This is a genomic window from Scandinavium sp., assembly GCF_036271055.1.
Taxonomy (GTDB): Bacteria; Pseudomonadota; Gammaproteobacteria; order Enterobacterales; family Enterobacteriaceae; genus Scandinavium.
Genome location: NZ_DATBBJ010000087.1, coordinates 115,344 through 170,749 on the forward strand (window position 1 = coordinate 115,344; position 55,406 = coordinate 170,749).

Consider the following 55,406-nt stretch of genomic DNA (forward strand, 5'->3'; position numbering starts at 1 on the left):
TTCACCTCGTGCTCGGCATGACGCTGTTCCTGCTGTTCCCGTTCTCGCGCCTGGTCCACATCTGGAGCGTGCCGGTGGAATACCTGACACGTAAATACCAGATTGTTCGCGCGCGTCGCTAACGCTCGCCCATTCTGACCAAGGCCCTGCTGATGCGGGGCTTTTTTTTGTATTTGGCATTGAGGATCGCCCGGTGGCGGCTGCGCCTGACTGAGCCTACGCAGGCGTATTTGTGAGTTGCTGTTGTAGCCTCGGTAAGCGAAGCGCCAGCGGGGAAGCAATCGCTCGAGACGCAGCTTGGTCGACGCTTCTCATCCTTCCCGTTACGGAGGATTAAGTGACTCTGAAGGTCGATTTGGCTTAGATGCGTTATAGAATGATGGTGGCGGGGGAAGGATTACTCGGCGCAAGCGCCTCGCCCTTCGGGTCGTTGCCTGCGGCAACGCTTTCTCGCTGCGCTCGAATCGAACCTTAATCGAAGCTTCTCATCCTTCCCTGTGCGGAATGATAAGTGACGGCAGTGCTGAATTTTTTTGGTGCTTCATAAGAGATGGTGGCGGGGGAAGGATTCGAACCTTCGAAGTCGATGACGGCAGATTTACAGTCTGCTCCCTTTGGCCGCTCGGGAACCCCGCCAGGGGTAGGTACTGATTGAGCGTGGTATTGCTAATGTGTTGCTTAATGGTGGCGGGGGAAGGATTATTCGTCGCTTCACTCCTCACCCTTCGGGCCGTTGCCTTTGGCAACGTTCTCTCGCTTACGCTCGAGTCGAACCTTGTCGAAGGTTCTCACCCTTCCCGATAAACGCACACATCAACGTGTTCATCGTATTTGCCACTTAGCAGTGGTGAAGAGTGGTGGCGGGGGAAGGATTCGAACCTTCGAAGTCGATGACGACAGATTTACAGTCTGCTCCCTTTGGCCGCTCGGGAACCCCGCCAGGGGTAATACATAACGCTATGGTTTTTCATTAGCAGGAAGGATTATTCGGAACTTACGTTCCTCACCCTTCGGGCCGTTACCTGCGGTAACGTTCTCTCGCTAAAGCTCGAGTCGAACCTTAAAGTCGATGACGGCAGATTTGCAGTCAGCTCCCTTATGATCGCTCGGGAACCCCGCCAGGGGTAATGCTTTTACTAGCCTGCTCCCTTTTGGGAAGCGGGGCGCATCATATCAAATGACGCGCCCCTGTAAAGACTTCCTTTCAGGAAAATGAACCGTTTGCGTACTTTTTACCCGTAACGTTTAAAAGGGCTGCAATGGTTATTCACCTTACAGAATAATTGTCCGATTACCGTATACAAACACGCGCTGCGCGAGCACCTGGTACAGTGCGCGGCTGAGAACATTTTTCTCAACGTCACGACCGGCACGCATCATGTCTTCTGCTGTGTAGGTGTGATCGACATGAATAACGTCCTGCATGATGATTGGGCCTTCATCCAGATTGTCATTCACATAGTGCGCGGTTGCGCCGATGATTTTGACACCACGATCATATGCCTGCTGATACGGACGTGCGCCGATGAACGCTGGCAGGAACGAGTGGTGAATATTGATGATTTTGTTCGGGAAGCGGGATACAAACTCAGGGGTAAGCACGCGCATGTATTTTGCCAGCACCACGTAATCCGGCTGGTATGCGTCGATCGCGTCAGCCATCAGCGCATCATGCTCTTCGCGGGTATGACCTTCGTGACTGACCAGTTCAAACGGTACGTCAAATTTCTCAACCAGTGAGCGTAGCGTGTCGTGATTACCGATAACGGCGGCGATTTCAATATCTAGGCCACCGTAATTGGCTTTCATTAACAGGTCACCTAAACAGTGCGCTTCTTTGGTGACCAGAATCACCACGCGGCGACGGCCAGCAGGCGTCAGCTCGCGTATGGAGCCTTCAGGCAATGCGCCATCAAGATCGGCCAACAGCGTCGAATCATTGAAAATACCCTCAAGCTCGGTACGCATGAAAAAACGGCCGGTACGATGATCAACAAACTCGTTGTTCTGCACGATATTCAGTTCGTGCTTGTAGCAAATATTGGTAATACGTGCGATCAACCCTTTTTGATCCGGGCAGATGGTACGCAACACTTTACGTTGTAATGAGTGCATTGCGGGGGAAATCCTGTTGAGGTGTTTGCTGTTTCTGTGTGGCGGCGTGACTAACCGCAGCACTTTTTAAATTTTTTACCTGAGCCGCAAGGGCAGGGGTCGTTACGGCCAATTAATGGACGTGTACCATCAATATAATACCATTGTCCATTTTCTTTTAAGAATCTTGAACGCTCAATCAGGGCGCTACTCTTGTTATGTTCACAAAAGCGAGCCACAAAACTGACGAAGCCTTCATCCGGGCTCTTGCCATCATCGGCAGCGAAAATTGTCAGGCCGAGCCATTCGGTTGTGGCAAAACTTTTTTCCAAATCTGAGCGAAACGTCTGAGGTTGGCAGGACGGATGCCAGGTTTTGATCAGATAATCTGTGTCCTTCATCACAAAGGCGCAATAGCGCGAACGCATGAGCTGTGATGGCGTTGGCGCAAGCTCGGAACCAGACAGATAACGCTGGCAACATAGGCTATACTCCTGAGCGCTGCCGCAGGGGCAAAGTGAATGCATAAATGCCTCCCCGAAGGTCTTTAAAGAAGGGCGCAACTGCGCCGGCCGCGATTATGTTAACTGAGCAGTGGCAATGTTGCTACGTTGGGAATGGAGTTCAGTACCACCCGCAATGAGAAAGCTTAAAATTGGTTTAGCCCTGGGGTCAGGCGCGGCGCGAGGATGGTCACACATCGGCGTCATTAAAGCGCTACAGAAGATGGGCATTGAGATTGATATCGTGGCAGGGTGTTCCATTGGTTCGCTGGTGGGCGCAGCATATGCGTGTGACCGATTACCCGTTCTGGAAAAATGGGTCTGCTCATTCAATTCGTGGGACGTTTTACGTCTGATGGATCTCTCCTGGCGACGCGGCGGATTGCTGCGCGGGGAGCGCGTATTCAACCATTTCCGCCATCTCATTCCTGTTGAAAACATCGAGTCCTGCGAGCGACGCTTTGCGACGGTCGCCACTAATCTCAGTACTGGCCGCGAGTTATGGTTCACGGAAGGTGATCTCCATCAAGCCGTGCGCGCATCCTGTAGTATTCCCGGTTTAATGTCGCCCGTCATGCACAATGGCTATTGGCTTGTGGATGGCGCCGTCGTGAACCCGGTACCGGTTTCGCTCACACGTGCGCTCGGCGCAGATATTGTGATTGCAGTTGATTTACAGCATGACGCGCATTTAATGCAGCAAGACTTAATGTCCGTGAACCTTCGGTCCGATCCGCAGTCTTTAGAAAATGATGAGCCGCTTAGCTGGCACGATCGTTTTCGTGCAAGGCTTGGACGTATGACATCGCGCCGGACGGCTATTACCCCCACGGCGATGGAGATCATGACGACCTCTATTCAGGTACTGGAAAACCGATTGAAGCGCAACCGGATGGCAGGCGATCCGCCCGATATTCTGTTGCAACCTTTTTGCCCACAGATCTCTACGCTCGATTTCCACCGTGCGTCAGCGGCTATCGCCGCAGGACAGTTATCGGTTGAGAAAAAAATGGACGAACTTTTACCGTTAGTCCGCAGCCAGGGTTAGGGCATTTTTCGATTACTTCAGCAAAATCTGACAGGCGATAGCACGAATAGCGTGCCACTATGTACTTATCGTTTGCCAGGGGAGATATCATGACGCAGCCATTGGCGGGAAAAAAGATTCTCATCGTCGAGGACGAACCCGTTTTCCGCTCACTGTTAGATTCGTGGTTTTCATCGCTTGGTGCACAAACGGTCCTGGCTGATGATGGCGTGGATGCCCTGGAAAAAATGGCAGCATTCGCACCTGATCTTATGATTTGTGATATCGCCATGCCGCGCATGAATGGCCTTAAGTTGGTTGAGTCTCTGCGCAACAGTGGAAATCAGATGCCCATTCTGGTTATCTCAGCAACCGAAAATATGGCAGATATTGCTAAAGCGCTCCGATTGGGGGTACAGGATGTCCTGCTTAAACCGGTCAAAGATCTCAATCGCCTGCGTGAAACCGTTTTTGCCTGCCTCTATCCCAATATGTTCAACTCTCGCGTTGAAGAAGAAGAGCGCTTATTTGAAGACTGGGATGCGCTGGTCAGTAATCCTCCTGCTGCGGCCAAATTATTACAAGAGCTTCAACCTCCGGTACAACAAGTTATTTCTCATTGTCGGATCCATTATCGTCAACTGGTATCGGCAGACAATCCCGGGCTAGTGCTCGATATAGCACCACTTTCAGACAAAGATTTGGCCTTTTATTGTTTAGATGTGACGCGAGCGGGCGATAATGGGGTTTTAGCCGCACTTTTATTGCGTGCTTTATTTAACAGTTTGTTGCAAGAACAACTCGCGCATGAAGGTCAGCGTCTTCCTGAATTAGGCAGTTTGCTAAAACAGGTCAATCAATTGTTACGCCAGGCCAATTTGCCCGGACAGTTTCCGCTGCTGGTAGGGTATTACCATAGCGGAATTAAAAACCTTATCCTCGTGTCTGCCGGACTTAACGGAACGCTTAACACCGGGGAGCATCAAATACAAATCAGTAATGGTGTCCCATTAGGGACCCTGGGTAATGCCTATTTAAATCAAATCAGCCAACGTTGCGAATCCTGGCAGTGTCAAATTTGGGGCACGGGTGGACGCTTACGCTTAATGTTGTCTGCAGAATGAACAATTGGTCTTAATGATGGGATATTGCTTTCCCGGCTTTCAGACTGTGGTGGTACTATCGGCAGGATTTTTACGTAAAATCCTAATTCAAGGTTAACGTGTCCTTTTCAGACCAGGTTGAGCAAGCGGTGCTGATATACTCAACACGTTATTAATTAACGAGCACGTTCAAAAGTTGAACAGTTCAGGAGATTTCAATGGCTGCATTAAATTCGAAAGTCACTAAGGCCGTAATCCCGGTAGCGGGATTGGGTACCAGGATGTTGCCCGCCACTAAAGCGATTCCTAAGGAAATGCTGCCGCTGGTCGACAAGCCATTAATTCAGTATGTTGTGAATGAATGTATTGCTGCAGGCATTACTGAAATTGTATTGGTGACCCATTCATCAAAAAACTCCATCGAAAACCACTTCGATACCAGTTTTGAGCTTGAAGCGATGCTGGAAAAACGCGTTAAGCGCCAGCTTCTGGAAGAAGTTCAGTCTATTTGCCCACCGCACGTGACGATTATGCAAGTCCGTCAGGGTCTGGCAAAAGGTCTTGGTCATGCAGTATTGTGCGCACACCCGGTTGTTGGTGATGAGCCGGTAGCCGTTATTCTGCCTGACGTGATCCTGGACGAATATGAATCCGATTTGTCGTGTGAAAACCTGGCAGAAATGATTAAGCGTTTTGATGAAACAGGTGCCAGCCAGATCATGGTTGAACCGGTTGAAGACGTAACCGCATATGGCGTGGTTGACTGCAAAGGTGAAACCCTGAATGCAGGTGACAGCGTGCCAATGGTTGGTGTGGTTGAGAAACCTAAGGCGAATGCCGCACCGTCTAACCTGGCTGTTGTGGGCCGCTATGTGCTGAGCGCTGAAATCTGGCCACTGCTGGCTAAGACGCCTCCGGGTGCCGGAGATGAGATCCAGCTGACTGACGCAATCGACATGCTGATCGAAAAAGAAACAGTTGAAGCTTACCATATGACCGGTAAGAGCCACGATTGTGGTAATAAACTGGGTTATATGCGTGCGTTTGTTGAATATGGCATCCGTCATAATTCCCTGGGTGCTGATTTTAAAGCCTGGCTGGAAGAAACAGTAGGCGTGAACAAGTAATTCGTTTACCTGCTGCGTAACTAACCGGGGCTCTGTACTGACCCCGGTTTTTTATTGCCTGCGGTAGGGGAGGTATTAAATCCGGCAGCCGCTGAAATTGGAGCTCGATTTCAGGATAAAAAAAATCCCGCGAGGCGGGATTTTTCAAATGTATAACCGATCAAGAAAGATTAGAGCAAGAAATCGTCCAGTGATTTGCCTTGTTCGTCCATTGCTTTTTTGATGATTGCTGGAGTACGGCCTTGGCCAGTCCAGGTTTTAGTTTCGCCGTTTTCATCGACATAGCTATATTTAGCCGGGCGAGCTGCACGCTTAGCTTTAGCACCTGATTTGCTTGCAGCAGCAATGCTGTTCAGCAGTTCATTTGGGTCAATGCCATCAGCGATCAGCATTTCACGATACTGTTGCAGTTTACGAGTGCGTTCTTCAACTTCAGCCGCTGCCGCATTTTCTTCTTCGCGACGTTCGTTAACAACAACTTCTAATTTTTCCAGCATTTCTTCGAGCGTTTCCAGAGTGCATTCTCTTGCCTGCGCACGAAGAGTACGGATGTTGTTCAAAATTTTAAGTGCTTCGCTCATTGTCGTATTCTCAAACTTATATTGTGGGGTGGTTTGTTGAGCTAATAATAGAGCCTTAATTTCAGATGTGCAATAGGGTGGATTGTAAGGAAGTCAAAATATCGCGTTAATTACCGATAATAATAAATGGGTAAAGTTAAATTTTACGCGTTAGTTCACATCCTGTGTGCTTATTGTTGTGCCACGACCGTAAGAACACCCTTACAAAGTATGCCCTTTTTGATGCATATCCATGGGTATATATCTGAGTAAACCAAATATCAGACATTCGTATTAGTGTGACAGAAGGGTAAAAAACTCTCTCTGTTCATTAGAATTTGAATCATCACAGCACTAAACGCTTATGCAGCCTGAGGCGCATTTTAAGGTTGAAAGCTCAGGTTAGTCTTAGGAAAAGGGCGAGGGTATAAACGTATCCGTTTGTAATTATAGATAAGTAGAACTTAATATTTCATCAAGGAGAGAAAGGCGCAATGCCTTTCCTGGGGGCTGAAATTGGCAGAGGGTATGGTACAATTCGTGTCGTTAAATCACGATGACCAGGGTGATGCTGCGAATGGCACAACTTTATTTTTACTACTCTGCAATGAATGCAGGGAAGTCGACGGCTTTGTTACAGTCTTCCTACAATTATCAAGAACGTGGGATGCGAGCGGTAGTTTATACCGCAGAAATTGATGACAGATTTGGTGCAGGAAAAGTGAGTTCACGCATCGGCTTATCATCACCTGCCAAACTGTTTAATCAGCAGACCTCTCTGTTTGACGATATTGCCGCTGAGAACGCACGAGAGCCTGTTCACTGCGTTTTGGTTGATGAAAGCCAGTTCCTGACCCGCGACCAGGTTTACGCGCTGTCAGAGGTTGTGGACGAACTGGATATTCCGGTGTTGTGCTATGGCCTGCGCACTGATTTTCGCGGTGAGCTCTTTATCGGCAGCCAATATCTGCTGTCATGGTCCGATAAATTGGTTGAATTAAAAACGATCTGCTTCTGTGGGCGTAAGGCCAGCATGGTTCTTCGACTCGATCAGGAAGGCCGTCCGTATAATGAAGGTGAGCAGGTGGTTATCGGTGGTAATGAGCGATATGTTTCTGTCTGCCGTAAACATTATAAAGAAGCGCTGCAAATTGGCTCTTTGAGTGCTATCCAGCAACGCGTCAGAGGCAAGGTAGAAGAGTAACCTGTTGGTTTTGCTTCTTACAGATATAAAAAAACCCGCCAAATGTGGCGGGTTTTTTATTAGCTTCTCAAATTAAGCGGTTTTCTTCGCTTTTTTGTCAGCTTTCACAGGTGCAGCGGCTTTCTTCTCCGCAACATCACCTTCGCTGAACTCACGACCATAGTAAGTATCCAGCAGAATTTGTTTCAGTTCTGCGATCAGCGGATAGCGTGGGTTAGCACCGGTACACTGGTCATCAAACGCATCTTCAGACAGTTTGTCAACGTGTGCCAGGAAGTCAGCTTCCTGAACGCCTGCTTCACGGATAGATTTAGGAATACCCAGTTCAGCTTTGATGCTGTCCAGCCATGCCAACAGTTTTTCGATTTTCGCAGCAGTACGGTCGCTGGAAGAGGTCAGACCCAGATGGTCAGCAATCTCTGCGTAACGACGACGTGCTTGCGGACGATCGTACTGGCTGAATGCTGTCTGCTTAGTTGGGTTGTCGTTCGCGTTATAGCGAATAACGTTGCTGATCAGCAGGGCGTTAGCCAGACCGTGTGGAATGTGGAACTGTGAGCCCAGTTTATGTGCCATTGAGTGACATACACCGAGGAAGGCGTTCGCAAACGCGATACCAGCGATGGTGGCAGCACTGTGAACGCGTTCACGAGCAACCGGGTTTTTAGAACCTTCGTGGTAAGACGCTGGCAGGTTTTCTTTCAGCAGTTTCAGCGCTTGCAGAGCCTGACCGTCAGAGAACTCAGATGCCAGTACTGACACGTAAGCTTCCAGTGCGTGCGTTACCGCATCCAGACCACCGAATGCACACAGTGATTTCGGCATATCCATCACGAGGTTAGCATCGACAATCGCCATGTCCGGAGTCAGCGCATAGTCAGCCAAAGGATATTTCTGACCTGTTGCATCGTCGGTTACAACCGCGAAAGGCGTTACTTCTGAACCCGTACCGGAAGTGGTGGTGACGGCAATCATTTTTGCTTTCACGCCCATTTTCGGGAACTTGTAGATACGTTTACGGATATCCATAAAGCGCAGCGCCAGTTCTTCGAAGTGGGTTTCCGGATGCTCGTACATGACCCACATGATTTTCGCAGCATCCATTGGGGAGCCGCCGCCCAGCGCGATGATGACGTCTGGTTTGAAGGAATTCGCCAGCTCTGCACCTTTACGCACAACGGTCAGAGTAGGGTCCGCTTCAACTTCAAAGAACACTTCAGTTTCAACGCCTGCCGCTTTCAGCACAGAAGTGATCTGGTCTGCGTAGCCATTGTTGAACAGGAAACGGTCAGTCACGATCATCGCACGTTTGTGACCATCGGTAATCACTTCATCCAGCGCGATTGGCAGTGAGCCACGACGGAAGTAGATAGATTTCGGAAGTTTATGCCACAACATGTTTTCAGCTCGCTTAGCAACGGTTTTCTTGTTGATCAGATGTTTTGGACCAACGTTTTCAGAGATGGAGTTACCACCCCATGAACCACAACCCAGAGTCAGGGAAGGTGCGAGTTTGAAGTTGTAGAGGTCACCGATACCACCCTGAGAAGCTGGGGTGTTAATCAGAATACGCGCGGTCTTCATTTTGTCGCCGAAGAATTTAACGCGTTCTGGCTGGTTGTCCTGGTCGGTGTACAGGCATGAGGTATGACCGATCCCGCCCATCTCAACCAGTTTCTCTGCTTTCACGACAGCGTCTTCGAAATCTTTTGCGCGATACATCGCCAGAGTCGGGGACAATTTTTCGTGAGCAAATGGCTCGGACTCGTCAACAACGGTCACTTCGCCAATCAGGATTTTAGTGTCTGCCGGTACGGTGAAGCCTGCCAGTTCAGCAATTTTAGTCGCTGGCTGACCAACGATAGCGGCGTTCAAACCGCCATTTTTCAGGATGATGTCCTGAACAGCTTTCAGCTCTTTACCCTGCAGCATGTAGCCGCCATGGGAAGCGAAACGCTCACGCACTGCTGCATATGCAGAATCCACCACGATGACGGACTGCTCAGAAGCACAGATTACGCCGTTATCGAAGGTTTTAGACATCAGGATAGAAGCAACAACACGTTTTACATCAGCCGTTTCATCAACAACAACAGGGGTGTTACCTGCACCCACGCCGATTGCTGGTTTACCGGAGCTGTACGCGGCTTTAACCATGCCCGGACCGCCAGTGGCGAGGATCATGTTGATGTCTGGGTGATGCATCAGCGCGTTGGACAGTTCTACAGATGGCTGGTCAATCCAACCAATCAGGTCTTTCGGCGCACCCGCAGCGATAGCAGCTTGCAGAACGATGTCAGCGGCTTTGTTAGTCGCATCTTTCGCACGTGGGTGTGGAGAGAAGATGATGGCGTTGCGAGTCTTCAGGCTGATCAGCGATTTGAAGATAGCAGTAGAAGTTGGGTTAGTGGTTGGTACGATACCGCAAATGATGCCGATTGGCTCAGCGATGGTGATAGTCCCGAAAGTGTCGTCTTCAGACAGCACACCACAGGTTTTTTCATCTTTATAGGCGTTGTAGATATACTCAGAAGCAAAGTGGTTTTTGATCACTTTATCTTCAATGATACCCATGCCAGATTCGGCAACGGCCAGTTTCGCGAGGGGGATTCGAGCATCTGCAGCAGCCAGAGCGGCGGCGCGGAAGATTTTATCAACCTGTTCTTGGGTGAAGTTGGCATATTCACGCTGGGCTTTTTTTACGCGCTCGACGAGTGCGTTGAGTTCAGCGACGTTAGTAACAGCCATAATGCTCTCCTGGATAATGTTAAACTTTTTTAGTAAATCAGCTGCGCGATACGTCAGTATAGACAGACCGCCAGCAGCTTGCGTAAGAGCCATAAAACCAACAGGTTACTTACGACCATCAATCCACTGATTTACTAAAAGAGCCTTCCATTCAGCCCGATGGTGGTATCGGACTACTCCCTGGTGCGATATCAAGATTACTCACTTCTGAGTATAAATTGCGTGATCTAAATCAAGATTACACCAAGCTGACTCCTTTCAGCAGGCCGTTTTTAGCGGTTTGTATCAAGTGTTAAGAGATCGTACCTTAGGACCGAAATAACATTAGCATAATTTAAACAGATACATAACAACGTGTATTGGTAGCGTTCAGGAGCAGATTTGTGGTGAAGAATGCGGCCAAACAGCGTATCTTCAGCGCGTTTTTCCTTATTACTGAACGTCAACTACCACAATTGATGAGGGCGCGGGGTTACCGTGATTCAATCGCTGTTCGATTTTCCAACTTATATTAAGTTTTTCATCGGCTTGTTTGCGCTGGTCAACCCGGTAGGGATTATCCCGGTGTTCATCAGCATGACCAGCTATCAGACGGCGCCTGCGCGCAATAAAACCAACCTGACGGCGAACTTGTCGGTTGCCATCATTTTGTGGACGTCGTTGTTTCTCGGCGATGGCATTCTGCAGTTGTTTGGCATCTCAATTGATTCTTTCCGCATCGCGGGCGGTATTCTGGTGGTCACCATCGCAATGTCGATGATCAGCGGGAAACTCGGCGAAGATAAGCAGAACAAGCAGGAAAAATCGGAAACATCGGTACGTGAAAGTGTGGGCGTTGTACCCCTGGCGTTGCCTTTGATGGCTGGGCCTGGCGCAATCAGTTCCACTATCGTTTGGGGAACTCGCTACCACAACATTGCGCATCTGATTGGCTTCTCAGTGGCTATCGCACTTTTCGCTGGTTGCTGTTGGGGATTGTTCCGTATTGCGCCCTGGCTGGTTCGCCTATTGGGGCAGACAGGCATCAACGTTATCACCCGTATCATGGGTCTGTTGCTGATGGCGCTCGGTATCGAATTTATCGTGGCAGGCATCAAATCGATCTTCCCGGGTCTGCTCGGCTAACGACTTTTCAGGGACGGGGCCTTCGGCCTCGTTCTTTTTCATCTATTAGCAAAACATATCAGTAAATGTGAAATACCCCACCTTAATAGCCTTTTGCTATTGCAAGCTAACCAGCTGTTTATTCAAGAATTAACCTAAAAAAATCTCAGTAGTACCTCATGCAATAATGTTATTTTATTAACATGATACTCTTACGCTTGCGGTGGGATAATTGAAATGTTATTAGTAATTTCAGCGTTCACGCAGAGTAATGTGCTAAATAGTAATCAATTGTTAAATTTTTGTGCAAAAAGACGTCATTGATGTTGCTGGCGCAGGTCATTACATGGTTTTTTGATTAACCTAATGATATTCAAGTATTAATTGCCGATGCTCCTCCTCTGAGAGAGCCAGTTTCATTCGAAGCAGACTCAACAAAAGAGAATTGGTTAACAAATTTGCAAATTGTATTGGCGGGAGGGAAATGCATTTGATACTTTCCGCTCAGACATTTTTCGACACAAAACGCGGAGATGAGAATAATTTTCAAATAAATCTCCTGACGTGAAAAGAACATCCGGTTATCCCGACAGGGGGGATGACCTTAAGAATCGACGTAAGGTTGCCAAATAAAGAGTGACCGTAATAAAAAAGTCGGTGATAGCACGCAGTAACCACCTGACAGACGCTTTCACTCCTGCGCTGTACAGGGAACCCTTCGGGGATTAAACAGGCTGGCCACCAGCCAGTAATTATAATGAGCGGAGTATCAACACAATGACCATCATCACAAAAAAAAGCCTCATTGCAGCAGGCGTTTTAGCTGCACTTATCGCAGGAAGTGCAATGGCTGCAGACGTTCCTGCAGGCGTTAAATTGGCAGATAAGCAGACTATGATCCGCAACAACGGCGCAGAACCGCAGTCGTTGGATCCCAATAAAATTGAAGGTGTACCAGAAGCCAACGTCAGCCGTGACCTCTTTGAAGGCCTGCTGATCACCTCAACCAAAGACGGCCACCCGATCGCGGGCGTGGCAGAAAGCTGGGATAACAAAGATTTCAAAGTGTGGACCTTCCATCTGCGTAAAGACGCAAAATGGTCCAACGGTGACCCGGTCACGGCACAAGATTTCGTTTATAGCTGGCAGCGTCTGGTGGACCCGAAAACCGCGTCCCCGTATGCGAGCTATCCGCAGTATGGCCATATCCTGAACGTTGATGAAATCATCGACGGCAAAAAACCGACTTCCGATCTCGGCGTGAAAGCCATCGATGATCACACTCTGGAAGTGACGCTGAGCGAGCCGGTTCCTTACTTCTACAAACTGTTAGTGAACCCGGCGATGTCTCCGGTGAATAAAGGCGCCATCGAAAAATTCGGTGAGAAGTGGACACAGCCCGCCAACATCGTGACCAACGGTGCTTACAAACTGAAAGACTGGGTGGTCAACGAGCGCATCGTGATGGAGCGCAACACAAATTACTGGGATAACAAAGATACCGTTATCGACCAGATCACCTATCTGCCAATCTCTTCGGAAGTGACTGACGTAAACCGCTATCGCAGCGGTGAAATCGACATGACCTATAACAACTTACCCATCGAGTTGTTCCAGAAACTGAAGAAAGAGATCCCGACCGAAGTTCACGTTGATCCGTACCTGTGTACTTACTACTACGAAATCAACAACCAGAAAGCGCCATTCACCGACGCGCGTGTTCGTACCGCGCTGAAACTGGGCCTGGATCGCGACATCATCACCAATAAAGTGAAAGCGCAGGGCGACCTGCCTGCATTCGGTTACACCCCACCGTATACCGACGGCGCAAAACTGACCAAGCCAGAGTGGTTCACCTGGACTCAGGAACAACGTAACGCAGAAGCCAAAAAACTGTTGGCCGAAGCGGGTTACACGGCTGACAAGCCGCTGACTTTCAACCTGCTGTATAACACTTCCGATCTGCATAAAAAACTGGCTATCGCAGCGGCGTCTATCTGGCGTAAAAACCTCGGTGTGGACGTGAAACTCGTAAACCAGGAGTGGAAAACCTTCCTCGATACCCGTCATCAGGGCACCTACGACGTTGCGCGTGCGGGCTGGTGTGCGGACTATAACGAACCGACTTCTTTCCTGAACACCATGCTGTCTGATAGCTCAATGAACACCGCGCACTATAAGAGCCCGGCGTTTGATGCCATCATGAAGCAGACGCTGCAGGCGACTGACGAAGCACAGCGTACCGCGCTGTACGACAAAGCCGAACAGCAACTGGGTAAAGACTCTGCTATCGTTCCGGTCTATTACTATGTGAACGCCCGTCTGGTGAAACCATGGGTTGGCGGTTACACCGGTAAAGATCCGATGGACAATATCTATACCAAAGATCTGTACATCATTAAGCATTAATGGCAATCCGTGGGGCTGCGTGATGCGGCCCCACTGTGTCTTATTTCACGCACTATCACATGACTGCGAAAGCCTCGCTTAATCGCGACATGTAAAGGCACACGCCAGAAGGTACAGGCAATGTTGAAATTTATTTTACGCCGCTGTCTGGAAGCGATTCCGACACTGTTTATCCTTATTACGATTTCCTTCTTTATGATGCGTCTTGCGCCGGGCAGTCCATTTACCGGTGAACGTACGTTGCCGCCAGAAGTGATGGCGAACATCGAAGCGAAATACCATCTGAACGATCCTATCGGGGTCCAGTACTTCAATTATCTGAAGCAGTTGGCACATGGCGATTTTGGACCGTCATTCAAATATAAAGACTATTCCGTGAACGACCTGGTGGCGGCTAGCTTCCCGGTGTCGGCCAAATTAGGATTTGCTGCCTTTTTCCTTGCAGTGATCCTGGGCGTTAGCGCAGGGGTGATTGCCGCGCTGAATCAAAATACGAAATGGGATTATGCCGTCATGGGGGTGGCGATGACCGGGGTGGTTATCCCGAGCTTCGTGGTCGCGCCTTTGCTGGTGATGATCTTCGCCATCACGCTGCACTGGTTGCCGGGTGGTGGCTGGAACGGCGGGGCGCTTAAATTCATGATTCTGCCGATGGTCGCGCTCTCTCTGGCCTATATCGCCAGTATCGCGCGTATTACCCGTGGCTCAATGATTGAAGTGCTGCATTCCAACTTCATCCGTACTGCGCGGGCGAAAGGGCTGCCGATGCGTCGCATCATTCTGCGTCATGCGCTGAAGCCTGCGTTGTTGCCGGTGCTCTCCTATATGGGGCCTGCATTCGTCGGTATCATCACCGGTTCTATGGTCATCGAAACCATTTATGGTCTGCCGGGTATCGGGCAGCTGTTTGTGAACGGCGCGCTGAACCGCGACTATTCGCTGGTATTGAGTCTGACCATTCTGGTTGGCGCACTGACCATTCTGTTTAACGCGATCGTCGACGTGCTGTACGCTGTTATCGATCCGAAAATCCGTTACTGACACTGGAGTTCGCCATGATGTTGAGTAAGAAAAACAGCGAGGCGCTGGAACACTTCAGTGAAAAACTGGAAGTCGAAGGCCGTAGCCTTTGGCAGGATGCCCGCCGTCGTTTTATGCATAACCGCGCTGCGGTCGCAAGCCTGGTCGTCCTGGTTATTATCGCGTTGTTCGTCACGCTGGCTCCGGTGTTATCGCAGTTCAGCTATTTCGATACCGACTGGGGCATGATGTCCAGTGCACCGGATACGGCTTCCGGTCACTATTTCGGGACCGATTCTTCTGGCCGTGACCTGTTGGTGCGCGTCGCCATTGGTGGGCGTATTTCGCTGATGGTGGGGATTGCTGCGGCGCTGGTGGCGGTGATCCTGGGGACGCTGTACGGTTCTCTGTCAGGTTATCTCGGCGGTAAAGTTGACTCCGTGATGATGCGTCTGCTGGAAATCCTGAACTCCTTCCCGTTTATGTTCTTCGTTATCCTGCTGGTGACCTTCTTTGGACAAAACATCCTGCTGATTTTTGTGGCGATAGGGATGGTTTCCTGGCTGGATATGGCGCGTATCGTGCGTGGTCAGACCCTGAGTCTGAAGCGTAAAGAGTTTATCGAAGCGGCGCAGGTTGGCGGTGTGTCTACGGCTAACATTGTTGTGCGTCACATCGTACCAAACGTGCTGGGCGTGGTAGTGGTTTATGCCTCGCTGCTGGTGCCAAGTATGATCCTGTTCGAATCGTTCCTGAGCTTCCTCGGTCTGGGTACACAAGAGCCGCTCAGCAGTTGGGGCGCATTACTGAGTGATGGCGCTAACTCCATGGAAGTTTCTCCGTGGCTTCTGCTGTTCCCGGCAGGTTTCCTGGTGGTAACCCTGTTTTGTTTCAACTTTATCGGCGATGGCCTGCGTGATGCCCTCGACCCGAAAGACCGCTAAGGAGTGATGCCATGAGCACGATTGAAATGGTTAACGCCCCGCAGCAGCAACAATCTGGCCTGCTGCTGGACGTCAAAGATTTACGCGTAACGTTTGGCACAGCCGACGGCGATGTGACGGCGGTTAACGATCTGAACTTCAGCCTGAAAGCCGGTGAAACGCTGGGCATCGTGGGTGAATCCGGTTCAGGGAAATCCCAAACCGCATTTGCGCTGATGGGCCTGTTGGCGCAAAACGGGCGTATCGATGGGTCGGCTAGCTTCAACGGTCGTGAAATTCTGAATCTGCCGGAAAAGGCGCTGAATAAGCTGCGCGCCGAACAAATTTCGATGATTTTCCAGGATCCGATGACCTCGCTCAACCCGTACATGCGTGTCGGCGAACAGCTGATGGAAGTGCTGATGCTGCATAAAGGCATGGGCAAAGCCGAAGCGTTTGAAGAGTCGGTGAAAATGCTGGATGCGGTGAAAATGCCAGAAGCGCGTAAGCGTATGCGCATGTTCCCGCATGAATTTTCTGGCGGTATGCGTCAGCGCGTGATGATTGCAATGGCGCTGTTGTGCCGACCAAAACTGCTGATTGCCGATGAGCCAACGACCGCGCTGGACGTGACCGTGCAGGCGCAGATTATGACCCTGCTGAATGAGCTCAAACGCGAATTCAACACCGCGATCATCATGATCACCCATGACCTCGGCGTGGTGGCAGGCATTTGTGACAAAGTGCTGGTGATGTATGCCGGACGTACCATGGAATACGGCAATGCGCGTGATGTGTTCTATCATCCCGCTCACCCATATTCAATTGGACTGCTGAACGCAGTACCGCGTCTGGATGCCGAAGGTGAAGCGCTGTTGACCATTCCAGGCAACCCGCCAAACCTGATGCGTCTGCCGAAAGGGTGTCCATTCCAGCCACGCTGCCCGAATGCGATGGAAATCTGTAATACAGCTCCGCCTCTGGAGGAGTTCGCGCCTGGCCGTTTACGCGCCTGCTTTAAACCGGTGGGGGATTTGGTATGAACGCCGTGACCGATGAAAGAAAAGTTCTGCTCGAAATTGCTGACCTGAAAGTGCATTTCGACATTAAAGATGGCAAGCAATGGTTCTGGCAGCCGTCGAAAACCCTGAAAGCCGTTGATGGCGTTACGCTGCGTCTTTATGAAGGCGAAACGCTGGGCGTGGTAGGCGAGTCAGGTTGCGGTAAATCAACTTTTGCACGTGCCATTATCGGCCTGGTAAAAGCCACCGAGGGTAAAGTGGCGTGGTTGGGCCGTGATTTGTTGGGCATGAAACCGGATGAATGGCGCGCGGTGCGCAGCGACATCCAGATGATTTTCCAGGATCCGCTGGCGTCGCTTAACCCGCGCATGAATATCGGCGATATCATCGCGGAACCACTGCGTACTTATCATCCGAAAATGCCGCGTCAGGAAGTGCGTGACCGTGTTAAAGCGATGATGATGAAAGTGGGTCTGTTGCCAAACCTGGTAAACCGCTATCCGCATGAATTCTCTGGCGGTCAGTGTCAGCGTATCGGTATTGCCCGCGCGCTGATCCTTGAGCCGAAGCTGATTATTTGTGATGAGCCGGTCTCAGCGTTAGACGTATCGATTCAGGCGCAGGTGGTTAACCTGTTGCAGCAGTTGCAGCGTGAAATGGGCCTGTCGCTGATTTTTATCGCGCACGATTTGGCGGTGGTGAAGCACATCTCCGACCGCGTACTGGTGATGTATCTGGGACATGCGGTGGAACTGGGAACCTACGATCAGGTCTACCACAATCCACTGCATCCTTACACCAAAGCGCTGATGTCGGCGGTGCCGATCCCGGACCCGGATCTGGAAAAAAACAAACAGATACAATTGCTCGAAGGGGAGTTGCCGTCGCCTATCAATCCGCCGTCGGGCTGCGTATTCCGTACCCGTTGTCCGATTGCTGGGCCGGAATGCGCGAAAACGCGACCGGTTCTGGAGGGCAGCTTCCGACATGCTGTTTCCTGTCTAAAGGTTGACCCGCTATAATCTCCCGGGCTGACAATGGTCAGCCCTTTTTATTGTGAGGTTATTGTGTCTGGTGCTGCGGTTTCACGACGCCTGCGTCTCTATCATTTCCTGTTTGATCAAAATACCCGTTCAGGTCGCCGTGTTGAGGCGTGCTGCGGGTTTTTTGCGTTATTCAGCGTCGCCATTATTTTTATCGAATCCGGAATTGGCACGCAATATCACCTGACGTTCGAAGAATGGCGCTCCTTTATGTATCTGGAGCTGCTTGTCACTGTGGTATTCACCCTTGAATATTTCCTGCGCGTGCTGAGTTGGCCAGAGCCTGCAAAATATGTCTTTAGCTTTTGGGGCATTATTGATCTGGTGACCGTATTGCCGCTTTATGTGCTGTGGCTGTGGCCGGAAATTGGCATCCATTATCTTTTCGCCTGGCGTGCGTTAAGGACGATACGTGTTCTGCGTGTGCTCAAGCTCCTGCGTTATATGTCGTCGCTGCGGATATTCTGGACTGCCATCGTCAACGCTCGTCACCAGTTGATGGTGTTCTATTTTTTGATTGCCATCGTGATGGTCGTTTTTGGTTCGTTGATGTACGGCATTGAAGGGCCGGAGAATGGCTTCACGACGCTTGGGGCATCGGTGTATTGGGCGATTGTAACGGCGACGACCGTGGGTTACGGGGATATCGTGCCGCACACCCCAGTAGGGCGCATTGTGGCGTCACTGCTTATTTTGATTGGCTATTCGGTGATTGCGATCCCAACGGGGCTGATTACCACGCAGATGAGCAATGAATATCAAAATCGCCGCAACGCACGGGTGTGTCCAAAATGTCAGCACACCGGTCATGTGAAAGGTGCGCGCTACTGCAGCGCCTGTGGTACGGAATTACCGTTATCGGGCGGACAATAAAAAAGGCTGCGTGAGCAGCCTTTTTTATGTTCATATCAAGCGTTATTCACGCCACAGAATATGACAGATTTTGTGGTCTTTCTCGCGGCACAGCAGAACACGGGCAAAGATATCGTTAATATCGCCACCGTCGGTATCAGCCAGACCAATCACCACTTCGGCGAAGAAATCCGGGTTCAAATCGAAATCGACATGTTCCTGCCAGTCTTCAGCCGGGTCGAAAAGCTCGGCGCCGCCACGCTCTTCAAACTGCAAATTAAAAATAATGATATCCGCGGGATCGAGGTTATCACCCGCCAGCTCAAGAAAGATATCGTAGGCCTGTTCGAGCGTTTCGTCTTCGGTCAGGCGATTATTCAAATCCATATCCATGATGCACCCAGGTTTTCAGCTTATGCGCACGTTTTACAGCAACGGACTAAAGAAGTAAAACAGTCGCTCGGTGACGCGCTGCCACAGCGGGCGTTTTAACCAACGCTCGGCATCCAGCAGGCGGGAACGGGAAATATAATCGTCCTGAACTGCGGCTAAATCGCCACCAAAACCAACGTCATCAATCGCCAGCGTAATCTCGAAATTCAGCCACAGGCTGCGCATATCGAGATTCACTGTGCCGACCAGACTCAGTTCACCATCCACCAACACGCTCTTGGTGTGCAACAAACCGCCTTCAAACTGATAGATTTTGACGCCAGCCGCTAACAACTCGGTGAAGAACGCACGGCTCGCCCAGCCCACTAACACGGAATCGTTCTTGCGCGGCATAACGATGCTGACATCGACGCCGCGCTGAGCTGCGGTGCAAATGGCATGCAGCAGATCGTCGCTTGGCACAAAGTAGGGCGTGGTCATGATTAAATATTCGCGCGCGGAATAGGCGGCGGTCAGTAATGCCTGATGAATTAAGTCTTCCGGGAAACCGGGGCCAGACGCGATGGTATGAATGGTATGCCCGCTGGCTTCCTCAAACGGCATAATGTTGACATCCGGCGTCGGGGGCAAAATGCGTTTGCCGGTTTCGATTTCCCAGTCGCAGGAATACACGATACCCATCGAAGTGGCGATAGGGCCTTCCATGCGCGCCATTAAATCGACCCATTGACCTACACCGGAATCCTGTTTGAAGAAGCGCGGGTCAACCATATTCATACTGCCGGTGTAAGCAATATAGTTATCGATCATCACCATTTTACGATGCTGACGCAGGTCCATGCGGCGCAGAAACACACGCATCAGATTCACTTTCAGCGCTTCGACTACTTCTATTCCGGCGTTACGCATCATCGTGACCCAAGGGCTGCGGAAGAAATCAACGCTGCCTGCAGAGTCGAGCATCAGCCGACAATGTACGCCCCGACGAGCGGCGGCCATCAGTGATTCAGCCACCTGATCGGCCATACCGCCGGGCTGCCAGATATAAAAGACCATTTCGATGTTGTGACGTGCGAGCTGAATATCACGGATCAGCGCCTGCATGACGTCATCGGATTCAGTGAGTAACTGGAGTTGATTGCCTTTCACACCCGCGATGCCCTGGCGGCGTTCGCAGAGTTTGAACAGCGAACTGGCAACCGGGCTATTCTCTTCTGCAAAAATATGATTACAGGCTTTGAGATCGTTCAGCCATTTAGCGGTAGAAGGCCACATCGCACGTGCGCGCTCGGCTCGACGTTTCCCTAAATGCAGTTCTCCTACAGAGAGATAAGCGATGATCCCGACCAAAGGCAGAATATAAATGATCAGCAACCATGCCATTGCTGAAGGCACTGCGCGTCGTTTCATCAGGATGCGCAATGTTACGCCCGCGATTAACAACCAGTACCCCAGAATGACCAGCCAACTCACCACGGTGTAGAAGGTTGTCATAGAAAATCCTTTTGAAAGCCAATTGTTAAGAGTTTACGCGTACGGACTCATCTGGCAAATAAAAACGGGGCAAAAGCGCTGGTCAGCCGGGCGCAAGCGTTTATAATATGCGCTCTTTCATCTCTGAGATGTTGAAATGAAGCGTAGCAGAAACGAAGTGGGGCGTTGGCGAATGCTGAGACAGACCAGCCGTCGCAAAGCGCGCTGGCTGGAAGCTCAGTCACGACGCAATATGCGCATCCACTCAATCAGAAAATGTTTGGGGGCCCGGCAGCGTAATTCTCTGCTGTTTGCCATCTACGAGTTCTGAACAAAAAAAGGGCACCGCATGCGGTGCCTCTTGTTTTTTGGCGGCTTAGAACACTTTTTTGTACGGGCGTACTTTCACTTCGCCGTACACGCCAGCCGCTACATACGGGTCGGCTTCCGCCCAGGCCTGTGCCGCTTCCACTGACTCAAATTCCGCAATCACCGTCGAACCACTAAAGCCCGCAGCACCCGGATCGTTACTGTCAACAGCAGGCATTGGCCCTGCGGTTAACAAACGGCCTTCATCGTGCAGCAGCTGCAGACGGGCCAAATGAGCAGGGCGAACCGACAACCGTTTTTCCAGAGAGTCGGCGACATCTTCAGCATAAATCACGTAAAGCACAGGCACAGCTCCTTAATGAGAGATTGTCAAAACACGGTATTTCAAAGCGCTGGCGACTGCAATGCAAAGATCCCTGTTGCCAGAGGTGAGTAGCGTAAATGTGTTATTTTTCGCCAACAGAGACAGAAAGTTGACCGAAGATAGGATGCCTTATTGAATATGATTGCTATTTGCATTTAAAATCGAGACATCATTTTTCAACTGCAGCGACTATGACTTCAATGACCTTCGATATGCCTCGCCGTACTCCGTGGCCCACGTTGCTCTCTGTGGCTATCCACGGAGCCATCATTGCGGGATTGCTTTATACCTCGGTACATCAGGTTATTGAACTTCCCGCGCCTGCGCAGCCTATAACGGTGACCATGGTCGCACCGGCCGATCTGGAGCCACCGCAGGCCGTACAGCCGCCACCGGAACCGGTTGTTGAACCAGAGCCAGAACCGGAAGTCGTGCCGGAACCGCCGAAAGAAGCGCCAGTGGTCATTCCCAAGCCGGAGCCGAAACCTAAACCGAAGCCAAAACCAAAGCCAAAACCGGTGAAAAAGGTAGAGCCTAAGCGTGAGGCCAAACCGGTTGAGCCGCGTCCGACGACGCCAGTAGAAAGCAGCACAACGCAGAGTCATCCGGCGACTAATCTTGCCCCTGCACCCGCCAAACCCTCAGCGGCTGCCCCGACTGGCCCGCGTGCGCTGAGTCGTGGCGAACCACAATATCCTGCCCGTGCATACGCGCTGCGTATCGAAGGGAAAGTGCGCGTTAAATTTGACGTCGATGCAGATGGTCGCGTGCAGAATGTAGACATTATTTCTGCTCAGCCGTCGAATATGTTTGAACGCGAAGTGAAAAGCGCCATGCGCAAATGGCGCTATGAGCCAGGTAAACCCGGCAGCGGTTTGATCATGAATTTCGTCTTCAACATGAAAGGCATCCAGGTAAACTAGAAAATGGCCCCGAGTTAACGGGGCTTTTTTTATGCGTGGATGAACAACTCAGTGAGCATGTTGATAAAAATGAGTGTTAGCGGTCTGATACACATGCTTTTTCTTCCCTGATAGCGATAACCCTCTTAAAATCATTCCACTTTCCTCAACTTCCCGTCAGGACACTATGCAGCCACTCGCCCAACGTCAGCAGCAACGAAACCAGCGATGGCTGGGGCTTTTGCTGTTGCTGCTTCTGCTCGCTATTTTTCTCAGTCTGTGTGCGGGTGAACAGTGGATTGCCCCTGGCGAATGGTTTACGGCGCGCGGTGAGCTGTTTGTCTGGCAGATTCGCCTGCCGCGCACCGTCGCCGTGGTGCTGGTTGGTGCCGCTCTGGCGGTATCCGGGGCCATTATGCAGGCGTTGTTTGAGAACCCGCTGGCAGAGCCTGGGCTTCTCGGCGTGTCGAACGGTGCGGGCGTTGGGCTTATCGCTGCGGTGTTGCTCGGGAAGGGCCTGCTACCGGGCTGGGTTCTTGGCATTTGTGCCATCCTCGGCGCACTCATTATTACCGTTATCCTGCTACGCTTTGCTCGCCGTCATCTATCGACCAGCCGTTTACTGCTCGCAGGTGTAGCGCTGGGGATTATTTGCAGCGCCGCCATGACCTGGGCGGTCTATTTTTCTACCTCATTTGACCTGCGCCAGTTAATGTACTGGATGATGGGGGGATTTGGCGGTGTGGACTGGCATCAGGGCTGGTTAATGGTGGCACTGCTGCCGGTTATCGGCTGGATTTGTTTGCAGTCGCAGCCGCTGAATTTACTGTCGCTGGGCGAAACATCGGCCAGGCAACTCGGGCTGCCATTGTGGCTTTGGCGTCGCCTGCTGGTACTGGCGACAGGCTGGCTGGTGGGCGTCAGTGTGGCGCTCTCCGGGGCGATAGGTTTTATTGGTCTGGTTATTCCGCATATTCTGCGTTTGTGTGGCCTGACTGATCATCGTGTATTGTTGCCTGCCTGTGTCCTGGCAGGTGGCGCGGCGCTGTTGTTTGCCGATATCGTTGCCCGTCTGGCGCTGGCCTCGGCTGAATTGCCGATTGGTGTTGTCACCGCCACCCTGGGCGCACCCGTTTTTATCTGGCTACTATTAAGAGCTGGCCGTTAAGCGCTAGCTGATAACCCAAGAGGACGCTATGCAACACGATATTCTCAACACAAATGTGACAACCATCGACGGCGAAAACGTCAGTCTCGAAAAGTTTAAAGGCAACGTACTGCTGGTGGTGAACGTCGCTTCCCAATGTGGGCTGACGCCGCAGTACGAACAACTAGAAAATATTCAGGAAGCGTGGGCGAAAGACGGTTTTACCGTGCTCGGTTTCCCGTGCAATCAGTTCCTCGGCCAGGAGCCGGGCAGTGAAGAAGAAATCAAAACCTTCTGCAGTACCACTTATGGCGTGACGTTCCCGATGTTCAGCAAAATCGACGTCAACGGTGAGCAGCGCCACCCGCTGTATCAGAAACTGACCGCAGAGGCACCGGTCGCAGTCGCGCCAGAAAGCAGTGGCTTTTATGAGCGTATGGCCAGCAAAGGCCGCGCGCCAAAAGAGCAGGGCGATATCCTGTGGAACTTTGAAAAATTCCTCATTGGGCGTGACGGGAACGTTATTCAGCGCTTCTCCCCGGACATGACGCCGGAAGATCCGATTGTGATGGAATCCATCAAGCTGGCGCTGGCGAAATAATTGTGGCGCTGATGCAGCTTCAGGGCGTGGAAGAACCGGGGCGATTGCACCCGGTTTTTGCAGACGTAAAGCAGGGTGAAATGGTGCATCTCGTCGGGCCGAACGGTGCGGGAAAAAGCACGCTGCTCGCCAGAATGGCGGGGCTGAGTCAGGGCAAAGGGCAAATTTCGCTCAATGGAAAACCCTTAACTGACTGGGCGGCACCGGAGTTGGCGCGCCATCGCGCCTATCTGACTCAACACCAGATGCCCCCCTTTGCCATGCCGGTCTGGCACTACCTGACGCTGCATCAGCACGATCAAGCGCAACACGCGCTCCTGCAGGAAATCGCTGAAAAATTGGGTCTGGAAGACAAACTGGCGCGGCAGGTGAACCAACTTTCTGGCGGTGAATGGCAGCGCGTGCGGTTAGCCGCCGTGATACTGCAAATTCATCCACAGGGGAATCCGCAAGGCCAACTTCTCCTGCTGGATGAGCCAATGAGTAGCCTCGATGTGGCGCAACAGGCGGCGCTGGACAGGTTATTGGCAGAATTAAGGCGCGTCGGGATAACCATCGTCATGAGCAGTCATGACCTCAACCACACCCTGCGGTTTTCCAGTCAGACATGGTTGATGCGCCGGGGAAAAATGCTTGCCAGCGGTGAGACGCCGCACGTTTTGACGATCGAAAATCTGACGGCTGCGTATGATATGCCGTTCAAAAAGCTTGAAGCGGATGGCGTACAGGTGCTGATTTCTGCACTATAACGAGAAGGTTTGTTGCAACTTTCCGAATTCGCGAGCTAAATTATTTCTATAAAAAATATCAGAGGAAACGCCAGGATATGCGTCTCTTATTTATTTTAGTGGCAGCGCTAATTTTAGCAGGGTGCAGTAGCCATCGTGCGCCGCCGCCAAACCCACGGCTTTCCGATTCCATCACCGTCATTGCTAACCTTAACGATCAGTTGGCAAGCTGGCGCGGCACGCCTTATAGCTATGGCGGCAGCTCGCGCGGTGGCGTGGATTGTTCCGCTTTCGTCATGATGACCTTCCGCGATCAATTCGATTTGCAGCTCCCGCGAGACACTAAGCAGCAGTCAAAAATAGGTACTGAAATCGACAAAGACGATTTATTGCCGGGTGATCTGGTGTTCTTCAATACGGGTTCAGGAGGCAACGGTCTGCATGTCGGCATCTATGACACGGATAATCAATTTATTCATGCCTCTACCAGTCAGGGCGTGACGCGCTCATCGCTCGATAATGTCTACTGGCGTAAGCATTTCTGGCAAGCCAGACGAATTTAGTAAGAAAATGAAAAGGGTCTGAAGGCCCTTTTTTATTGCGTAAATAAGAGATAGCCGCAAAACTGCGAAATTATTATTGCTAATCATCATATTCACGCAATGAATCCCGGATTGTGCGACCGCACAAATATGGATTACAATCATCCGAATGATAACGCAAAGGAATTCCTGATTTACAAAGGAACGAATGAAATTAATCTTTTTAAAATCAAAGATTTTGTTTTCTACTGGAACCACACAGCCGCGACCAGGGATGTCCCTTGAGCAAAGGGAGACGCAATGATTGTTACACTGGATAAAGCCTGGAAGACCGAATTGTTATTCCTCCCTGCCAGAAATGGTGGGGGCCAGCTCGTCGGGCTGGAAATAATCACCAACTTTGTCGGAGTGGATGATGCCGTCCGCACGCCAACCAGTCTGGTTGCCTCACGTCTTAACGCCGAACAGGAAATCACGCTGTTTCGCGAAAAACTCGCTCTGCTTGAAAGCTGTCAGATCTTCTTTATTCAACAGCAATTAATTGCCTGGATTAATATAACGCCAGCAATTGCTTTAGCCCTGCTCACGCAAAATGCCCTGGCCGAAGCGGCCGCGCGATTTTCGTTTTTGGAATTAACGGTCGAAGAAAGTTTCCCGGAATTGAACGCGCCAGACAAAAGTCATTTATTGGTTCAACTGGCCTCTTTTTTCCCCTTAGTTCTGGCCAATTTTGGGGCGGGTGATACCAGCACTCAGGCCGTCTTTTCAGGATTGTTTAAACGCGTTGCGCTCGATAAAAATTTTATTCAGCAACAGGTCTCCCAATTATCATTTGACCCTTTTATGCGGGCGATTACCGCTCAGGTGCAGCCCTGCTGTAGCTCGATAATGGCGGCGGGTGTCGACAATGAACAGATCTTCGAACGCCTTGAACCCTGGGGCTTTAGTGCATTACAGGGGGCGTTATGGCCTGCTGTCGATGCTGCCTCGTTGACTGCTCTGATGCAAGAATAACCCTGCATCCCGCCGGTATTTATCTTTCCCCATAGACACTACACTACAGACAGGAGGAACCATGACCCTGTCTTTTACCCATCACTGGCGCGATGAGCTGCCAGGTTTCTATACCGAATTGTCACCGACACCGCTCACCAATGCGCGGCTTATCTGGCATAACGCGCCGCTGGCGCAGAGCCTCGATTTGTCGCCTACTTTGTTTAGCCCTGAAAAAGGCGCTGGCGTCTGGGGTGGCGAAACGCTGCTGCCTGGCATGCTGCCGCTGGCGCAGGTGTACAGCGGACATCAGTTTGGCGTCTGGGCCGGACAGCTTGGCGACGGGCGCGGTATTTTGCTCGGCGAACAGCAACTGGCTGATGGACGTCGTTTCGACTGGCATTTGAAAGGCGCAGGTCTGACGCCATATTCCCGCATGGGTGACGGACGTGCGGTGCTGCGCTCAACGCTGCGCGAAAGCCTGGCTTCTGAGGCCATGTTTGCGCTAGGCATTCCGACCACACGCGCTCTCTCTGTGGTGACCAGTGACACGCAGGTGTATCGCGAAACGGTTGAGCAGGGCGCGATGTTGACGCGTATTGCTGAAAGCCATGTGCGTTTCGGCCACTTCGAGCACTTTTATTATCGCCGTGAACCCGAGAAAGTGCGCGAGTTAGCCGATTATGTGATTCGTCATCACTGGCCGCATCTGGAACAAGAAGACGACAAATATGCCTTGTGGTTCCGTGACGTTGTCACAAAAACCGCGCGAATGATCGCCCGTTGGCAAACTGTGGGTTTCTGCCACGGGGTAATGAATACCGACAATATGTCGATTCTCGGGCTGACGATGGACTACGGTCCGTACGGTTTCCTCGACGATTATCAGCCGGGGTATATCTGTAATCACTCCGATCATCAGGGCCGCTACAGCTTTGATAATCAGCCTCCTGCGGCGCTGTGGAATTTACAACGTCTGGCGCAGTCGTTGTCACCGTTTATCGCCGTTGAGGCACTCAACGATGCGCTCGACAGCTACCAGGAAGCGCTGCTTGTAGAATATGGTAAACGAATGCGTGGCAAGCTTGGTCTATTCAGCGAACAGAAGGGAGACAATGAATTGCTGAATGACTTGTTCAGCCTGATGGAGCGCGAAGGCAGCGATTACACGCGCACGTTCCGCATGTTAGGTGAAACCGAACAGAACAGCGCGGCATCGCCTCTGCGTGATGAGTTTATCGACAGGGCGGCATTTGATTCGTGGTTCAGCGGTTATCGGGCACGTTTGCAACTGGATCAAGTCGATGACACCACGCGCCAGCAGAGCATGAAACAGAAAAATCCGGCGATAGTTTTGCGCAACTGGCTGGCTCAGCGCGCCATTGAGCAGGCGGAACGCGGGGATTATTCGGAATTTGTGCGTTTGCACGAAGCACTGCGCGACCCGTTTGCCGATTGCGATGATGACTACGGCAGCCGCCCACCGGAATGGGGCAAGCGGCTGGAAGTGAGTTGTTCAAGCTAAGGGGCTAAAAAGACCTGCGGCGTCTGGCTGCCGGGGTGCTGGCCGATATGCACCTCGGCACCATACCAACGCTTCAGCGTATCAACCTGCAACACCTGCTGCGCGCTACCTTGCGCCACAATTTCACCCTGATGGAGTAACAGCAATTTGTCGGCCCACAGCGCCGCCAGATTTAAATCGTGCAAGACGGCGCAAACATGCAGCCGACCCGCCGACGTGAGCTGTTTGAGTAATCTCAGCAGATGCTGTTGATGATACAAATCTAGCGCTGAGGTGGGTTCATCCAGAAATAACCAGCCCTGTGGCGCACCGTCGACCCACAACTGCGCCAACGCTCTGGCAAGTTGTACTCGCTGCTGTTCACCGCCGGAAAGAGCGTTGTACTTTCGCCCGGCAAGCGGTGTACATCCGGTGAGATCCATCACCTGTTTTACGACGCGCTGGCTATCAGCCTGTTCCCACGGCGCGCGGCCCATCGCAATCACGTCTTCCACCGGCCAGTCGAAACCGAGTTGGCTTTGCTGGCGCATCACCGCCCGATGGCGAGACAACGCCTGTGGCGACCATTCATTCAGCGATTTATCGCCCAATAAACAGACACCGTTATCGGGTTGCAGATAGCCGGTCAGTACCCGCAATAATGTTGATTTTCCCGCGCCGTTGGGGCCAATCAGCGCCACCAGTTCACCGGGTTCCAGTGTCAGGCTGATATCGCGCAAAACAGGGGAATAACAAAGATTGATGGCCTGGAAACGATTAACCATGCTGGCCTCCGCGACGAAAAATCATCCACAAAAACCACGGCGCGCCGAGCAGACTGGTCAGCAAACCGACCGGCATTTCCGCAGGTGAAACGAGGGTGCGAGCGAGAGTGTCGGCGATCAGAAGCAAAATCGCGCCGACCAACACCGAACCGGGTATAACGGCGCGATGATCGGCCCCAAGCCACATGCGTAACAAATGCGGCACCACTAGACCGATAAAGCCAATCACGCCGCTGATCGCTACCGCCGCAGCCACCAGCAAGGCGCTACACATCAACAGACGACGCTGGATCTGCCGCACATTAACGCCGAGATAATGTGCTTCTTCATCGCCGAGCTGTAACAGGTTTAGCGGTTTTGCCAGTCGCCAGATTATCGCCACGGTAGGCAACATAATGGACGCCGTTACCAGCAATGTTGACCATTGTGCTTGCCCCAGGCTGCCCATTCCCCAGAGTGAAAGTTGGCGTAACTGCGCGTCATTACTCAGCCACGACAGCACACCAACAGCCGCGCCACACAATGCGTTGATGGCGATACCCACCAGCAGCAATCGGGATAAAGAATTATCGTGGCGCTGACTGAGCACGAAAATCACCATCGTCACCGCCAGGCTACCGATGAACGCGGCCAACATCGGCGCATAAAGCATCAATACCAGCGGCAGCGAGAAGGGCAAAACCACCCACAACGCCACAGCCAGCGCCGCGCCGCTGCTGATGCCTAGTAATCCCGGATCGGCCAGAGGATTACGAAACAGTCCTTGCATCACACAACCTGCCAGCGCCAGCGAGCCACCGATAGTCAACGCCAGCAATACCCGAGGCAGACGAATAGTGAACCAGATTTGGCGCAACGCGCTGTCACCGCGCCAGAGAAGATCCAGCGGCAGTTTCAGCGCGCCAAAAGTAGTGGCGCACAATGTAAGCAACATCAATAACGCCAGCAGCGACCACAGCGAGCGGGAAACCAACGACGTCATCAGGGCAATTGCTCCGCTTTGTGGCGTAACTGCTGGATGGCCTCCGGTGTGCGGATACTGAAACCGAGCAGCGCCATATCGTCAATCAAAAGCACCTGTTGCGTGCGTCCGGCAGGGGTTTGCGCCAGGCCCGGTAACGTCCATAAACCCGCTTCACCACCCATGCTTTTCACGCCTTCAGCAGAGATAACAACCAAATCCGGCTGGCTGGCGATCACGCCTTCCTGCGAAAGCGGCTGATAGCGGTTAAACCCCTGCATCGCGTTTTGCAGACCCGCCGCGCGGATCGCCGAATCAGCTCCGGTTTGCTGCCCGGCCGCCATGGCACTCATGCCGCCGTGGCTGAGAATAAACAGCACACGTTTGTTGAGCGGCGTTTTGGGCCGCGCGTCGAGTGCCAGTTTTACCTGCTGACGAAGTTTTTCGCCCTCCGGTTCTTTATGCAGCGCAGCGGCAACGATTTTGATTTTCTCATCAATGACTGACACATCGTTGCTGCCGGGAACCGTCACGACGTTAACGCCGTTTTGCTCGACTTGTTTTAACGCCAGCGAGGGTTGCGCCTGCACACTGGCGAGAACGGTAGTCGGGCGGGTGGCGAGAATGCCTTCGGCGTTGAGCTGGCGCAGATAACCTACGTCCGGCAGTTTGAGCGCTTCGGGAGGCCACTGACTGGTGCTGTCGCGTGCAACGAGGGCGCTTTGCGCCCCCAATGCGTAGACAATCTCCGTCACGTCGCCGCCAAGCGTCACCACTTTTTGCTCTGCCGCGCTCGCCAACAATGGCAGGGCGGCGATCAGCGCGACGATGGCTCTCATGCGGCAAGCCCTTTGGCAATCAACGCTTCAACCTGCGCACGCCATTGGGTTTGCTCCGGCTCGCCTTCGGTGCGCTGGCCGTACAATTGCGCAATCTGGGTGCCATCGGCAGCGAACAGCTCAAGACTGGTCACGTGACCGTCTGCGGTCGGTTTGCGGGTCACCCAGGTTTCAGTAATGGTGTCTTCACGCAGATGCAAAGTGAACGCCGAATTGAAGATATTCAACCAGCCTTTCATCGGGACAACTTTTTCAATTGCGCCAGTGAAAATCTGTACGCAGCCACGGTTGCCGACGAAGACCATAATGTCGTTGGCATCCTGGTGGGCGTTTGCCAGCAGACGGGCCACGGCATCGTTATCCACCTGACAAGCCAGATCGTCACCGACCAGGCGAAACGCCTGCTGACGGCTCAGATTATGGCGTTTCAGCAGCGTGAAGAACTGATGCACATCTGTCATCGCGCGCCATTCGCCGTCGAGCGCTTTGCCGTCAACATCGCCGCTGGTGGCCGGAATTTCTGCCGCTTTGAGGTCGAGCTGAGGATTATCGGCGTGAATAAAGCGGGTGAGGATATCGCCCCATGCCGCCATGTCAGTGCTGTCGGTGGTGTAAACCTTCAGCAATGCATCGCCCTGATGGTCAAAGAACTGAATACTCTGTCGTTCACCACGGGCGCTGGTTTCACTGATGTGGAAGCAGCTGGCCCATTGGTTGAGGAACAGACGCAGATCCAGCGCGCGCGGGTTCAACACCAATCCTGCGTGACCGCTGAGATGTTGATTTGTGAAACGGCCGACCTGCTCATGCACCGCATATTCGTTACGGCAAATGCATTTTACGTCGCCTGCGTTTTCCAGTGCCGCCAGCACTTCGCGGATTTCACCCTGTAAGCGCCAGGCATCGTGCCCGACGCGCGCCCAGGTCAGCTCTGCTTCGCTGATATGCATCATCGCGGCGATATCGCGCGCGTATTGACCCGGATTTTCTTCTTTAAGCGCCAGCCAGCGTGTGTAGTGATTCATTGTCTCTTCCTTCCAGATAAATGCCCCGGCGAACCGGGGCCGGGTGATTACCACTGATAACTCACGAAAATTTTGCCGTTTTGACCATCCTGTGGGATGCCCTGAGGTGAGTAATATTCTTTGTCGAACGCGTTACCGAACACCAGCGTGGTAGTCAGGCCGCTCCAGGATTGCTGGCCTTTATAGCTGACGTAGAAATCATTCACGCCGTAACCCGCTTGCGGCGAGGCGCTGATACTTTTGGTATCTTCCGCAAAAGTACCGATCCAACCCACCGAGAACCCACTTTGTGCGACAGGCACATCAAGACGGGAAGTGACGGTGTCCGGGTTGATAGAGGTGAGCCAGTCGCCGGTATCAGTATCTTTTCCGCGAGTGCGGTTATAGGCCACATCGAGGCTGAACAGGTCGGTGGTGTATTTGGTCATCACGTCCCAGCCCCAAATTTTAGCGTTTGGCACGTTGATGGAGGTGGTAGTCGCCGCAGCAAAATCTACGGACGTAGTGATGTAATCTTTAGCGTTGGTGTCGAAGTAGCTGGCTTTGAATTCGAGGCCATCGTTCGCCATCAGCAAATCGTCAAAGCGCAGTCCAAAACCGTACTCCTGCGTTTCATTGGTTTCAGGACGCAGATTCGGGTTCGGCACCCAGTAGTTAGTGTAGAAACTGCCAATCGAGAAGTGCTTCGCGTCGTTATACATCTCGCCCATCGTTGGCGCGCGGAACGCCTGAGCGTAAGAGCCAAACAGCATCAGCCAGTCGGTTGGGTTGATGGTCATGCCTGCGCGGGAAGACCATTTATCAGCATCAACGTCGTCGTAGCCGTCGCTGCTGCCGCGATAATTGTCGTAGCGCGTGCCGCCGAGAAGCGTGACCGGCAGATCGCGAAGGGTGATTTCGTCCTGCAACCAGCCGGAACTGAAGTTAATGCGTGCGTCCGGGAAACCTGTAGTCATGCCACCGGGATTTTGCTCCTGACGGTAGTATTCGCCGCCATAGGTCAGCAGGTGCGAGGCGAAGCTGTCGGTGAACAAACGCGTGCGGTTTTCGACTTTGCCGCCTTTGGTCGTTTGCTTGCGGAATTCGCCAGAATCATCGAGATTCTGCGCGTTGATACGCACTTCGGACCAGTAGCCTTTAACGTCTGCATTCAGCCAGTCGTTGCCCTCCGGGGCGATGTTATAGGTCACCTGCGCATCACGTTGAATGGTTGAGCGGTCGGTCATCGGGTTGCTGTTGTCGGAGTCCTCCGGCGTTTGCGGGTTCTTTGGTTCTTGCGCCGCGTTGTTGTAATAGCGCAGGGAACCACTCAGTTTTTGCGCCGGGTCGATTTTCCAACTGCCTTTCGCCATGAAGTTGCTGATGCTTTCATCGTTCGGCGCAGTGAAACCATCGCTCTGTTTTAAATCGCCGCGATCGCGGCTGGACCAGGAAACAACGCCGTCCAGCGTATCGGTGCGTCCAAATGCACTCGCGCCCATGCCAAGGCTGTGGTCGCCCGTGCCGCCTGTGCCAAACACGCGATAACCGCTGTTCTGGCCTGCGCGAAGTAAATCGGCAGCGTCAACGGTATCGTAAGAAATCACACCGCCCAGTGCGCCGCTTCCGTACAACAATGCCCCCGGACCGCGCACCACTTCGATTCGTTTGATTAAGGCAGGATCCAGGAACGTGCTGTTGAGGTGTCCGGTATCTGTGCCCTGGCGAATTCCGTCGACCAGCACCAGAACGCCACGACGGTCATACCCGCGCAGATTGATGTCCTGACCGTTGGTGCGACCGGTGCCGTCAATGGTCAACCCAGGCACCTGACGCAGCATATCGGCGGCGGAACTGGCGGTTTGGCCTTCCGGGGTATTGGCATCGATAACAGTGACCATCATCGGCGCTTCAAACGCGCTGCGTTCGTTGCCGGTGGCGGTCACGGTCATTTGTTCAGTGACGGCGAGGGCCGGAGTGGTGATGGCGCCGAAAACAGCCAATGCGACCAGCGATGGGCGCAGGGATGCGGAATGCAGGTGTAGCATGCAACTCTCCATAAAAAGTGAAAAGCGCTGGCTGCCTCGGCGTGAGTCCCTGGGTGGCTGGCGAAATGTTGTGTGATAAAGCTGTTATTTAGTGAGGATCAGTTTCCCGGCATGGGTTTGTCGCAGCAGGTAATGCTGCCCATCATGCTCAATAATGACGCGTCCTTCCGTCCCGAGCAGGCTTTTGCTGCTCACACGGCGATCGCCAGCTTGCGCTTGTGGCGAAGAAGTTGTCTGACCCGTTGCGGCGGTTGTGTCCGAAGATGTCATAATGTTAAAAATAGCAATCAATGTAACAATGATAATCATTATCAACAAAACAAAAGGCGCAGCAACCCCTTTTGTGAAAAATAGGTGACGGGATCAAAAAAGGGTTGTTACGTGATGACAGCACAATTGCCCAAAAAGGCGCTGTAAATCTGGACAGTGAAGCAGAAATAACCGGAAGTTGCTCTGGTCAGCGAAGCGCCACCAGACAAAGAAGACGAAACAGGCCGGGCAGACGAAGCGCCGCCCGACGAAGAAACTCAGAAGCGCGTATCAACAGCCGCAGAGAGTTTATCGAGCAGGATTTCGCTGTCTTCCCAGCTCAGGCAAGGGTCGGTGATGGACTGACCGTACACCAACGGCTGACCCGCAACGATTTTTTGCGTACCTTCGCGCAGGAAACTTTCCGCCATGATCCCGGCAATTGCTGTCGAGCCGTTACGGATCTGCTGGCAAACATCATCACACACTTCAAGCTGGCGACGATGCTGCTTCTCGCAGTTGCCGTGACTGAAATCCACCACCAACTGCTCCGGTAAATCGAATTCATGCAGTGTATCGCAGGCTGTGGCGATATCCGTTGCGTGATAATTCGGTTTTTTCCCGCCGCGCATGATGATGTGCCCGTACGGATTACCGCTGGTCTGGTAAATGGTCATCTGACCGTTTTTATCAGGTGACAGGAACATATGGCTGGCACGAGCGGCACGGATCGCATCGACAGCAATGCGGGTGTTGCCGTCAGTACCGTTTTTAAAGCCGACCGGGCAGGAGAGCGCCGAGGCCATCTCGCGATGGATCTGGCTTTCAGTCGTACGCGCACCAATCGCGCCCCAGCTAATGAGATCGGCGATGAACTGACCGGTCACCATATCGAGAAATTCGGTGGCCGTTGGCACGCCCAGTTCGTTGACCTGCAACAGCAATTTACGCGCCTGCTCAATGCCGTGATTCACACGATAGCTGCCGTTCAAATCCGGATCGGAAATCAGGCCTTTCCAGCCCACGACGGTACGCGGTTTTTCGAAATAGGTGCGCATGACGATTTCCAGACGCGACTGGTGTTTCTCACGCAGCGCCTGCAAGCGACGGGCGTAATCCATCGCAGCATCCAGGTCATGAATAGAGCAAGGGCCAATCACCACCAACAGACGTTTATCTTCGCCATTAAGAATTTTTTCAATGCGACGGCGGGAAGCGGTCACGTGGCTCGCGACGTCAGAAGAGACAGGGTGACGCTGCGCCAGTTCAGCAGGCGTTACCAGGCTGTCGATGCGCGCCGAACGCAGTTCATCAGTTTTGTTCATTGGGACTCTCAGAATTTGGTTGCTTCTACGGCAGAAATACCGGAAGTGATGCGCATCACGATAAACCAATCCCTGCTGAATTCAAGGCTCAAACGATATTCAGCAGGGTGATGCGCATACATTGCAAAACGATGATAGCGTATTTTGTGATGATGTACTAGTGTGTTAGTACATGCGACGACTAAGGCCCATGATGTCGAGAATTTTAGTGGCGATCTCTTCAACCGAATAGTTCGTGCTGTTAAGCCAAGGGATCTGATTTTTGCGGTACAGCGCTTCGACTTCCGTGACTTCCATCCGGCACTGGCGCATCGAGGCGTAGCGGCTGTTTTCACGGCGTTCCTCGCGGATCGCAGCCAGGCGTTCCGGGTCAATAGTCAAACCGAACAACTTGTGTTGCAAAGGTTTCAACGCGACGGGAAGCACAAGATTATCCATGTCGTCGGCGATAAACGGATAGTTCGCCGCGCGGATGCCAAATTGCATTGCCAGATAGAGGCTGGTGGGTGTTTTACCGCAGCGCGACACGCCAAGCAGAATGACTTGCGCCTGATCGAGATTACGCAGCGAAACGCCATCATCGTGCGCCAACGTGTAGTCAATGGCAGCGATACGGGCATCATATTTAGTGAGATTACCGGGCGTAAGACCGTGAGTGCGGTGCGCGATAGGCGTTGGGTCGAGTTTCAACTCTTCCTGTAGCGGGGCCACCAGCGCCTGCACGATGTCCTGACAAAAGCCCTCACTTTGCAAAATAATGGTGCGAATTTCCGGTAAAACGATGGAGTAGAACACCAGAGGACGAACGCCGGATTGCTGATAAATAGCGTCAATTTGCTCTTTAACGGCTTTCGCCCGGCTTTCGGTTTCGACAAAAGGCAGCGTGATGCTGTTCACCGAAACGGGAAACTGTGACATCACCGCGTGGCCGAGCACTTCTGCGGTAATGGCGGTGCCGTCTGAAATGTAAAATACGTGGCGATCGACATTATTATCCATTTTGACCATCCGGTAAGATTAAGTTAATTCCATGAAGCCTATATTTATTTTAATCATAGTTTCGGTGGGTTTGTCTTAAAAATAAAAATGAACTGCTGTTTTTATTTTTAATGAAAAGGGGTGTTCATTTTAAGAATGAAGAGGATAGACCAGTGGTTTTTGTGGGATTGCTGATGAATCATGGGGTTAGGAATGTGCGTGGAACTGTCTGAAAAAGTAAAAAATAAAGTTGCTTGAACGATTCACCTTTTTTTAACGCAGCGTAATTATGGCAGGATAATAAACGACGCCAGTGAAGCTTCTGGCACTTTTCTTAATTTATGAAAGGATTGTTTCGATGTCTGACAATGCTCTGGTGCTTTGGTACAACCAACTCGGCATGAATGATGTAGACACCGTTGGGGGTAAAAATGCCTCCCTGGGGGAAATGATTACCAATCTGTCCGATCTGGGCGTTTCGGTCCCCAACGGGTTTGCTACGACGGCAGAGGCTTTCAATCAGTTTCTCGACCAGAGTGGCGTAAATCAGCGTATTTATCAGCTGCTGGATGAAACCGACATTGACGACGTAACGGTGCTGGCGAAAGCCGGGGCGCAGATCCGTCAATGGATTATCGACACACCTTTTACCCCTGAACTGGAGCAAGCCATTCATCAGGCTTATAACCAGCTCTCTGCTGATGATGCCGATGCGTCATTCGCCGTGCGTTCTTCCGCCACCGCCGAAGATATGCCGGATGCCTCGTTTGCCGGGCAGCAGGAAACTTTCCTCAACGTGCAGGGTTATGACGCTGTCCTGGTAGCGGTGAAGCATGTGTTTGCCTCGCTGTTCAATGACCGAGCGATTTCCTACCGTGTACATCAGGGCTACGACCATCGTGGCGTGGCACTCTCTGCGGGCGTGCAGCGCATGGTGCGTTCCGATCTGGCGTCTGCTGGGGTGATGTTCTCCATCGATACTGAATCCGGTTTTGACCAGGTGGTGTTTATCACCTCCGCCTTTGGCCTTGGTGAAATGGTGGTGCAGGGCGCGGTTAACCCTGATGAATTCTACGTTCACAAACCGACGCTGGCGAAAGAACTCCCGGCGATTGTGCGCCGAACCATGGGCTCGAAAAAGATCCGTATGGTGTATGCCCCAACGCAGGAGCACGGTAAACAGGTTCGCATTGAAGATGTGCCGCAGGCCGAACGCGATCGCTTCTCGTTGACCAACGAAGAAGTGCAGGAACTGGCGAAACAGGCTGTGCAGATTGAAAAACACTACGGTCGTCCGATGGACATCGAGTGGGCGAAAGACGGGCACACTGGCAAGCTGTTTATTGTGCAGGCGCGCCCGGAAACCGTGCGTTCGCGTGGTCAGGTGATGGAGCGTTACACGCTGCATTCGCAGGGCAAAATTATTGCCGAAGGCCGTGCTATCGGGCAGCGCATCGGCGCAGGTCCAGTGAAAGTCATTCACGATATCAGTGAAATGAACCGTATCCAGCCGGGCGATGTGCTGGTGACTGACATGACCGACCCGGACTGGGAACCGATCATGAAAAAAGCGGCCGCCATTGTTACCAACCGTGGCGGACGTACCTGTCACGCGGCCATTATCGCGCGTGAATTGGGGATCCCTGCGGTTGTCGGCTGCGGTGATGCCACCGAACGTATGAAAGATGACGAGAAAGTCACCGTATCCTGCGCCGAAGGTGATACCGGTTATGTGTATGCCGACATGCTCGATTTCAGCGTGAAGAGTTCCAGCGTCGACACCATGCCAGACCTGCCGCTTAAAATCATGATGAACGTCGGCAACCCGGATCGTGCGTTTGATTTTGCCTGCCTGCCGAACGAAGGCGTAGGCCTGGCGCGTCTCGAATTCATCATTAACCGTATGATTGGCGTGCATCCGCGTGCGTTGCTGGAGTTTGACGACCAGGACGCAAAGCTGCAAAACGAAATCCGCGAAATGATGAAGGGCTACGACTCACCGAAAGAGTTCTATATCGGTCGTTTGACTGAAGGGATCGCTACACTCGGCGCGGCGTTTTATCCGAAGCGCGTGATTGTGCGCCTCTCTGACTTTAAATCGAACGAATACGCCAACCTCGTTGGTGGCGAACGTTACGAGCCAGAGGAAGAAAACCCGATGCTGGGCTTCCGTGGGGCCGGGCGTTACGTGGCCGATAGCTTCCGTGATTGTTTCGCGCTGGAGTGCGACGCGGTGAAACGCGTGCGTAACGAAATGGGTCTCACCAACATCGAAATCATGATCCCGTTTGTGCGCACCGTCGACCAGGCGAAAGCGGTAATTGATGAACTGGCGCGCCAGGGGCTGAAACGCGGCGAGAACGGCCTCAAAATCATCATGATGTGTGAAATTCCGTCCAATGCCTTGCTGGCAGAGCAGTTCCTCGAACACTTCGACGGCTTCTCTATCGGCTCCAACGACATGACCCAACTGACGCTTGGCCTCGACCGTGACTCCGGCGTGGTATCTGAGCTGTTTGATGAACGCAACGACGCGGTGAAAGCGCTGCTGTCGATGTCGATTCGTGCGGCGAAGAAGCAGGGGAAATACGTGGGCATCTGTGGGCAAGGCCCGTCCGACCATGCAGACTTTGCTGCATGGCTGATGGAAGAGGGGATCGACAGCCTGTCGCTGAACCCGGATACCGTGGTGCAGACATGGTTGAGCCTCGCCGAACTGCGTAAATAATTAAGCCAGTCCAGCCCCGGCCGTTCACCAGACGACCGGGGCTTTTTTCTGCGCGTTACATGCTTTCCCGAGCGGCTTCACAGAATTGAAACAAAACGAAAAAACGTAACTTCGCTGTGAATTTCGACAATTGTCGTCAACCTTGCGGACCGGAATACTTTACTTCAGCAAAGTGAAACATAACTGAGGGGAAGTTAATGACCGCACTGTATAAAGATGCTCGCCGTCCTGTCGCCGAACGCGTCGCCGATTTACTGGCACGCATGACGCCGGAAGAAAAGTTTGCTCAGATGCACGCCTACTGGCTGGTATTGAGCGAAACCGGCGAACATCGTGAGCGCAGCGATATGAGTGATGAATTTGCGGGGATATCGGCACAAGCATCGCTCAACGAACGTCTGTTACTCGGCGTAGGGCAAATTACGCGCCCGCTTGGCACCCATATTATTGATGCAAAAACCGGCGTGCGTGCGGCCAATCGCCTGCAAAAAATGCTGGTGGAAGAGACTCGCCTTGGTATTCCGGCCCTGTTTCACGAAGAGTGTCTGGTCGGCTTATTGTGCAAAGACGCAACGCTTTTCCCATCCTCGCTTAATTACGGTTCAACGTGGGATCCGGCGTTGATTCGTCATGCCGCCGAATGCATTGGTGAAGAGGCGCGCGCCACCGGGTGTCATCAGGGCCTTGCGCCAGTATTAGATGTTTCCCGCGATGTGCGCTGGGGAAGAACAGAAGAAACCTTTGGCGAAGATCCGTGGCTGGTGGGGGTGATGGCCTGCGCGTATGTCGAGGGTTTGCAGGGTGACAAACGTGACCTGCTCGCGACACTGAAACATTATGTCGGACATTCATTCAGCGAAGGTGCGCGCAATCATGCCCCGGTACACCTGGGTTTCTGCGAGCTTAACGATACTTTCCTGTTGCCGTTTGAAATGGCGGTGAAGCTGGCAAATGCCGGATCCGTGATGCCGGCTTATCACGACATTGATAATCAGCCCGGCCACAGTGATGCGTTCCTGATGACCGACATTTTGCGCGAACAGTGGGGATTTGACGGCATTATCGTTGCCGATTACGGTGGCGTCAGCCTTCTGCATCAGCATCACGGCGTATCAAATGATGCCGCAGAATCCGCAGCGCTGGCATTCAACGCCGGGTTAGACGTTGAGCTGCCGAAGGATGATTGCGCGCGTCATCTGGCGCAAGCCGTTGAACGTGGGCTGATTTCGATGCGTAAAATCGACGAGATCGTGGCGCGAACGCTGACCGAAAAATTCCGGCTTGGGCTGTTTGAAAAACCGTACACTGATGAAAACGCGATTGAATTACAGAGTGCGAAAACTCGTCAGGCGGCGCGAGACGTGGCAACCCGTTCAATAACACTTCTTGAAAACAAAGGGGTTCTGCCGTTACGAGATAAGCCTCGCGTGGCGGTCATTGGCCCAACGGCTGACGATCCGCTGGCTTTGTTGAGTGGCTACAGTTTCCCGGTGCATCTGATCATCAGCGATATGCTGGAGCAAACGTCACAGGTCACCACACCGCTTGATGCGTTGCGTCAGACGCTGGGTGAGCAACAGGTTCGTTACGCCAAAGGCTGCCATATCATTGAAAAGCGAATGGCGGGCGCACCGGTATTCCCAGGCGACAGCAGCGGAAAACCTATCCAACACTCCCCGGTTTCCCTGGATACATCGCTCATTCCCGAAGCGCTGCGCGTGGCGCAGGAAAGTGACGTTGTCATCGCTTGTGTCGGTGATTTGGCTGGGTTGTTCCAGAGCGGTACGGTGGGAGAAGGGTCAGACACCGATTCATTGAATTTACCGGGCGTACAGCAACAGCTTTTAGACGCGCTGGTGGCGACAGGCAAAACAGTGATTGTGGTGATGACAGGCGGGCGACCTTACAACCTGCAAGGGTTGGAAGATAAAGTTGCAGCGTTGTTGATGGCCTGGGCTCCTGGCCAGGAAGGTGGCTGGGCGATTGCTGATGTATTGACCGGCAAGGCTGAGCCGCAAGGACGGTTGGTGGTCAGCATCCCGAAAAGCGCGGGCGCGATGCCGTATTACTACAATCACAAACTGAAAAGCGGCGGTACACCCTTTGCCTTCCACTTCGGCAGCCGTTATCCGTTCGGTTATGGCAAAGGCTGGACAACGTTCCAGTGGAGTGAGCCTGAACTATTAACGCCAGAGGTAGAAACTGATGGGGAAATTGCAGTGCGAGTTACGCTTACGAACAACGGCGAGCGCAACGGCAGTGAAGTGGTGCAGTTGTATGTTCACGATAAAGTGGCATCGATGGTGCGCCCGGTGAAAGAGCTGAAAGCCTTCCAGCGTGTGATGTTGGCACCTGGCGAGTCCGCCACACTGACATTCCATGTGCCTGTCGATATGTTGAATTTCACCGATCGGCGTGGCAAACGCATCGTCGAACCGGGTGAATTTGAATTGATGGTCGGATCATCTTCGGCAGATATTCACGGGACGGTAACGGCAAACGTCAGCGGCACGGCGCGAGAGTTGCCGAAATACTGGCAGATGATGAGTCGCTGTGAGGTGAAAAAAGCTTAAAAAAAAGCCCATCGTGGGAGATGGGCAAAGACTACACACAGCAATTCGTTGTTTCACTCAGGGGATTTCCATGCTTATAAATCAAGGTGTTGATCTATAACCGTGAGCTAATAGTAGGCATGAGGAATTTTTGCGTCGATCAGATTGGTCTTAATCGTTAAAAAAACGTAAAGGTTTTGCGAGGTGAAACGGTGGGTGGTTGACGATTTCGAGCGGAAAGAGAGGGGGAGAGCAGAATAACGATAAGTAATGCTTATGTATTAGGCCCAAAGCTAGAATGCTTTGGGCCTGTGATTATCAGTTGTCGAGCTTCTCGTGACTCGCTTCTAAACTCTCGAGTTCCCCAAGTACTTCTTCAGGATCGTTCGACGGCGGTGGCACTTCACGCACCCAGGCGTCAAACAGACGCCAGGAGACAGCCAGCAGCACCGGACCAATGAACAGGCCGATCATGCCGAAGGCAATCAAACCGCCGATAACGCCGGTCAGGATCAGCACCATTGGCAGGTCGGCACCCATGCGAATCAGCATCGGGCGGATAAAGTTATCCATGGTGCCGACGACACAGCTCCATACCAGCAGCACGGTGCCCCAGGTGGTGTCACCGGTCCAGTACAGCCAGATGATGCAAGGGATGAGCACCACCAACGGACCGAGCTGCACCAGACAAGAGAAAATCATCACAACGGTCAAAATCGTGGCGTAAGGCACACCAGAAATAGCCAGACCAATACCGCCGAGAACCGCCTGAACCAGCGCCGTCACGACTACGCCGAGTGCAACAGCACGGATTGCCTGACCCGCCAGCAGTACGGCGGCATCGCCACGTTTTGCCGCCAGACGAGTAGCAAAATAGCGCACGCCATGAGCGACTTTCTCACCCTGCCAGTACAGCAGGGCGCTGAACAGCAACATCAGACCGCAATGCATCAGGAAGCGACCAATGTGTGCCGCCTGGCCGACGAACCAGGTTGTGGTGGTGCCGATATAAGGGCGCACTTTTGCCATAATCGCGGTGCCGCCCATGTCCAGCAGACTGTGCCAACCGGAGTACAACTTCGCGCCAACCAGCGGAACACTCTTTAACCAGCCGAGATCAGGCAGGGCAATATTGCCCGTGGTGATGGCGTGAGCCAGCGGGACGCTGCCATCTATCAGGCTGTTAATCAGCAACGCAATCGGGATGACAAACAGTAAAAACAGCAGCAGTGTCATCGCCAGTACCGCCAGCGAGCGGCGACCAAAAAGAAGACGCTGGAGCTTGATCAAAATTGGCCAGGTGGCAATAACAATCGTCGCGGCCCAGGCAAAGCCGAGAACGAAGGGCTGAACTATCCACAAACAGGCCACGATCATGAGGCTTAAAAACAGCACCGATAGCAGGATCTGCGGTATATCACGGGGCTGATGAAGGGTTGTCATAGGTTTGGTACCTTTGTGTTTACGCCCAAAGCGGGGCGTCGATGAGAAATCCATTTACTGATAATAATATCAACAATTTCGTGACCATGATCGCCTTGAAATCCGATAAGCGTGTAAGTAAAAAATGTGATACAACGATTAGGCTATACGCAAACGATAAAACAGAAACAATATAATCGTGCATAACACCTCATCATCAACACAACTTAGTCAGGGTCGAGCGTCATGATCCCACAAATTTCTCAGGCACCCGGTGTCGTTCAACTGGTGCTGAATTTTTTGCAGGCACTGGAGCAACAAGGCTTTACCGGCGATACCGCCACCCGTTATGCCGACAGGCTAACGATGGCGACGGATAACAGTATTTATCAGCTTCTCCCCGATGCTGTTGTTTTCCCTCGTTCAACCGCCGACGTCGCATTGCTTTCACGCATTGCCGATGACGAGCGCTTCCGTTCATTAATCTTTACCCCACGCGGTGGCGGTACGGGCACCAACGGTCAGGCGTTGAACCAGGGCATCATTATTGATATGTCCCGCCACATGAATCGCATCATCGAAATTAACCCTGAAGAGGGCTGGGTGCGCGTGGAGGCGGGCGTTATCAAAGATCAGCTTAATGAATACCTGAAACCTTACGGCTATTTCTTTGCGCCCGAGCTTTCAACCAGTAATCGCGCGACGCTGGGCGGAATGATCAATACCGATGCATCCGGGCAAGGCTCGCTGGTGTACGGCAAGACCTCCGATCACGTTCTCGGCGTGCGTGCAGTGCTTCTCGGCGGCGACATTCTTGATACGCAGCCTGTGCCGGTGATGCTGGCGGAAACGCTGGCGAAAGAACAATCCGCGAGCGGGCGTATTTACCGCACAGTCTACGAGCGCTGCAGAGAAAATCGTCAGCTCATCATCGACAAATTCCCCAAACTGAACCGTTTCCTGACCGGGTACGATCTGCGTCATGTGTTTAATGATGAGATGACCGAGTTTGACCTGACCCGTGTGTTGACCGGGTCGGAAGGCACGCTGGCGTTCATTACCGAAGCGCGGCTGGACATTACGCGTTTGCCAAAAGTGCGCCGTCTGGTAAACGTGAAATACGACTCCTTTGACTCGGCGCTGCGTAATGCGCCGTTCATGGTCGATGCTCGCGCGTTGTCAGTGGAAACCGTTGATTCAAAAGTGCTGAATCTGGCGCGCGAAGATATCGTCTGGCACTCCGTTAACGAGCTCATCACTGACGTACCGGACAAAGAGATGCTCGGCCTGAATATTGTGGAGTTCGCTGGCGACGATGAAGCGCTTATTGAAAGCCAGGTGAGTGCGCTGTGTCATCGGCTTGATGCGCTGATTAGCGCAGGTGAGGGCGGCGTGATCGGCTGGGAGTTGTGTAACGAACTGGACGGCATCGAGCGTATTTATGCGATGCGTAAAAAAGCGGTTGGCCTGCTCGGCAATGCGAAAGGCGCCGCTAAGCCCATTCCCTTTGCGGAAGACACCTGCGTGCCACCGGAACATCTGGCGGATTATATCGTCGAATTTCGCGCGCTGCTGGATAGCCATGGCCTGAGTTACGGCATGTTTGGTCACGTCGATGCGGGCGTGTTGCACGTTCGTCCGGCGCTGGACATGTGCGACCCGCAGCAGGAAATCTTAATGAAACAGATTTCCGATAAGGTGGTGGCACTAACGGCGAAATACGGCGGTCTGCTGTGGGGCGAGCACGGGAAAGGTTTCCGGGCGGAATACAGTCCGGCTTTCTTCGGTGAAACGTTATATGGCGAACTGCGAAAAGTAAAAGCGGCGTTCGACCCAAATAACCGCCTCAATCCGGGGAAAATTTGTCCACCGGAAGGCGTTGATGCGCCAATGATGAAGGTCGACGCGGTGAAACGCGGCACTTTTGACCGACAAATCCCGATTGCCGTGCGCTCTTCCTGGCGTGGCGCGATGGAGTGTAACGGCAACGGTCTGTGCTTTAACTTCGACGCAAAAAGCCCAATGTGTCCGTCGATGAAAATCACCAGCAACCGCATGCACTCGCCGAAAGGCCGTGCCACGCTGGTGCGTGAATGGTTGCGTCTGCTTGCCGATCGCGGCGTTGATCCGTTGAAATTGGAAAAAGAGTTGCCCGGAAAACGCGCCAGTTTGCGTTCGCTGATTGAACGCACGCGCAACAGCTGGCATGCCAATAAAGGCGAATACGATTTCTCTCACGAAGTGAAAGAGGCGATGTCCGGTTGTCTGGCGTGCAAGGCCTGCTCAACACAATGCCCGATCAAAATCGATGTGCCAGAGTTCCGTTCGCGTTTCCTGCAGCTCTATCACACTCGTTATTTGCGTCCGCTGCGTGACCACGTGGTGGCGACAGTGGAAGGTTATGCGCCGCTGATGGCGCGCGCGCCGAAAACCTTCAACTTCTTTATTAGCCAGCCGTGGGTGAAAAGTCTGTCGAAAAAACACATCGGCATGATTGACCTGCCGCTGTTGTCCACGCCGTCGCTTCAACAACAAATGGTCGGCCACCGCTCGGCGAATCTCACGCTTGAACAGCTGGAAGCGCTCAGTCCGGAACAGAAAGCGAAGATGGTGTTGGTGGTACAAGATCCGTTCACCAGTTACTACGATGCGCAGGTGGTGGCTGATTTTGTACGGCTGGTTGAACGTCTGGGCTACCAGCCGGTGGTTCTGCCGTTTTCGCCGAACGGCAAAGCGCAGCACATTAAAGGGTTCCTGGAACGCTTTGCGAAAACGGCACAGAAAACGGCAGATTTTCTGAATCGCGTCGCGCAACTGGATATGCCGATGGTCGGGGTCGACCCGGCGCTGGTGCTCTGTTATCGCGACGAATACAAGCAGACATTGGGCGAAAAACGCGGGGATTTCCAGGTGCAACTGGTGCATGAGTGGCTGCCGAAAGCGCTGGAAGATGCCGAAACGCAGGATGTCAGCGGCGAAGCCTGGTATTTGTTCGGTCACTGTACGGAAGTCACTGCGCTGCCGATGGCCCCGAAACAATGGGCTGCTATTTTCGCGCGTTTTGGCGCAAAACTGGAAAGTGTTAGCGTCGGCTGCTGCGGCATGGCGGGAACCTACGGTCATGAGCTGAAGAACCATGCTAATTCACTCGGCATTTACGCATTGTCCTGGCAACAAGCGATGCAGCGCTTGCCGCGTAATCGTTGTCTGGCGACGGGATATTCATGCCGAAGCCAGGTGAAACGAGTTGAGGGCAGTGGGGTACGTCATCCGTTGCAGGCTTTACTGGAGATAATGGGATGATCTGGAAACGTAACGCGACGCTGGACGCATTGAATGCAATGGGCGAAGGCAACATGGTCGGTTTGTTGGATATTCGTTTCGAACGACTGACAGACGATGTGCTGGAAGCGACCATGCCGGTTGACAGCCGTACCCATCAACCGTTTGGTCTGCTGCACGGTGGCGCATCAGTGGTATTGGCCGAAACGTTGGGCTCGGTTGCCGGTTATTTGTGTACCGAAGGCAACGAGAAAGTCGTCGGTGTTGAGGTCAACGCCAATCATCTTCGTTCTGTAAGAGGAGGACGAGTGCGGGGCGTCTGTAAAGCCCTTCACGCGGGTCGCCGTCATCAAGTCTGGCAGATAGAGATTTTCGATGAGGAAGGCAAATTATGCTGCTCCTCGAGACTGACGACAGCGGTGGTTTAGCACCGTTAAATAAGCGCGGGTGAAAAGCACCTCATTATGGTGCTTTTTGTCTACTTTCGGACTAACGGGCGCGGCGTATTTCGTTGTTGGAATACCCCATCATCATCGTGATGATTACCAGCGCAAATCCCTAAGAAAGCTCCCGTTTTATTACTGAGCAGTTAAGGATAGCTTCAGATTAATTCACTATCTTTTTACAGGCAGATGTTGCATTCTGACTGTTGCAGTTAATCTGCACGACGGATGTCGCTTTTGTCTCTACTTGAGCCGTTTTTTTCATTAGAGACCTTTGACGTTTGCGTTAAAACTGGCTTTTAACCGACGCGAAAATTCAAACGTATCGCCTAAAGATTGATGAAACCCTTCGTTTTTTCCTTATGCGTTACTGGTTCACATGTATACAGGAATTAACGATGGCAAAAGCCTTCGACAAAACGCTGCTCCACCCTCGCAACTGGTTGACCTGGTTCGGTTTGGGTGTGCTTTGGCTGTTAGTCCAACTCCCTTATCCCTTGCTGTATATCATCGGTTCATCACTTGGCCGCGCGGCTCGCCCGTTTCTGAAAAGAAGAGAAAAAATAGCGTCAAGAAATTTAACCCTCTGCTTTCCTGACATGAGTGAAGAAGCAAAACAAAAATTAATCGAGCAAAACTTTGTTTCCCTCGGAATGGGATTAATCGAAACGGGCATGGCCTGGTTCTGGAGCGATGCCCGGGTTAAAAAATGGTTTGACGTAGAAGGTTATGAAAATCTGACCAAAGCGCTGGAAGGAAATAAAGGCGTGATGGTGGTGGGCGTGCATTTCATGTCGCTGGAGCTCGGCGGCAGAACGATGGGATTATGCCGCCCAATGATGGCAACGTACCGTCCGCACAACAGCAAATTGATGGAGTGGGTGCAGACCAAAGGTCGCCTTCGCTCCAATAAAGCGATGATCGACCGTCGTAATTTACGTGGTCTGGTCAGCGCTCTAAAATCTGGCGAAGCCGTCTGGTTTGCTCCCGATCAGGACTATGGCCCGAAAGGCAGCACCTTTGCGCCATTCTTCGCTGTTCCTCAGGCGGCGACGACCAACGGCACTTACGTGCTGTCGCGTCTTTCTGGTGCTGCGTTGCTGACGGTCACGATGGTGCGCAAAGCCAACCACCGAGGTTATAACCTTTACATCAGCGACGTCATGATGGATTACCCGACGGACGACGAGTACCTGGCCGCGAGCTACATGAACAAAGTCATCGAAAGAGAGATCCTCCGCGCGCCAGAACAATACCTCTGGGTGCACCGCCGCTTCAAAACCCGCCCGCCGGGTGAGGCCTCGCTCTACAAATAGTCATTCTGTTTTCCATCAAAGCCCTGTGCGCGTTTGGACTGCACCCCAAAAGTTGGACACCCAACTGAATAAGGTGCAGTTTTTTATGGCAAAACCAAAATATTCCTCTGAAACAAAACTGGCTGTCGTTAACGACTACCTTCCCGTAAAAGACAGAGAAGAAAGCACTGCTGAAGTGGCATAGTAAATTTGGTTACCTGAACAAAGGTAATACGTTCACCTCAGAACAACAGCGGTGCTCCAATGACAAAGAAGAAATTTCAGTCCTGAGAAAGCGCGAATCAGATCAGTGGATTGTCGACCAAAATTACACCGTCTCTGATGCTGCAAAAGCTCTGGACGTTGGTCTTTTCACGATGACGAAATGGATCAAGCAACTGCGTGATGAGCGTCAGGAAAAAAGCTAAAAGTCTCGCCGACAACTGCTGAAAATATCGAAATGCGCGAGTTCAGAAAAAGATATAACCAATTAAAATATAAAAGGAAATTTTACTGCATCAGCAGTGTTCTTGATGTCAAACGCCCTGGGCAGTTCTTGAAAATCAGGACGCGTTATCCTGTGGCAACTTTAGACCATGTCTTCGGCTTCTTAACAGCATCTGCCACAATGTAATGCTGATCAAGTACAAGCTGGGAGGCTTTGAGGCGAATTCGGGCTAAAATTGCAACGGTTGTTATATTACTGAGAAAGTCTATTTTTGGCGTCAAAAGGTTTTGGCGTGCTAAGCTTATACTTATATATTGCGCTCTAGCGAAGCAAGTTCACTTTCGGATTAGACTAATTTATGCGTGAGCATTTCAAATGAATACGGTCCTTCCCCGTAAGATAATGATGATGGGTAATTGTGCTTTGCTAAGAAGCAAATGGACGAATAGTCTCACAACCAAGAATGAGTGGTGATTATTCTATGAGCGAAAGCTTGTAAATGATTTTGATTGAAAATTATTAAAGGAAATAGTAATGAAAAAGAACCTGATCACAGCTGTATTTGCAGCCGCCGCCGCATTATCTATGTCCCATGCTTTTGCATCTGCGGGCACTGTTAATTTCACCGGTGAAATACTGGATGCAGCGTGTGATGTTGATGTGGCGTCTAAGGATCAGACTGTAGTTCTGGGTACTTTCAATAAGTCTGAATTCGCTGCAGCAGGTGACATCACCGCCGCAACTAAATTTAATATTGTTTTAAAGAATTGTCCAGACACCGTGAAAACAGCTGTTATTCGTTTCGATGGTACGCCAGAAACGACGAATAGCGATTTGCTGGCTATTGATAGTTCTGACGAAGATGCAGCAGCAGGCGTTGCTATTCATCTGATGACCGCAGATAAGGCAAGTCTACCATTGCACGGTAGCAACAGCTATAGCTATAAGCTCAGTTCTACTGCTGCAAACACTCTGGATTTCTATGCGCAGTATCAGTCAACTGTCGCTGCTGTGACCGCAGGTACAGCTAATGCTGTAGCGAACTTCTCAGTTGTGTACAACTAATATTCTCTGTTGGAAATTGAAATGGGGTCGGAAACGATCCCATCTTTAATTGAGGTAAAAAATGAATTTTCTGAGTAAAACTTTAATTGCCTGTAGTCTAATGCTAACTGGAGTGTCTATTGCTAATGCCGGTGTGGTAATTGGTGGTACTCGCGTAATTTATGATGGCAATAAAAAAGAAGCCTCTATCGGTGTAAATAATCCAGATACAATGCCGTATTTAGTGCAATCTTGGATTGAGACACAAAGTGGTGGCCCTGAGAAAGTTCCTTTTGTTATTACACCTCCGCTTTATCGTCTTGATCAGGGGCAGAAAAACGTTGAGCGTATTCTACTTACAGGGCCAGTACCACAAGATAAAGAAAGCCTTTATTGGTTAAACATCAAAGCAATTCCGTCATCGAGTAAAGCTCCAGGTGTCAATACATTACAAATCGCTATCAAAACGCGAATTAAACTTATTTATCGACCTGCCGCCCTTAAAGGAGCTCGCCCGGAAGATCAGGCAGATAAATTGACTTGGCAAAAATCTGGAAACCAAATTCAGGTTAATAACCCTTCAAATTACGTTATTAATTTTAATGAGATTAATGTCGGAGGCAAAAATATTGACGGCGTAACCTATGTTCTCCCAGGTTCTTCCGCGCGTTTTATGCTGCCTTTGGGTGTGACCGGTGGTTCTGTTGTATTTAAAGTTATCAATGATTACGGCGGGCCAGGAGAAGCGCATAAAAGCAACATTTGAAACATAAAGGACAAAAGGCGTAGAGGGAAAAGGAATGGTTGCAATAATAAGTGCTAAAAATAATAAGTTAAGACCAGCTAAGCTGGCGCTACTGGTTACGATCGCTCTAGGGGGCGTCGGTACTAACGTCTACGCCCGTGATTTCTTTAACCCTGAACTGTTGGAAGTTGATAATCCGGGGGCTGGCAAGGCGGATTTGTCAGCCTATGAGGCCGGTTCGCAGGCACCAGGGATTTACCGTGTAGATATTGTTGTTGATGATCAAGTTGTCGAGTCTAGTGACATAGACTTTAAGCAGGTAGTGGGTGAAGGGGACGATGTAAAACTGCAACCTTGTTTAAGTGTTGAGCAACTCAAGCGCTGGGGTGTTAGAACTGAACTGTTCCCAGCGTTATCCGGGCAAGGTAATTGTGCCAATCTGGGGGCTATTCCAAAAGCGAGCGCAGATTTTCAATTTGGTGCGCAGCGTCTCGTGCTAAGTATTCCTCAGGCCGCTCTGTCACCCATGGCGCGTGGATATGTTCCCCCGGAACAGTGGGATGAAGGCATTAACGCGGCAATGCTGAATTACAGCTTAAGTGGTTCAAATCACCGCAGCCGGGGCAATGGCGATGGCGGCACGGACAGCAGCCAGTATGCCAACCTGCGCCCAGGGATCAATGTTGGGCCATGGCGTTTACGTAATTACACCACCTGGAGTCGTGACAGTAACGGAACTGCCAAGTGGGATAACGTTTATACCTATATGCAGCGTGACATTATTCCGCTGAAAGCCCAGTTGACGACTGGTGATAGCACTGCACCCTCGGATGTGTTTGATAGTATGCCATTTCGTGGGGTTCAACTGGCCTCAGATGACGATATGTTACCTGACTCATTGAAAGGCTATGCGCCGGTAGTAAGGGGGATTGCTCGTACTAATGCCCAAGTAGTAATTCGTCAGAATGGCTACCAGATTTATCAGAGCTTCGTATCGCCCGGTGCATTCGAAATTACGGATATGTATCCAACCGGCGGCGCGGGTGACTTGGATGTGACTGTCAAGGAGGCGGACGGTAGTGAGCAGCACTTTGTCGTGCCATTTGCCTCATTGCCGGTTTTGCAACGTGAAGGACGTCTTAAATATTCGGTGACGGGGGGGCAATATCGTTCTTATGACAGCAACGTTGAAAAAACGCCTTTTGCCCAGCTCACTGCAATTTACGGTCTTTCGCACGGCTTCACCCTGTACGGAGGTCTGCAGGAATCCAGTAAATATCAGTCTCTGGCAGCGGGAGTCGGTAAAAACATGGGGATTCTTGGGGCGTTTTCTGTGGACGCTATCCAGGCGTGGTCCACGCCGAAAGATGGAGCTAAGATCGGTGGTCAATCTTGGCGTGCGCGTTTTAGCAAGAACTTTGAGCAAACAGGCACTAACTTCTCAATTGCAGGTTATCGCTATTCTACCAGCGGTTACTACAGTATGCAGGATGTCCTCGATTCCTATAGCGATAATGCCATCGTCCAGGATAGACGCCGTAACCGTGCAGAACTGACCATGAGTCAGGCCTTAGGCAATAATTTAGGTTCAATTACATTGAGCGCGGTACGAGAAGATTACTGGAATTCCAATAAGACCATGGAATCCTATAGTGCCGGGTACAACGGCTCCTGGAGTGGAATCAATTATGGGGTTACCTATACCTATAGTAAAAACGGTTCCGATACCGGTTCTGGGCGTCAGACTTATTACGACAAAGACCAGCAGTTAGCCGTGAACGTGAGTATTCCACTAGAGAAATTTATGCCGAATACGTGGGCTAATTATGGCATGAGTGCAAGTAAAAGTAGTGGGACTACTCATCAGCTAGGCCTGAGTGGTTCATCATTGGAAAATAATGCGCTGAACTGGAATGTTCAGGAAGGTTACGGTACCGATGGCGTCGGTAATACCGGCAGCGCTAACGGGGATTATAGAGGCAGTTACGGTGAAGTTACCGCCGGATACGGTTATGACAAAAATAGTGAAACGCTGAATTATGGTCTGCAAGGCGGTGTTTTAGCCCATGCGGATGGCGTAACGCTCACGCAGCCGCTGGGGGAAACCAATGTCCTGATCAAAGCCCCTGGTGCCAAGGGGGTCAGTGTTCAGAACCAGAGCGGGGCTAAAACCGATTGGAGAGGCTATACCGCGGTTAGCAACTTGTCACCTTTCCGTAAGAATGATGTCGAGTTGCAAACCGACACGTTACCGAATGACGTGGAACTTGAACTCACCAACAAAACCATGATCCCAACCCGTGGGGCGATTGTGCGGGCAGATTATGTGGCGAATGTGGGAGGGCGCGTATTAATGACGTTAAATCAGGTTAATGGGCAGCAAGTACCGTTTGGCGCAATAGTTAGCGTTGAAGGTCAGGATAAATCCCAGGTATTTATAGTTGGTGATGCGGGCCAGGTTTATTTAACAGGTTTGAAAGCTACAGGGAAATTGATCGCGAAATGGGGCGAAAGCAAAAGTCAACAATGTATGTTGAATTATACGTTGCCTGAAAAAAACAATGAACATAGTATTTTAGTGTCCACTTATCAGTGTGATTGAGTAACTTTTGCTATGAAATTTAATGGTTTTTTTATTGTTTATCATTTTATTTTTTCGGTTGGTTTACTAATTTATTGCGTAGGTGTGGATTATGAATGGGGCATTTACTAGTAAGTTTTATTTTTTATTTGTATTTTTATTTTTACTCGCCGGAAAAACCGAGGCGACGTGTAGTAATGTTTATCATCAAACATCAACATCCGATATAGGTAATATCGTTGTTCAACGGGATGCACCCATAGGTACGATATTAAAGACATTCCAAACACCTGGGACGGATAAGTATGCAGATGGATGTGCCGCCGGGGGAATACCACCAGATACATTTGGCTTGCAGATGAGCTATTCTTCAACGCTTAGTTCATCTGGTAATCATATATATGATGCTAATCTTTCTGGTGTTGGTATCAGAATATGGAATAGTAGTAGTGGGCCGGCTGGTTGGACGTACGATAATCCAAAGTACGTTGCAGATGCACCGGTAGGAAATACCTATTGGCCAGGGTACAGCGCTACTGTGGAAATAATAAAAACCGGCCCTATTAAATCTGGCTTGTTACCGTCTGGAACTATGGGTAGACTTTATTTGCTCGGTTTTGATGGGCAATATCATGAAGGTGTGACATTAAACACGACAGGTGGAAGTGTAACTGCGCTTGCATGTTCAATTACGACAGCAAATATTTCTTTTCCTATCGGAAATATATTGGCGTCAAGTTTTGGAACAACGGTGGGCACGACACCTTCAAATGGACAAAATACTCAGAATCTTGGGCTGAATTGCGATGCAGGGGCAAATGTCAACGTTAGTCTGTCCGGCACCCAAAACCCAGATGTTAGCACCACCAGTGTGCTTGCTTTAACCGGGCAAGGTGATGCGGGAGTCGCCACCGGCGTGGGTGTTCAGCTTTTATATAACGGCACGCCGTTAGTGTTGAACAATCGTATTGTATTAAAACTATCATCAGGAGGCCAGGAAACATTCCCATTAACAGCCCGTTATTACCAGACCAAAACAGCGGTAACAACGGGGTCGGCAAATACATCTGCGACATTAAATTTAACGTATCAATAAAAGAGGTAAGAAATGGAGTTTCGTAAATTAGTAGTAGTAATAGCGTGTGCTTTCAATGCGTCAGCATTTGCAGCCGATACGTTAACAATTAATGTCAGCGGTAATGTTGTGGCATCTCCATGTAAAGTGAACGGCGGCGGCACAAGTCTAAGCGTCCCTCTGGGCGATATTCAGTCGACGACACTCTCGGCAGCCGGGACATCATCCACGCCGGTTGCGTTTGATCTGAAATTTACCGAGTGCCCGGCAGGAACCAATAGTGTGATAGCGACCTTCACGGGAACCGCTGATCCCGTAGCCGGAACCAGCTATTATCAAAATGCCGGTACTGCAAAAAATGTCGCAGTCGGTTTGATTCAAGTTGATACAGGTAATTTAAAAGGAACGGGGTCCACTATTACACAATCAGTGCTGGCGGATCGGACAGCAACAATGAAAATGCAAGCTAAGGCCTATTCCAGTGCTGGTGGTGCTACACCAGGAACAATTACGTCTGCAATTGTTGCAACAATGACATACAACTAATAGTCCAGAGTATTTAATATTTTATAATGTCAGGAAGTGCTGCTTTATATTCCTTTTGGCCTCAGATGGAACGGTTAGCTATTATTGGTTTTATGTAAGTGTCTGCAAATTAAATTCTATAAATTAAGAAATTGAATAAAGGTGAGAAATGTTTCCTAAATTAGTTATTATGATGGCGTGTGCTCTTTCGGCATCAGTATTTGCTGCCGATACCGTAACAATCAATGTCACCGGTAATGTGGTGGCATCACCTTGCACCGTGAACGGGGGGAGTTCAACTCTGGATGTCAAGCTAGGTGATATCCAGGCAGCAACACTCTCAGCTGCTGGTGCAGTATCCACTGCGGTTCCTTTTAGCTTAAAGTTTACCGACTGCCCTGCTGGAACGAAGAGTGTTAGTGCCGCTTTCTCAGGAACTCCAGACCCGGATGCGGGTGGTTATTACAAAAATAATGGAACAGCCAAAAACGTTGCGATAGGAATATACCAGACGAGTACGGGCTTCGGGAAAGGTAATGGAACAAATATTGTGCAAGACGTCCAAGCAGATCACACGGTGACTATGGATATGCAGGCTAAAGCCTATTCCAGTGCCGGCGGTGCAACGCCGGGAACCATAACGGGTGCCATTGTCGTGACCATGTCATATAATTGATATTGTTAGTAATCAAGGATATATCACGGCGTAAGTCGTGATATATACAGGCAAACTATGAAAATATACCGTTGTATATGGATGATCGGATTAGCAGTATTACCGCTAATGACACAGGCAGATCCTACCATCAATGTTTCTGGTAATGTCATCGCCAGTCCTTGTACGGTGGATACTGGTACGGTGACAAAACTGGTTGAATTGGGGACGGTGAATAAACAAGATTTACCTAATGCAGGTGATGGTGGAGTCTGGAGTGATTTTGATTTACTGGTTAGCAATTGTCCGACAGGGACCAGTAAAGTCACTGCAATATTTACTGGAACGCCGGATATTGAGGATAGTACAGCCTGGAAAAACTCCGGTACCAGCAGCAATGTCGCTCTACGCTTGAGTAGTCGAGATCATAATACTGTTTACAGTAATAGCAGTACAATGCTGGTTAATGTGGACTCCACAACCCATAAAACGACATTTCCTCTCTCAGCAAGGATTTTTACGCCGAAAGGGAATGTGGTTGCCGGAACCTTTGCATCTGTGATGAAGACCCTGTAAATAATTCTGTGTAACTGCCACCGTATTAAAGGTGATCGCTCAGGCGGTCACCGAACTCGATAATAAAACGGCTCATCGCCAGCCGCCAGTTCTGGATCGGCATACTCCATTTTTTTGAAGCATCCCTGAT

48 protein-coding genes, 2 tRNA genes, 4 other RNA genes and 1 pseudogene (1 of these 55 only partly in view) are annotated in these 55,406 nt (G+C 51.4%); 33 read left to right on the forward strand and 22 right to left on the reverse strand.

The window, feature by feature from the left end; translation table 11 throughout:
* Positions 1-122, forward strand: the end of a protein-coding gene (gene narI, locus VH187_RS19495; RefSeq protein ID WP_329703101.1) for a respiratory nitrate reductase subunit gamma. It extends 556 nt beyond the left edge of the window; the window shows 122 of its 678 coding nt (coding positions 557-678); its start codon lies beyond the left edge, outside the window; its stop codon occupies positions 120-122.
* A 258-nt stretch (positions 123-380) separates the two neighbouring features.
* Here narI and VH187_RS19500 read toward each other — a convergent pair.
* The 7 genes from VH187_RS19500 to VH187_RS19530 all read right to left on the reverse strand — a co-directional run bounded on the left by VH187_RS19500 (position 381) and on the right by VH187_RS19530 (position 2,621).
* Positions 381-510: non-coding RNA, RtT sRNA (locus VH187_RS19500), on the reverse strand.
* 41 nt (positions 511-551) lie between these two features.
* Positions 552-636, reverse strand: a tRNA-Tyr gene (locus tag VH187_RS19505).
* A gap of 46 nt (positions 637-682) precedes the next feature.
* Positions 683-813, reverse strand: a non-coding RNA gene (locus tag VH187_RS19510) — RtT sRNA.
* A 42-nt stretch (positions 814-855) separates the two neighbouring features.
* Positions 856-940, reverse strand: a tRNA-Tyr gene (locus tag VH187_RS19515).
* A gap of 26 nt (positions 941-966) precedes the next feature.
* Positions 967-1,111: non-coding RNA, RtT sRNA (locus tag VH187_RS19520), on the reverse strand.
* Between the two features lie 161 nt (positions 1,112-1,272).
* Positions 1,273-2,115 (reverse strand): formyltetrahydrofolate deformylase, encoded by an 843-nt coding sequence (purU, locus tag VH187_RS19525; protein ID WP_329703102.1) that lies wholly within the window; start codon positions 2,113-2,115, stop codon positions 1,273-1,275.
* A 50-nt stretch (positions 2,116-2,165) separates the two neighbouring features.
* On the reverse strand, positions 2,166-2,621 hold the full coding sequence (locus VH187_RS19530; RefSeq protein ID WP_329703153.1) for a YchJ family protein: 456 nt from the start codon (positions 2,619-2,621) through the stop codon (positions 2,166-2,168).
* A gap of 112 nt (positions 2,622-2,733) precedes the next feature.
* On the opposite strand from VH187_RS19530, the gene rssA reads away from it, so the two are divergent.
* The 3 genes from rssA to galU all read left to right on the forward strand — a co-directional run bounded on the left by rssA (position 2,734) and on the right by galU (position 5,854).
* A complete protein-coding gene (gene rssA, locus VH187_RS19535; protein WP_329703103.1) occupies positions 2,734-3,645 on the forward strand; it encodes a patatin-like phospholipase RssA in 912 nt (303 codons plus the stop codon).
* 89 nt (positions 3,646-3,734) lie between these two features.
* A complete protein-coding gene (gene rssB, locus VH187_RS19540; RefSeq protein ID WP_329703104.1) occupies positions 3,735-4,748 on the forward strand; it encodes a two-component system response regulator RssB in 1,014 nt (337 codons plus the stop codon).
* 197 nt (positions 4,749-4,945) lie between these two features.
* Positions 4,946-5,854 carry a UTP--glucose-1-phosphate uridylyltransferase GalU gene (galU, locus tag VH187_RS19545; RefSeq protein WP_329703105.1) on the forward strand — a complete coding sequence of 303 codons (909 nt, stop codon included), beginning with the start codon at positions 4,946-4,948 and terminating at the stop codon, positions 5,852-5,854.
* A gap of 170 nt (positions 5,855-6,024) precedes the next feature.
* On the opposite strand, the gene hns is transcribed toward galU, so the two are convergent.
* Positions 6,025-6,435 carry a histone-like nucleoid-structuring protein H-NS gene (hns, locus tag VH187_RS19550; RefSeq protein WP_329703106.1) on the reverse strand — a complete coding sequence of 137 codons (411 nt, stop codon included), beginning with the start codon at positions 6,433-6,435 and terminating at the stop codon, positions 6,025-6,027.
* A gap of 556 nt (positions 6,436-6,991) precedes the next feature.
* On the opposite strand from hns, the gene tdk reads away from it, so the two are divergent.
* Positions 6,992-7,618, forward strand: a complete 627-nt coding sequence (tdk, locus tag VH187_RS19555; RefSeq protein WP_329703107.1) for a thymidine kinase — start codon at positions 6,992-6,994, stop codon at positions 7,616-7,618.
* A 72-nt stretch (positions 7,619-7,690) separates the two neighbouring features.
* Here tdk and adhE read toward each other — a convergent pair whose 3' ends face one another.
* Positions 7,691-10,366 carry a bifunctional acetaldehyde-CoA/alcohol dehydrogenase gene (gene adhE / locus VH187_RS19560; RefSeq protein ID WP_329703108.1) on the reverse strand — a complete coding sequence of 892 codons (2,676 nt, stop codon included), beginning with the start codon at positions 10,364-10,366 and terminating at the stop codon, positions 7,691-7,693.
* 477 nt (positions 10,367-10,843) lie between these two features.
* On the opposite strand from adhE, the gene VH187_RS19565 reads away from it, so the two are divergent.
* From VH187_RS19565 to VH187_RS19595, 7 genes are all read left to right on the forward strand, one after another.
* Positions 10,844-11,491, forward strand: a complete 648-nt coding sequence (locus tag VH187_RS19565; RefSeq protein WP_329703109.1) for a YchE family NAAT transporter — start codon at positions 10,844-10,846, stop codon at positions 11,489-11,491.
* Positions 11,492-12,247: 756 nt separating this feature from the next.
* A complete protein-coding gene (gene oppA / locus VH187_RS19570; RefSeq protein ID WP_329703110.1) occupies positions 12,248-13,879 on the forward strand; it encodes an oligopeptide ABC transporter substrate-binding protein OppA in 1,632 nt (543 codons plus the stop codon).
* 120 nt (positions 13,880-13,999) lie between these two features.
* Entirely contained in the window at positions 14,000-14,920 is a 921-nt protein-coding gene (oppB, locus tag VH187_RS19575) for an oligopeptide ABC transporter permease OppB (RefSeq protein WP_329703111.1), read from the forward strand.
* A gap of 14 nt (positions 14,921-14,934) precedes the next feature.
* A complete protein-coding gene (oppC, locus tag VH187_RS19580; protein ID WP_329703112.1) occupies positions 14,935-15,843 on the forward strand; it encodes an oligopeptide ABC transporter permease OppC in 909 nt (302 codons plus the stop codon).
* An 11-nt stretch (positions 15,844-15,854) separates the two neighbouring features.
* The gene (gene oppD, locus VH187_RS19585; protein WP_329703113.1) at positions 15,855-16,865 is read left to right on the forward strand and encodes an ABC transporter ATP-binding protein; all 1,011 of its coding nucleotides are present in this window, start codon (positions 15,855-15,857) and stop codon (positions 16,863-16,865) included.
* Positions 16,862-17,866 (forward strand): murein tripeptide/oligopeptide ABC transporter ATP-binding protein OppF, encoded by a 1,005-nt coding sequence (gene oppF / locus VH187_RS19590; RefSeq protein ID WP_329703114.1) that lies wholly within the window; start codon positions 16,862-16,864, stop codon positions 17,864-17,866. The genes oppD and oppF overlap by 4 nt, the downstream gene beginning before the upstream one ends.
* A gap of 15 nt (positions 17,867-17,881) precedes the next feature.
* Positions 17,882-18,760, forward strand: coding sequence for an ion transporter (locus VH187_RS19595; protein WP_329703115.1), 879 nt, complete (start codon positions 17,882-17,884; stop codon positions 18,758-18,760).
* Positions 18,761-18,802: 42 nt separating this feature from the next.
* Here the strand turns inward: VH187_RS19595 and VH187_RS19600 are convergent, their stop codons facing one another.
* Together VH187_RS19600 and cls are read right to left on the reverse strand one after the other, a co-directional pair.
* Entirely contained in the window at positions 18,803-19,132 is a 330-nt protein-coding gene (locus tag VH187_RS19600) for an HI1450 family dsDNA-mimic protein (protein WP_329703116.1), read from the reverse strand.
* A 33-nt stretch (positions 19,133-19,165) separates the two neighbouring features.
* On the reverse strand, positions 19,166-20,626 hold the full coding sequence (gene cls, locus VH187_RS19605) for a cardiolipin synthase (protein WP_329703117.1): 1,461 nt from the start codon (positions 20,624-20,626) through the stop codon (positions 19,166-19,168).
* Between the two features lie 136 nt (positions 20,627-20,762).
* Here cls and VH187_RS19610 point away from each other — a divergent pair, with 136 nt between their 5' ends.
* On the forward strand, positions 20,763-20,936 hold the full coding sequence (locus tag VH187_RS19610; protein WP_329703118.1) for a YciY family protein: 174 nt from the start codon (positions 20,763-20,765) through the stop codon (positions 20,934-20,936).
* 45 nt (positions 20,937-20,981) lie between these two features.
* Here the strand turns inward: VH187_RS19610 and VH187_RS19615 are convergent, their stop codons facing one another.
* Positions 20,982-21,278 carry a YciI family protein gene (locus VH187_RS19615; protein ID WP_329703119.1) on the reverse strand — a complete coding sequence of 99 codons (297 nt, stop codon included), beginning with the start codon at positions 21,276-21,278 and terminating at the stop codon, positions 20,982-20,984.
* A gap of 221 nt (positions 21,279-21,499) precedes the next feature.
* Between VH187_RS19615 and tonB the strand changes: the two genes are divergently transcribed.
* The 7 genes from tonB (at position 21,500) to selO (ending at position 27,737) form a co-directional block, all read left to right on the forward strand.
* Positions 21,500-22,222 carry a TonB system transport protein TonB gene (gene tonB, locus VH187_RS19620; protein WP_329703154.1) on the forward strand — a complete coding sequence of 241 codons (723 nt, stop codon included), beginning with the start codon at positions 21,500-21,502 and terminating at the stop codon, positions 22,220-22,222.
* Positions 22,223-22,388: 166 nt separating this feature from the next.
* The gene (gene btuC, locus VH187_RS19625; RefSeq protein ID WP_329703120.1) at positions 22,389-23,369 is read left to right on the forward strand and encodes a vitamin B12 ABC transporter permease BtuC; all 981 of its coding nucleotides are present in this window, start codon (positions 22,389-22,391) and stop codon (positions 23,367-23,369) included.
* A 28-nt stretch (positions 23,370-23,397) separates the two neighbouring features.
* Positions 23,398-23,949, forward strand: coding sequence for a glutathione peroxidase (locus VH187_RS19630; protein WP_329703121.1), 552 nt, complete (start codon positions 23,398-23,400; stop codon positions 23,947-23,949).
* 11 nt (positions 23,950-23,960) lie between these two features.
* Positions 23,961-24,698: a vitamin B12 ABC transporter ATP-binding protein BtuD gene (gene btuD / locus VH187_RS19635; RefSeq protein ID WP_414714007.1), complete on the forward strand. Its 738-nt coding sequence runs from the start codon at positions 23,961-23,963 to the stop codon at positions 24,696-24,698.
* A 77-nt stretch (positions 24,699-24,775) separates the two neighbouring features.
* On the forward strand, positions 24,776-25,240 hold the full coding sequence (locus VH187_RS19640; RefSeq protein ID WP_329703122.1) for an NlpC/P60 family protein: 465 nt from the start codon (positions 24,776-24,778) through the stop codon (positions 25,238-25,240).
* A 279-nt stretch (positions 25,241-25,519) separates the two neighbouring features.
* Entirely contained in the window at positions 25,520-26,233 is a 714-nt protein-coding gene (locus VH187_RS19645) for an EAL domain-containing protein (RefSeq protein WP_329703123.1), read from the forward strand.
* Between the two features lie 61 nt (positions 26,234-26,294).
* Positions 26,295-27,737, forward strand: coding sequence for a protein adenylyltransferase SelO (selO, locus tag VH187_RS19650; RefSeq protein ID WP_329703124.1), 1,443 nt, complete (start codon positions 26,295-26,297; stop codon positions 27,735-27,737).
* Here selO and VH187_RS19655 read toward each other — a convergent pair.
* From VH187_RS19655 to ppsR, 8 genes are all read right to left on the reverse strand, one after another.
* The gene (locus tag VH187_RS19655) at positions 27,734-28,456 is read right to left on the reverse strand and encodes a heme ABC transporter ATP-binding protein (RefSeq protein ID WP_414714008.1); all 723 of its coding nucleotides are present in this window, start codon (positions 28,454-28,456) and stop codon (positions 27,734-27,736) included. The genes selO and VH187_RS19655 overlap by 4 nt on opposite strands.
* Before the next feature lie 37 nt (positions 28,457-28,493).
* On the reverse strand, positions 28,494-29,483 hold the full coding sequence (locus tag VH187_RS19660) for a FecCD family ABC transporter permease (RefSeq protein ID WP_329703126.1): 990 nt from the start codon (positions 29,481-29,483) through the stop codon (positions 28,494-28,496).
* On the reverse strand, positions 29,483-30,301 hold the full coding sequence (locus VH187_RS19665) for a heme/hemin ABC transporter substrate-binding protein (protein ID WP_329703127.1): 819 nt from the start codon (positions 30,299-30,301) through the stop codon (positions 29,483-29,485). The genes VH187_RS19660 and VH187_RS19665 overlap by 1 nt, the downstream gene beginning before the upstream one ends.
* Complete coding sequence (locus VH187_RS19670; protein WP_329703128.1) at positions 30,298-31,326, reverse strand: hemin-degrading factor; 1,029 nt, start codon at positions 31,324-31,326, stop codon at positions 30,298-30,300. Before VH187_RS19670 ends, VH187_RS19665 begins: the two co-directional genes overlap by 4 nt.
* 47 nt (positions 31,327-31,373) lie before the next feature.
* Positions 31,374-33,353: a TonB-dependent hemoglobin/transferrin/lactoferrin family receptor gene (locus VH187_RS19675; protein WP_329703129.1), complete on the reverse strand. Its 1,980-nt coding sequence runs from the start codon at positions 33,351-33,353 to the stop codon at positions 31,374-31,376.
* Between the two features lie 84 nt (positions 33,354-33,437).
* Entirely contained in the window at positions 33,438-33,662 is a 225-nt protein-coding gene (gene hemP / locus VH187_RS19680) for a hemin uptake protein HemP (protein WP_329703130.1), read from the reverse strand.
* Positions 33,663-33,880: 218 nt separating this feature from the next.
* On the reverse strand, positions 33,881-34,927 hold the full coding sequence (aroH, locus tag VH187_RS19685) for a 3-deoxy-7-phosphoheptulonate synthase AroH (protein ID WP_329703131.1): 1,047 nt from the start codon (positions 34,925-34,927) through the stop codon (positions 33,881-33,883).
* Between the two features lie 165 nt (positions 34,928-35,092).
* A complete protein-coding gene (gene ppsR, locus VH187_RS19690) occupies positions 35,093-35,926 on the reverse strand; it encodes a posphoenolpyruvate synthetase regulatory kinase/phosphorylase PpsR (protein WP_329703132.1) in 834 nt (277 codons plus the stop codon).
* Between the two features lie 337 nt (positions 35,927-36,263).
* On the opposite strand from ppsR, the gene ppsA reads away from it, so the two are divergent.
* A complete protein-coding gene (gene ppsA, locus VH187_RS19695) occupies positions 36,264-38,633 on the forward strand; it encodes a phosphoenolpyruvate synthase (protein ID WP_329703133.1) in 2,370 nt (789 codons plus the stop codon).
* Between the two features lie 197 nt (positions 38,634-38,830).
* The gene (locus VH187_RS19700; RefSeq protein WP_329703134.1) at positions 38,831-41,206 is read left to right on the forward strand and encodes a glycoside hydrolase family 3 N-terminal domain-containing protein; all 2,376 of its coding nucleotides are present in this window, start codon (positions 38,831-38,833) and stop codon (positions 41,204-41,206) included.
* Here VH187_RS19700 and rprA read toward each other — a convergent pair.
* Positions 41,203-41,310: antisense sRNA RprA (rprA, locus tag VH187_RS19705), an RNA gene on the reverse strand. The two genes, VH187_RS19700 and rprA, sit on opposite strands and share 4 nt — an antisense overlap.
* Before the next feature lie 193 nt (positions 41,311-41,503).
* Positions 41,504-42,628, reverse strand: coding sequence for an AI-2E family transporter YdiK (gene ydiK / locus VH187_RS19710; RefSeq protein WP_329703135.1), 1,125 nt, complete (start codon positions 42,626-42,628; stop codon positions 41,504-41,506).
* A gap of 225 nt (positions 42,629-42,853) precedes the next feature.
* Here ydiK and ydiJ point away from each other — a divergent pair, with 225 nt between their 5' ends.
* From ydiJ to VH187_RS19765, 11 genes and pseudogenes are all read left to right on the forward strand, one after another.
* Positions 42,854-45,910 carry a D-2-hydroxyglutarate dehydrogenase YdiJ gene (ydiJ, locus tag VH187_RS19715; RefSeq protein ID WP_329703136.1) on the forward strand — a complete coding sequence of 1,019 codons (3,057 nt, stop codon included), beginning with the start codon at positions 42,854-42,856 and terminating at the stop codon, positions 45,908-45,910.
* On the forward strand, positions 45,907-46,317 hold the full coding sequence (menI, locus tag VH187_RS19720; RefSeq protein WP_329703137.1) for a 1,4-dihydroxy-2-naphthoyl-CoA hydrolase: 411 nt from the start codon (positions 45,907-45,909) through the stop codon (positions 46,315-46,317). Before ydiJ ends, menI begins: the two co-directional genes overlap by 4 nt.
* Before the next feature lie 413 nt (positions 46,318-46,730).
* Positions 46,731-47,648, forward strand: coding sequence for a kdo(2)-lipid IV(A) palmitoleoyltransferase (lpxP, locus tag VH187_RS19725; protein ID WP_329703138.1), 918 nt, complete (start codon positions 46,731-46,733; stop codon positions 47,646-47,648).
* A gap of 247 nt (positions 47,649-47,895) precedes the next feature.
* Positions 47,896-48,234 (forward strand): annotated as a pseudogene (locus VH187_RS19730) (transposase); the annotation flags it as partial.
* A 375-nt stretch (positions 48,235-48,609) separates the two neighbouring features.
* Complete coding sequence (locus tag VH187_RS19735; protein ID WP_329703139.1) at positions 48,610-49,140, forward strand: fimbrial protein; 531 nt, start codon at positions 48,610-48,612, stop codon at positions 49,138-49,140.
* Positions 49,141-49,201: 61 nt separating this feature from the next.
* Positions 49,202-49,885, forward strand: coding sequence for a fimbrial biogenesis chaperone (locus VH187_RS19740; protein ID WP_329703140.1), 684 nt, complete (start codon positions 49,202-49,204; stop codon positions 49,883-49,885).
* Between the two features lie 34 nt (positions 49,886-49,919).
* Entirely contained in the window at positions 49,920-52,466 is a 2,547-nt protein-coding gene (locus VH187_RS19745; RefSeq protein WP_329703141.1) for a fimbria/pilus outer membrane usher protein, read from the forward strand.
* A 91-nt stretch (positions 52,467-52,557) separates the two neighbouring features.
* Positions 52,558-53,541 (forward strand): fimbrial protein, encoded by a 984-nt coding sequence (locus tag VH187_RS19750; protein WP_329703142.1) that lies wholly within the window; start codon positions 52,558-52,560, stop codon positions 53,539-53,541.
* A gap of 12 nt (positions 53,542-53,553) precedes the next feature.
* Positions 53,554-54,066, forward strand: a complete 513-nt coding sequence (locus VH187_RS19755) for a fimbrial protein (RefSeq protein WP_329703143.1) — start codon at positions 53,554-53,556, stop codon at positions 54,064-54,066.
* A gap of 148 nt (positions 54,067-54,214) precedes the next feature.
* Positions 54,215-54,721, forward strand: coding sequence for a fimbrial protein (locus tag VH187_RS19760; protein ID WP_329703144.1), 507 nt, complete (start codon positions 54,215-54,217; stop codon positions 54,719-54,721).
* 57 nt (positions 54,722-54,778) lie between these two features.
* Positions 54,779-55,276 (forward strand): fimbrial protein, encoded by a 498-nt coding sequence (locus VH187_RS19765; protein WP_329703145.1) that lies wholly within the window; start codon positions 54,779-54,781, stop codon positions 55,274-55,276.
* Positions 55,277-55,406: the final 130 nt, after the last annotated feature.

What these genes read in the sequence shown, in the direction of transcription:
- cls (WP_329703117.1), bottom strand. Translation starts at nt 20,626, where the DNA reads ATGACAACCTTCTACACCGTGGTGAGTTGGCTGGTCATTCTGGGGTAC.
- VH187_RS19700 (WP_329703134.1), top strand. Translation starts at nt 38,831, where the DNA reads ATGACCGCACTGTATAAAGATGCTCGCCGTCCTGTCGCCGAACGCGTC.
- VH187_RS19530 (WP_329703153.1), bottom strand. Translation starts at nt 2,621, where the DNA reads ATGCATTCACTTTGCCCCTGCGGCAGCGCTCAGGAGTATAGCCTATGT.
- VH187_RS19610 (WP_329703118.1), top strand. Translation starts at nt 20,763, where the DNA reads ATGAAGCGTAGCAGAAACGAAGTGGGGCGTTGGCGAATGCTGAGACAG.
- VH187_RS19595 (WP_329703115.1), top strand. Translation starts at nt 17,882, where the DNA reads ATGGTCAGCCCTTTTTATTGTGAGGTTATTGTGTCTGGTGCTGCGGTT.
- tonB (WP_329703154.1), top strand. Translation starts at nt 21,500, where the DNA reads ATGACCTTCGATATGCCTCGCCGTACTCCGTGGCCCACGTTGCTCTCT.
- VH187_RS19735 (WP_329703139.1), top strand. Translation starts at nt 48,610, where the DNA reads ATGAAAAAGAACCTGATCACAGCTGTATTTGCAGCCGCCGCCGCATTA.
- hemP (WP_329703130.1), bottom strand. Translation starts at nt 33,662, where the DNA reads ATGATTATCATTGTTACATTGATTGCTATTTTTAACATTATGACATCT.
- VH187_RS19660 (WP_329703126.1), bottom strand. Translation starts at nt 29,483, where the DNA reads ATGACGTCGTTGGTTTCCCGCTCGCTGTGGTCGCTGCTGGCGTTATTG.
- galU (WP_329703105.1), top strand. Translation starts at nt 4,946, where the DNA reads ATGGCTGCATTAAATTCGAAAGTCACTAAGGCCGTAATCCCGGTAGCG.
- VH187_RS19755 (WP_329703143.1), top strand. Translation starts at nt 53,554, where the DNA reads ATGGAGTTTCGTAAATTAGTAGTAGTAATAGCGTGTGCTTTCAATGCG.
- selO (WP_329703124.1), top strand. Translation starts at nt 26,295, where the DNA reads ATGACCCTGTCTTTTACCCATCACTGGCGCGATGAGCTGCCAGGTTTC.
- aroH (WP_329703131.1), bottom strand. Translation starts at nt 34,927, where the DNA reads ATGAACAAAACTGATGAACTGCGTTCGGCGCGCATCGACAGCCTGGTA.
- oppB (WP_329703111.1), top strand. Translation starts at nt 14,000, where the DNA reads ATGTTGAAATTTATTTTACGCCGCTGTCTGGAAGCGATTCCGACACTG.
- VH187_RS19670 (WP_329703128.1), bottom strand. Translation starts at nt 31,326, where the DNA reads ATGAATCACTACACACGCTGGCTGGCGCTTAAAGAAGAAAATCCGGGT.
- rssB (WP_329703104.1), top strand. Translation starts at nt 3,735, where the DNA reads ATGACGCAGCCATTGGCGGGAAAAAAGATTCTCATCGTCGAGGACGAA.
- VH187_RS19600 (WP_329703116.1), bottom strand. Translation starts at nt 19,132, where the DNA reads ATGGATATGGATTTGAATAATCGCCTGACCGAAGACGAAACGCTCGAA.
- purU (WP_329703102.1), bottom strand. Translation starts at nt 2,115, where the DNA reads ATGCACTCATTACAACGTAAAGTGTTGCGTACCATCTGCCCGGATCAA.
- btuC (WP_329703120.1), top strand. Translation starts at nt 22,389, where the DNA reads ATGCAGCCACTCGCCCAACGTCAGCAGCAACGAAACCAGCGATGGCTG.
- ppsR (WP_329703132.1), bottom strand. Translation starts at nt 35,926, where the DNA reads ATGGATAATAATGTCGATCGCCACGTATTTTACATTTCAGACGGCACC.
- VH187_RS19765 (WP_329703145.1), top strand. Translation starts at nt 54,779, where the DNA reads ATGAAAATATACCGTTGTATATGGATGATCGGATTAGCAGTATTACCG.
- menI (WP_329703137.1), top strand. Translation starts at nt 45,907, where the DNA reads ATGATCTGGAAACGTAACGCGACGCTGGACGCATTGAATGCAATGGGC.
- oppA (WP_329703110.1), top strand. Translation starts at nt 12,248, where the DNA reads ATGACCATCATCACAAAAAAAAGCCTCATTGCAGCAGGCGTTTTAGCT.
- adhE (WP_329703108.1), bottom strand. Translation starts at nt 10,366, where the DNA reads ATGGCTGTTACTAACGTCGCTGAACTCAACGCACTCGTCGAGCGCGTA.
- VH187_RS19665 (WP_329703127.1), bottom strand. Translation starts at nt 30,301, where the DNA reads ATGAGAGCCATCGTCGCGCTGATCGCCGCCCTGCCATTGTTGGCGAGC.
- rssA (WP_329703103.1), top strand. Translation starts at nt 2,734, where the DNA reads ATGAGAAAGCTTAAAATTGGTTTAGCCCTGGGGTCAGGCGCGGCGCGA.
- ydiK (WP_329703135.1), bottom strand. Translation starts at nt 42,628, where the DNA reads ATGACAACCCTTCATCAGCCCCGTGATATACCGCAGATCCTGCTATCG.
- VH187_RS19740 (WP_329703140.1), top strand. Translation starts at nt 49,202, where the DNA reads ATGAATTTTCTGAGTAAAACTTTAATTGCCTGTAGTCTAATGCTAACT.
- VH187_RS19675 (WP_329703129.1), bottom strand. Translation starts at nt 33,353, where the DNA reads ATGCTACACCTGCATTCCGCATCCCTGCGCCCATCGCTGGTCGCATTG.
- tdk (WP_329703107.1), top strand. Translation starts at nt 6,992, where the DNA reads ATGGCACAACTTTATTTTTACTACTCTGCAATGAATGCAGGGAAGTCG.
- btuD (WP_414714007.1), top strand. Translation starts at nt 23,961, where the DNA reads ATGCAGCTTCAGGGCGTGGAAGAACCGGGGCGATTGCACCCGGTTTTT.
- oppC (WP_329703112.1), top strand. Translation starts at nt 14,935, where the DNA reads ATGATGTTGAGTAAGAAAAACAGCGAGGCGCTGGAACACTTCAGTGAA.
- VH187_RS19640 (WP_329703122.1), top strand. Translation starts at nt 24,776, where the DNA reads ATGCGTCTCTTATTTATTTTAGTGGCAGCGCTAATTTTAGCAGGGTGC.
- VH187_RS19645 (WP_329703123.1), top strand. Translation starts at nt 25,520, where the DNA reads ATGATTGTTACACTGGATAAAGCCTGGAAGACCGAATTGTTATTCCTC.
- ppsA (WP_329703133.1), top strand. Translation starts at nt 36,264, where the DNA reads ATGTCTGACAATGCTCTGGTGCTTTGGTACAACCAACTCGGCATGAAT.
- VH187_RS19750 (WP_329703142.1), top strand. Translation starts at nt 52,558, where the DNA reads ATGAATGGGGCATTTACTAGTAAGTTTTATTTTTTATTTGTATTTTTA.
- oppD (WP_329703113.1), top strand. Translation starts at nt 15,855, where the DNA reads ATGAGCACGATTGAAATGGTTAACGCCCCGCAGCAGCAACAATCTGGC.
- lpxP (WP_329703138.1), top strand. Translation starts at nt 46,731, where the DNA reads ATGGCAAAAGCCTTCGACAAAACGCTGCTCCACCCTCGCAACTGGTTG.
- VH187_RS19630 (WP_329703121.1), top strand. Translation starts at nt 23,398, where the DNA reads ATGCAACACGATATTCTCAACACAAATGTGACAACCATCGACGGCGAA.
- VH187_RS19745 (WP_329703141.1), top strand. Translation starts at nt 49,920, where the DNA reads ATGGTTGCAATAATAAGTGCTAAAAATAATAAGTTAAGACCAGCTAAG.
- oppF (WP_329703114.1), top strand. Translation starts at nt 16,862, where the DNA reads ATGAACGCCGTGACCGATGAAAGAAAAGTTCTGCTCGAAATTGCTGAC.
- hns (WP_329703106.1), bottom strand. Translation starts at nt 6,435, where the DNA reads ATGAGCGAAGCACTTAAAATTTTGAACAACATCCGTACTCTTCGTGCG.
- VH187_RS19760 (WP_329703144.1), top strand. Translation starts at nt 54,215, where the DNA reads ATGTTTCCTAAATTAGTTATTATGATGGCGTGTGCTCTTTCGGCATCA.
- ydiJ (WP_329703136.1), top strand. Translation starts at nt 42,854, where the DNA reads ATGATCCCACAAATTTCTCAGGCACCCGGTGTCGTTCAACTGGTGCTG.